Origin of the sequence: Cryobacterium sandaracinum (assembly GCF_004403415.1) — a bacterium.
GTDB lineage: Bacteria > Actinomycetota > Actinomycetes > Actinomycetales > Microbacteriaceae > Cryobacterium > Cryobacterium sandaracinum.
In genome coordinates this window covers 1-57,671 of sequence record NZ_SOGO01000030.1, presented here as the reverse complement: position 1 = coordinate 57,671, position 57,671 = coordinate 1, and the positions used below count along the sequence as shown (strand labels likewise).

Below are 57,671 nucleotides of genomic sequence, written 5' to 3'. Positions count from 1 at the left end.
CGCGCCCGTGCAACTTGTTGCGTAGAGTGCCCTCGACGTACTCCTCCGGGTAGGCCCCGCGACGACGCAGCTCGGGAATCACGAACTCGACCACGTCTTCGAACGTTCCGGGTGTGATCGCGTAGGCGAGGTTGAACCCGTCAACATCGGTATCGGCGACCCACTCCTGCAGGTGATCGGCAACCTCTTCCGGTGAGCCGACGATGAACGGCCCCAGGCCGCCGATTGCGCCGAGCTTCGCGATGTCACGCACGGTCCACTCGGAGCCGTCATCATTCGCCGCCTGGAAATTTGCCACCGCCGACTGGATCGCGTTGCTCTTCACGTTGCCGATCGGCTCGTCGAGGTCATACCGGGAGAGATCGATGCCCATCCAGCCCGACATGAACACCAGGGCGCCTTCTTCGCTCGCGTAGGAGAGGTAGTCCTGATGTTTTGCGTGCGCCTTCTCGCTGGTCTCGTCGGTGATGATTGTCAGCAGCGTGTAGATCTTCGCGGAGTACCGGTCTCGACCGGCCTGCTCGAGCGCATCCCGGATCTTGCTCACGGTCGCGGTGAGGCCGGACTTGGTCGAAGCGGCCACGAAGATCGCCTCGGCGTTGCCGGCGGCGAAGGCGATACCGCGCGGCGATGCCCCGGCCTGATAGATCACCGGCGTGCGCTGCAACGACGGCTCGGACAGGTGGATCCCCGGCACGGTGAAGTTCTTGCCGTAATGCCCGATCTCATGCACCTTGCTCGGATCGGTGAACACCCCGGTCTCCCGGTCGCGGATGACGGCATCGTCTTCCCACGAGCCCTCCCACAACTTGTACAGCACCTCGAGATATTCGTCGGCGACGTCGTAGCGGTCGTCATGCTCCAACTGGTCTTCATGCCCCATGTTGCGGGCGGCGCTCGGCAGATAACCGGTGACGACGTTCCAGCCGACGCGACCCTTCGTCAAATGGTCGAGCGTCGACATCCGTCGTGCGAACGGGTACGGATGCTCGTACGCTGTACCCGCGGTCACGCCGAACCCGAGGTTCTCGGTCACCGCCGCCATGGCGGAGACGAGCAGAATCGGGTCGTTCACGGGAACCTGGGCCCCGTGCCGGATCGCTGCTTCGTTCGAACCGCCATAGACGTCGTACGTTCCGAGCACATCGGCGATGAAAATGCCATCGAAAGTGCCTCGCTCGAGCAGCCTGGCCAGGTCGGTCCAATAGGAGAGGTCCTTGTATCGCCAGGACTGGTCAAGCGGATGCCGCCACATTCCTGAGGACTGGTGCGCGACGCAGTTCATGTCAAAAGCGTTGAAGCGAATTTGTCTGGGCATGCCACCCATCCTGCGGCGCGGTCGTTGACGGCGCCACAGCACTCGCCATTTGGCGTAACACACGGGGAGCGACGGGCTGAATCTCGCAGATCCGCCCGGAGCGGCGCGGTTTGAATCCCTCGCCGCGCACGAGACCGCCACGCTGCCGCCGACGCTGCTGGCCGCCTGGGTCGTACGGGCCACCGGCACGACGACCATATTCGCGCTGCTGTTGACCATCGTCTTCTCGGTCGCCCTTGTATCGGCTCCAGCAGTTCGGGCGCCATTCTCAGCGTGCTCGGCTGGCGCTAATTGTTCGACCTCGTGCTCCTGATCACCCTCAGCGTGCTCGTCGTGGGCGGCTTGGGGCTGAAGAACGTCACCACTACGCGCAAGACGCGGATCGACGTGGTCTTGGTCATCCTCTCGCCGCCCGGCTTCGGCAAGCTCGTCTACGGCCTCAGCAACCTGAATGCGGAATCCGGTGGCATCGGCTCGGTTGCGGGCTGGCTGCCGACCGCTCCGGGCCCATTCGTCTGCTGATCGTGGGCTCCAGCCGCGTTCCTGTGCGGCGCCGTGATCTCGCTGTTCGCGATCCCCGCGGCGTTCTTCATTCGCCGCGCGGCAGCTGCGCCGCGCGGGCGCGGTAGCAGCGCCGTTCCGCGCGTGGCACGCCATCGGCGCAGCGGCGCAGCACGCGCGCAGCGAGACCAGGGCCGCCGCGCGGGGCCCGCCGAATCCGGTGTCCCGGCCCGGCTACCCATGACTTTCACAGAATACTGAGCGTTTGTTCAGAAACATGAGACAGAGTATAAGTTTCGTCTGCGCCGTCCCCCGAAAGCGCAGGCCCGATGCCCAGTAAGTTGGCGCGCGCACGCGTGCGAGCTTGCGTAACACGGAAGTCAAGCGCACATACATGCCCGAAACACCCGAAGAAATCCGCATCCGATTCGCTGCCCAAAATAAGCGAAGCAACAGCATTCCCAGCAGCAACAGCACCACCGGCCCCACCAAGATCAACCGCCCGCACCGCATCGTGCTCATCGCCACCAGTGTGCTCGCCGTCACCGGCCTCGCAGTCGGCGCCGGCTTCGCCGGTCAGTCCGCCTCCGCCACCCAGGACCGTGTCTCGGCCACAACCGAACTCGCCGACAGCACCGGCCTGCACCGTGAACAGCTCGGCGCCTACCGCGCGGTCGCCAAGGCGCACGTCGACAACTCGGCATCCATCACCCTGAACGAGGCCAATCAGGTCATCGCCGCCACCCAGGACAAGGTGGATGCCTCCAGCCTCGCCGCGGTCGCCAGCTCGCTCGCCAGCTACGAGATCCTCCCTCTCGACGAGATCACCTCGCTGACCGCCCAGACCAAGGCCGAGACTGCCGCCGTCACCGCGGCGTCGATCGAAGTCGATCGGGTCGCCGCCGAGGCCGCCGCCGCTGAGGCCGCCGCCGCCGCTGAGGCCGCTTCTCAGGCCGCCGCCGCTGAAGCCACCCGTGCCCAGTCGCTGGCCTCCGGCAACACTCCTGCCGGCGCGCGCGCCACGGCTCAGGCCATGGCCGCGTCCCAGTACGGCTGGGGCGCCGACCAGTTCTCCTGCCTGAACCAGCTGTGGCAGAAGGAATCGGAGTGGAAGTACGACGCCGTGAACTCCAACGGCGGTGCCACCGGCATCCCGCAGGCGTTGCCCGGCAACAAGATGGCGACGGCCGGCAGCGACTGGGCCACCAACGCGACCACGCAGATCGCATGGGGCCTCGGCTACATCAAGGCCTCCTCCTACGGCACCCCGTGCGCCGCCTGGTCTCACTCGCAGGCCAACAACTGGTACTGATGCCCTGATCACCCGCAGCAACAAGGCCGGTCGTCCCCTCGTGGAGGGGCCGACCGGTTTTCTCGTTGCCGGGCTCTCAGCTGTCGGTTCGCATGCACCGAAGGGACCCGTGCTGCACTAGCCTTCGAAGGTCGGATGTTGTGGGGACAGCACGGCTCGGCGCGGTCGACGCCGCATCGAGGCTCCCGGCTCCGGCAGAAACAGGGAGCGACAATATGCACGGGATCGCACCGGCCAGACATCCGTTACGTCGATTCGTGCAGGTCATCGCCGCGCTCGCGGTTTCGGCGGCGCTCGCGCTCGGGATGCCGGCCGTCGGGACGCCCCTGGCCGCGTCGGCAGACACCGGTGACTTCACATTCACCTCCTTCGAGGCCGACTACTACCTCTCCCGTGACGACGCCGGGCACTCCACCCTGCGCACGGTCGAGACGTTCGTGGCGCAGTTCCCGAACTTCGACCAGAACCGAGGCATGGTGCGCCTCCTCCCCAACGACTACAACGGGGTGCCGCTGAACACCACCGTCGAATCGGTCACCGACGCCACCGGAGCCCCCGTCTACTTCGAGACCTATGACCAGGGCTCCGTCACCGAGGTGCCGCTCGGCACCGATGAGTTCGTGCGCGGCCAGCAGACCTACACGATCGCCTACACGCAGCAGAACGTGGTGCGCGCGTTCGCCGACACCGACGACGACGAGCTCTACTGGGACACCAACGGCACCGGGTTCGACCAGTCGTTCGGCTCCGTCACCGCGCGCGTGCACGTCGACCCGAGCGTCGCCGAGTTCCTCACCGGCGACACCGCCTGCTATTCCGGGGCCCAGGACGACGGCGCCCGGTGCGAGATCAGCCAGACCACGGATGCCGCAGTGCCCGGATCCACGGGCCAGCTGTTCACCTCGTCCGTGCAGGGTCTCGGTCCGCGGCAGAACCTGACCGTGGCCATCGGCTTTGCACCCGGCACCTTCGTGTCGGTGCCGGCCTCGGCCAGCTACAGTGCGAGCGATTCGGACAACGGCGGGGGAGAACCGGCGACCGGGCTGCTGTTCCTGGTGGCGGCTGTCGGCTTTCTCGGGGTCGTGCTCGCCTTCATCCGTCGCCGACTCGGCCAGCGCGACGCCCGCGGCCGAGGCACCATCATCGCCCAGTACAGCGTGCCGAAGGGTTACAACCTGCTGGAGGCGGGGGACCTTGCGAATCGGTCGAAGACGGCTATCGCCGCGCAGATTGTGAGCCTGGCGGTGCGCGGCACGGTGCGCATCCTCGACTATCCGGTCAGCGCCGGCGGCGGCGACTACACGCTGCAGCTGCTGACCGTGGAAGGCGTGGACGCTCAGGAGCGAAAGCTGCTGGAGACGCTGTTCCCCCGCCTGACGATCGGAGCGACGCGGGAACTGGGGGTCGCCGACAGCACACTCGCCGCCAAACTGAGCGCGTTCCTCCCCGCCGCGACAGCGTCGGTCATCGAGCGCGGCTGGCGGGCCAAGGTGACCGGCCGCGGCGGCAGGTGGATCGCCATCGGAATGGCCGTCGTGCTGCTGCCGGCCCTGGCCGTCCTCGGTGCGGTGGCGCTGATCGACGGCTCCCCGAAGTTCGGCGAGGTGATGACGGTCGCCGTCATCGCAGCGCTGTTCCTCTACCTGGCCCTCTACCTCGCCCAGGGCACGGTGCAGCTCACCGATTCCGGGGCCGATCAGCGCGACTACCTCAAGGGACTGAAGGTCTATCTAGAGCTCGCCGAAGAGGAGCGTTTCCGCATGCTGCAGAGCCCGGACGGCGCGCTGCGGGCCACGATGCCTGCCATGCCGGGTGTCGCTTCGGGGGCGCTGCCGAGCCCGGTGACGGATGCCGCCGAAACACCCGACACCGTCGAACTGGTCAAGCTCTATGAGGAGCTGCTCCCCTTCGCGGTGCTCTGGGGCGTCGAACGGGACTGGGCGATGGAGCTCGTCGTGCTCTACGAGCACGGGGCGCCGGCGCCGGGCTGGATCGTGTCGCAGGGAGGCTTCACCGCGAGCGGCTTCGGCGTCGCCATGAACGGTTGGGTCGCTTCGGTCCTCACCTCTGCCACGGTTCCCGTCAGCTCCAGCAGCGGCGGCGGATACTCCGGCGGCGGAGGAAGTTTCTCCGGCGGCTCCGGCGGCGGCGGGTTCTCCGGCGGTGGCGGTGGCGGAGGCGGTGGCGGCGGCCGTTGACGACTGCCGGGTGTGCAGCCGTCAACGCATCCGTGGTCCGTCGTGCCGGCGCGGGTGCCGCGCCGCTTCGCTGGTGGCATGCCATCCGCAGAGCGGCGCACCTCCCGCCCGTCGAGCAGAGTGGAACGGGAAAGGGCGACGGATGCCCCGCGCCGCCTACGCGGCGTCGCTCGGCACGCGCAGGGTGAGGCTACCGGCATCCACCCAGGTCTTGAAGGCCACGGCGGTGCCGAACCCGTCGCCGTCGAGTTCGATCTCTTCCGGACGGTTGAGCCGCAGCACGAGCTTCGTGCCGGTGGCGTAGTTGAGCGCGTCGACATCATTGGTGCGCAGTTTGCGGCCCAATACCGTTCGGCTGAGCACGCCGTTCTCCCACAGCACCTTAGACAGAATTTGCAGCCAGCCGCCGAAGCCCTCCGGCTTCAGTACGACCACGTCGAAGAGTCCGTCGTCGAGGGCGGCGTCGGGAATCAACTCGATGCTGGCCGGAAGCGACCCGCAGTTGCCGACCATGATGGTGTGCGCGCGCATCGCCTGCTCGGGCTTCGCGTTGAGCCGGTACCGGAACCGGAGATCGCTGTCGTCCTTGCCGACGGCGATCATGGCTTTCACGTAGGCCAGCCAGCCGGCCTTCGCCTTGAGGTCGTCGTCGGTGTTCGCGAGCATCTTGGCATCGAGGCCGAGCCCGGCCATCACCAGGTAGGCGTGCCGGTCGACCGACCGGTCGGCCCGCTCGATGTCGATCAGGCACACGTCGATCACCTTGTCCTGGCCGGCGAACGCGGCTTGCAGGGCCAGTCCGGTGTCGGCGAGGGGCAGCTGCAGGTTGCGGGCGAGCAGGTTGCCGGTGCCCGACGGCAGCAGCGCCAGTGCGCACTCCGTGCCGTGGACGGCTTCCGCGACGGCGCGCACGGTGCCGTCGCCGCCGGCCACGATGATCATGGTGGCCCCGGCTTCGATCGCCTTCCGCGCCGGTCCCTGCCCCGGGTCCTCAGCTGACGTCTCGAACCACAGCGTCTCCGGCCAGCCGGCGGCCGATTGCTGGGCCTCGACGGCGTCCCGGAGCTCGTCGACGTCGACCTTCATGGGGTTGTAGACGACCGCGGCGAGCCGGGGTGCGCTCACGTCATCGGTCAGGTCGTCGTGGTGCAGATCGGTGCTCGTCATGTGGGGTCCGTTCGATGGTGGAAGCTGGTGCCTTCCGTCAATGGGTTCTCACTCATCTAGACGGATGCCGCTGCCCATTTGTCACGCGACCCCGCAGTCGGGCGCCCCTTCCCAGGCGCAGACCCACTCCTTATGCTGGCACCACTTCGCTCGAAAATCACGTTCCTCTCGTTCGCTTCAGGGTGGGAAGACTCTCCTGAACCCCGGCCGATTCTGCCGGGACGCTTTCGGGGGTCCCGGGGCGCGGGTACTGTCACCAACGGTTCTGCGCAGCCGGCCACGCCAGAGCCGGTTGCTGCCGGGCCGATCGATCGCTGCCGCACCGCTCTCTGCCGCACCGCTCTCCGCGGAGCCGGCTGACGGCATCCGGAACCGTCAATGAACGAAAGGGTCAATTCAATGCCCCCCGCGACACAAACACAGAATGTCACCGATGCGCGCACCATGGCTCGGCGAACGGGCACCCTCCTCGGAGGGATGCCCTATTTGAGGTTCGGCACGGGCTCGCCGCTGGTGGTCATCCCGGGCCTCACCCAGAACTTTGAACCGACGATCGGCGTCGAGCGCATGCTTGTGACCCGGATGCTGGCTCCGGTGGCGGCCCGGCACCGCGTGCTCAGGCTGACCCCGCGCCCGGGCCTCGACCCGAACGCCAGCATGGCCGACATCGCCCGGGACTACGCCGACGCTCTGCGCCTGGAGTTTCCGGGGCCCATCGACGTGATCGGCACGTCGACCGGCGGGAGCATCGCCCTGCAACTCGCCGCCGACCATCCCGATGTGGTGCAGCGTCTCGTCGTGGTCTGCGCGGCCTACACCCTGGGGCCAAACGGCAAGAAGGTGCAGCGTCGGGTCGCTGAAGAGGTTCTTGCCGGGCGCCCGCGGCAGGCCGGCCGGAAGATGTTCAGTGTCCTCGGCGACAAGCCCCCGAGTCGGCTGGCAGCCGGCATGGGCTGGATGCTCGGACCCCGCACGTTCGGCAAGGCCAGCCCCGACCTGATCACCACCATTCGCGCCGAAGACGCCTTCAACCTGCGCGACCGGCTCGGCGAGATCGAAGCGCCCACCCTGCTGATCGGTGGCGACCGGGACGGTTTCTACACGCCCGAGCTGTTCCGCGAGACGGTGGCGCGCATCCCCAACGCCCGCCTCATCCTCTACCCCGGCAAGGGGCACATGGCCGCGATCTCAGACCCACGCCTCCTGCCGGACATCCTCGAGTTCCTCGACGGCTCCGACGCGGGCGGCCGCGCTGGGGGTGCCCACTCCCCGAGTGCGCGCTCTGCGGGCACTCATCCGTCGACGCTGTAGCCGTCGCCTGGCTGGGTCGTTGTTGACCCGGAACGTCGGTGAGACGACAGCTGTCCCTGGTTTCGCCCGGGACGATTACGAGGTGGCGCTGCGGACCAGCTTCGAAGCACGGGGGTGGTGCTCCTGCCATGCCCGGTACCAGATTAGGCCTGAGCTGGTCGGCTAAAGGATTGCCCTAGGTGAGTGCCGGGATGATCGCGCCAGAGAACACCTGCCAGGCCAGCGCGGTCTTGGCGACCAGGCTCAGCGTGATGTAGGCGCGCTCGCCGCGGAGATAGTCGCGCCAGCCGCCGACCTGACGGTACTGCAGCACCTGGTTGACGGCGAACGTGTTGAAGAACAGGAAGAGGGAAATGATGATGCCGTAGACGAAGGCCGGCGGTGCGGCCTCGGTGTTCGAGCCGGGGGCGATGAAGTAGATCAGGATGACGACCCACGGCACCACGCCCACCATCGACCCGAAGATGAAGGGCAGGAACTTGCCGTTGCCGGGTGTCTCGTACTTCTCCTGCAGTGCCCCGAACATGATCATGGCGGCGTTGGCGGCGAAGATCGAGAACAGGGCCGCGATGTCGGTGATGCCGGTGATCTGGGCGATCAGCCAGATCATGATCGAGGAGCTCAGGGAATATTCGACCCAGCGGAAGTAGTTTCGGTTGGCTTTGAGCCCCGCCGCGTAGCGGGGGAAGAATTTCGGCGACGAGATCAGGAAATGGAAGAAGGCCGAGAGCGCCAGGAAGGAGACGACGCCGATGCCCACGTTGACGTCGAACAGGGTCACCCGCTCGGGCGGCAGCGGCACGCCGGGAGGAGCCGACAGATAGTCGGCGGTGACGGCAAAGGTGACCTGGGTGCTGAGCAGGGTGAGCACGTATGCGAAGCCCAGGACCTGCACGAGGTGCAGTGAGCCGGCCACGATGTTGTAGACGCGGAGGCGGGAAATTTTCTGATCGGGGGTGTAGTTCTTGCGTGCCATCGGGGCTCCTCCACAGGTCAGGTGAGGCCGAGACTAGCAGGGTCGCCGACTGCCGTTACCCAAGCGTCAGACCACGCCGAGCGGCAGGTGTTCCCCGGCCGGCAGCCGCACTTGAATCGGGTCCCCGGGAGCGACGCTTCCCCCGGTGACGACGATTCCCATGATCCCCGCCTTGCGGATCACCTGACCGGCATCATCCGTGTCGATCAGCGTCTTCATCAGCCCCTTCTGGTACCCGTTGATCAGTGAGCACGGGTTGCGCACCCCGGTGATCTCCACGACCGCGTCGGTGCCGAGCCGCAGCCGGGCACCCCGCGGAAGGCCGGACAGATCCAGCCCGCGGGTCGTGATATTCTCGCCCAGCTCGCCGGGGGAGACCTCGAAGCCGGCCCCCCGCAGCTCGTCGAAGAGCTCGGCGGGCATGAAGTGCACCTGGGTGAGGTTCGCCCTGGTCGGATCCTTCACGATCAGGTAGCGGTGCTGCGTCGTGGCTCCGGCGTGAGCGTCGCCCTCCACCCCGAATCCCGCGATCAAACGGATGTCCGGGACCGTCGGCTTGCTGAACGCGTGCCGTTCGTCTCGGCTGACCGACTCCACCGTTGCCGTCACCGTTGCCGTCACTGTGGCCGTCACTGTGGCCGTCGCATCCTGCATCATGCCCCGAGTCTCGCATGAGGGCCGCCGAGAATTCACCCAGCCGATATAGCATTTCTGCGTCGCAAACGTAGGCTAGGTGGGTGTTCAGCGAGTCGAGTCGAGTCGAAAAAGGTCAGTCGTGAAAGTCATCAGCTATAACCTCCGCAAGAATCGTGCCAGTGGTGAGCTCATCGCCCTGGCCGAGAACCACGATCCCGACGTCCTGTGTCTGCAGGAATGCGACACCCTCGAGCTCCCCGAGGAGATCGGTCTCCTGCACCTCGCCGACTCCACTGTGCGCAACCGACTCGGCCTGGCGATCTACTATCGCATGGACCGGTTCACCAACGAGCGCACCCAGACCTTCGCGCTCAAGAAGTCACTGCACGACCGCGTGCTGACCCCCGCGCATGAGCGCCTGATCGGCACCCGATTGACCGACCTCGCCGCCCACCGCGAAATCGTCGTCGCTTCGTTCCACGCCGCGCCGCTCACCGCGCTCAACTCCCTGCGGCGCAACCAGATCCGCACCGCGCACGAAGAACTGCACGAGCTCGGGCCGGGCCTGCCGACCCTGATGGTGGGCGACTACAACTACCCGATCTTCAAGGGGCGCCTCGGTGACCACATCACCCAGTCCGGCTACGATCTCACCCTGAGCGACACCCGAACGTACACGCGCTACAAGTTCTTCCGCGGGCATTTCGACCTGGCAACCTCCATCGGGCTGACCATCGACAGTGTCGAGACGCTGCCCCTCGGCACCTCCGACCACCTGCCCATCCTGGTCACGTCCACCTACAGCGACGAGTCGGTGAACGCCACGAATGTGCCGGCCAGCCTCGCCGAGACGGAGCGCGCTCCGGGCGGCGAATTCGCGATCTAAGGGGCGGGGCCTCGACTACTGAGCGTCCAGGGCGGGGCCCCGTCTACTGGGTGTCGCCGCGCGTCCAGAGCAGGTGGGCACGCACCGACAGGGATCCGCCGATCAGGAGGGCCACGCCCGCCATCCAGAGCAGGACGGTGAGGAACGCGTTGGCCGTCACGGCGTTGAAAATGATCAGGGCCACCCCGAAGGCACTGAAACTGAACCCGGCGACGGCGCAGGTGGTGAAGGACCAGTTCTTCATGCGGGTGGTTCCAATCGGGTGGGGATTCGACAGCGATTACGGTAGCAGGCCCGCGGGGCGCATACCGTGCCTCGCCTGCCCAGAACTAGTGAGTCCGAATCGGTTGGTTGCATCGCTCCCGGATTGGCAGAGCTGACTGCACCGCGCGGACGCTGTTCAGCACGGGCGAGCGCCGGGTTCGGCGTCGAACCAATTCGACGGAGATTTTGGGTGAAATCGCCTTCCAGAGTGGGTTTAGGGCAGATTTCGGCAGAATCTCCGTCGAATTCGTTCGGGACGGATGGCTGGCCGACCTCGTGTCGCTGGAGGTCGCCGACAGAGTGGAAGCCGACCAACGTGGAGCAGCTCTGGATCCACGGCGGCATCCTCACTCGGTGTCGGAACTAGCCGTGGCCACCCACTGGCTCTCGGTGTGCCAGTTTCTCAGGTGATGCCGGCCCGCCGGCGCGACTCCGTGTGCTCGCGCATGCGCGCGTTCGACTCCCTGGTGAACTGCTTCCAGGCGTCGAGCTTGCCGGGCAGGATCGGCACGAACAGACTGATGCTGTTCAAAACTTGTCCTCCCATCAGACCGTTTTTCCAGCGCATGTTTCAGTCCCGAGTCCCGAGTCCCGAAGGGCTCAATCACCGACCAGCAGAATCTTGCCCACGTGAACGGATGCCTCCAGCCGCCGGTGCGCCTCGGCGGCCTTCTCGAACGGGAAAATGCTGTCGATCACCGGGCGGAAGCGGCCGGATTCGAGCCAGGGCCAGACATCCGTCCTGAGGGCCCGCATGATGGCCGCCTTCTCCTCGAACGGGCGGGAGCGGAGGGTGGTACCCCAGTACCGGCCGCGCTTCTGCATCAGATGGAACGGATTGAAGTCGGCGTTCTCGCCGCTCTGGTTGGCGATCACCATGATGCGGCCGTCGACCGCCAGTGCCGCCACGTTGCGGGCCGCGTAGGAGCCACCGATGATGTCGAGGATCACGTCGGCGCCGCGCCCCTCTGTGGCGGCCTGGATTTCGGTGGGGAAATCCTGCTCGCGATAGTTGATCAGGATCTCCGCGCCCAGGCTGCGGCACACCGCCAGCTTCTCGGCTGAGCCGGCCGTCGCGGCCACCCGCGCGCCGGCGAGCACGCCCAGCTGGATCGCGGTGGTGCCGATGCCGCTGGCGCCGCCGTGCACGAGCAGCGTCTCCCCGGCGGCCAGCCCCGCACTCAGGAACACGTTCGACCACACGGTGGCCAGCGCCTCCGGCAGGCCCGCCGCCTCGACGAGGTCCACGGATTCGGGCACGGGCAGGGCCAGGTCTTCGTGCACCACGGCCTCGGTGGCGTAGCCGCCGCCGGCCAGCAGGGCACACACCCGGTCGCCGACCGCGAACCGCTTTGCCTCGGCGCCGACTTCATTGACGACTCCGGACACCTCCAGCCCGGGCCACTGCGGCGCCCCGGCCGGCGACGGGTAGCTGCCCAGCCGCTGCGCGACATCCGCCCGGTTCACGCCGGCCGCGGCGACCCGAATCCGGATGTCGCAGGCCCCGACGGGCAGGTCGCTCACCGTTGTGAGGGTGAGGGCATCGGGGCCGCCGGGGGTGTCTACGATGATCGCGCGCATCGGGTCAGCCTACGCGCGTGCACTTTGCGACGGATCCACGACTGCGCGGTGGTTCGGTCTGTGGAACCCGGCCACGGAATCTACGATGGTAGACAGGGGCGTGGCTGTTGCATGCCTTGGGTCGTACGCACGTGATCCGCAATGACGCGGAGATTTTCTGATGGAGGCTTATTTCAATGACGTCTGAGTCCACCCGCACCGGGAAATCACCGGCAGGCAGCACACTCGACGCTTTCCTGGGCGACTACTACGAGCACCTGGCCGGGGAAGACCGGCAGAACTCCGATGGGGGAACCCTCCGCGAGCGGGCCGTCCATCATTGGCAGGTCGCCCAGAGCCGCACCCCCAGCACCCCGAACATCGAGATCCGGAACGAAGCCGGCCGCAGCATCGTCTACATCGTCACCGACGACATGCCTTTCCTGGTTGACTCGGTGACCGCCGAGCTGGTGCGCCAGCACTCGGCCATCCACCTCGAAGTGCATCCGCTACTAGTCGTGACCCGCGACCGGAACACCAACGAGCTCCTCGGCGTCACCCGCGTGCACGGAGGCGACGGCGCCCGGCCCGGTGACGTCGACGAGACCGTCACCCAGGTCGAGTCGTGGATCGCGATCGAGATCGAAACCGCCAACGACGAGGCGCGGGCTGCTCTGGTCGCCGGGCTGGCCACGGTCCTCGGCGACGTTCGCGCCGCCAACGAGGACTGGCAGGCCATGCGAACGAAGGCCGTGGAGATCGCCGACGCGCTCGGCGACGTCGCCCACGCCGAGGGCATCCAGGAGATCAAGCAGGCGCAGGACTTGCTGCGCTGGCTCGACCGCGACAACTTCACCTTCCTCGGCTACCGGGAGTACGACCTGGAGACCGTCGACGGAGAGGACGTGCTGAGCATCCGTGACCGCAGCGGCCTGGGGCTGCTGCGCTCCACCGAAGACGGGCACCAGATTCAGCACCTGACGGATGCCGGCCGGCTCAAGGCGCGCGAGCGTAGCGCCCTGGTGATCACCAAGGCGAACTCGCGTTCCAGCGTGCATCGCCCGGCGTACTTCGATTACATCGGGATCAAGAGTTTCGATGCGGACGGCAACGTGCGGGGGGAGCAGCGCTTCATCGGCCTGTTCGCCGCCACGGCGTATACGAGCTCGGTGCGGGATGTGCCGATCCTGCGCGAAAAGGTCGACGCCGTGATGGACCAGGCCGGGTTCCCGCCAGGGTCGCACAGCGGCAAGGAGCTGCTCGGCATCCTGGAAACCTACCCCCGCGACGAGCTGTTCCAGATCGACGTGCCCACCCTGTTCACCACCACGCTGGCCATCCAGCGTCTGCAGGAGCGGCGGCGCACCCGGCTTTTCCTCCGCCCGGATGTCTACGGCCGGTTCATGACCGCGCTGGTCTACTTCCCCCGCGACCGGTACACCACGGCCGTGCGGCTGCGGATCGAGAAGGAGCTGCGGGACACCTTCCACGCCGAGTCCGTCGACTTCGAGGCCCGGATGACCGAGTCCGCGCTGGCCCGGCTGTTCTTCCGTATCCGGTTGCAGAAGAACGACACGGTCGGCGTCGTCGACGCCGTCGCGCTGGAGCACCGGCTGGTGATGGCGGTGCGGTCCTGGCCCGAGGGGATCGGCGAGAAACTGCGCGAGAGCCACCCGCTGGACGAGGCGGAGCGCCTCTCCGAACTCTGGTCGGAGGCGTTCCCCGCCAGCTACCGGGTGGATTACGAGCTCGAGGAGGCCGTGCAGGACATCGAGCGATTCGAGGCCGGCGCCGCGGCCGCCGCCGCGGCGGCGGCCGCCGGGACCGGGCCGATCCGGCCGGCGCTGAACGTGTATCTTCCGACCGGCACGGGCGCTGGTGACACGGTCATCGACGCCGACGACGGAAGCACCGCGGGACGCGGCGTCACGGCGGAGGATGCCCGGATCAAGCTCTACATGATGGAGCCCAAGAGCCTGAGCCAGATCCTGCCGTTCCTGCAGAACCTCGGCATCGAGGTGCTCGACGAGGTGCCCTTCGAGATCGAGACCGCCGACGGCCGCGCGTTCTACCTCTACGACCTGGGCTTGAGCTACCCCGAGGGCGTGGACCCGGTTGCGACCGGCGCACTCCTGGCCGACTCCTTCGGCGCCGCCGTCAGCGGGGCCATCGAATCGGACGGCCTCGACCGACTGGTGCTGCGGGAGGGCATGCCCTGGCACCGGGTCGTCATCCTGCGCAGCTACGCCAAGTACCTGCGCCAGGCCGGAAACACCAACTCCTACGGCTTCATCGCCGATACCCTGCTGGCAAATCCGGCCGTCACCCGAGGGCTGGTGGCGCTCTTCGAGGCCCGGTTCGATCCGGAATTGGCCGAGCCGGAGCGCATCCGTCGCAGCCTGCAGGTCAAGGATGAGCTGACGGCGGCCATGGAAGCGGTCACCACGCTCGACGCCGACCGGGTGCTGCGCACCCTGATCAACCTGATCGAGTCGTCGCTGCGCACGAACTTCTTCCAGGACAAGCCCTACCTGAGCATCAAGCTCGACCCGACCACGATCGAGCTGTTGCCGTTCCCGCGGCCGAAGTACGAGATCTGGGTGTACTCCCCGCGGGTGGAGGGCGTACACCTCCGCTTCGGCAAGGTGGCCCGCGGCGGGCTGCGCTGGTCGGACCGGCGGGAGGACTTCCGCACGGAGGTGCTCGGCCTGGTCAAGGCGCAGACGGTCAAGAACGCGGTGATCGTGCCGACCGGGGCCAAGGGCGGGTTCTTCGCCAAGCAGCTGCCCGATCCGGCGCTGGACCGCGCGGCCTGGATTGCCGAGGGCATCGGGAGCTACAAGACCTTCATCCGGGGGCTGCTCGACCTCACCGACAACCTGGTGACCACGGCGGAGGGGGAGCGGCTCGTGCCGCCTGCCCGGGTGGTGCGCCACGACGACGACGATTCCTACCTGGTCGTCGCGGCCGACAAGGGCACGGCCACCTTCTCCGACATCGCCAACGGCGTCGCCGCCGAATACGGTTTCTGGATGGGCGACGCGTTCGCCTCCGGCGGCTCGATCGGCTACGACCACAAGGCAATGGGCATCACCGCCCGCGGCGCATGGGAGTCGGTCAAGCGCCACTTCAGCGAACTGGGCGTCGACACGCAGGCCGAGGACTTCACGGTCGTCGGCGTGGGCGACATGTCCGGCGACGTCTTCGGCAACGGCATGCTGCTCTCGGAGCACATCCGTCTGCTGGCGGCCTTCGACCACCGGCACATTTTCCTGGACCCGAATCCGGATGCCGCGCGCTCCTTCCAGGAACGAGCGCGCCTCTTCGCCCTGCCGCGGTCGTCGTGGGCGGACTACGACACCAGCCTGATCAGTGCCGGCGGCGGGGTCTTCCCGCGCCAGGCCAAGGTGGTGCCGATCTCCGCCGAGGTGCGCACCGCACTCGGGCTGCCGGACGGGACGGTGCGGCTGAGCCCGCCGGAACTGCTCCGCGCCATCCTGGCCGCCCCGGCCGACCTGCTCTATAACGGCGGCATCGGCACCTATGTGAAGGCCAGCAGCGAGACGGCCGCGCAGGTCGGCGACAAAGCGAACGACGCCATCCGGGTCGACGGCCGGGATCTGCGGGTCAAGGTCGTCGGCGAGGGCGGAAACCTCGGGATGACCCAGCTCGGGCGCATCGAGGCGGCCCTCACCGGCGTGATCCTGAACACCGACGCGATCGACAATTCCGCCGGGGTGGACTGCTCCGACCACGAGGTCAACATCAAGATCTTCGTCGACCGGATGGTGACCGCCGGCAAGTTGGCCGAGTCGGAGCGGTCGGAGTTCCTTGCTTCCATGTCCGACGAGGTGGCGCGGCTGGTGCTGGAAGACAATGTCGACCAGAACATCCTGCTGCTCAACGACCGGGCGAAGGTGACCACCTGGAGCCCCAGCTACGAACGGCTGATGGACTGGCAGGAGGCCTCGGGCGACCTCAAGCGCAAGTTGGAGGCGCTGCCCACCACGGCGACGCTGCGGGAGCGCCTTGAAACGGGCCAGGGCCTGACCTCACCCGAGCTGTCCGTGCTGGCGGCCTACGCCAAGATCGATCTGGCGACCACGCTGCGGGACAGTGACCTGCCCGACGACCCCTGGTTCGGCCGAACCCTGCGCCGGTACTTTCCGGTGCAGCTGTCCGAGCGCTTCGACGCCGAGCTCGACACGCATCCGCTGCGCCGCGAGATCATCGCCACCGTCGTCGCGAACAACATGATCAACCTCGGCGGCGTGACCTTCGCGTTCCGGGCTATGGAGGAAACCTCGGCGAACCAGGCCACGGTCGCGAAAGCCTTCGTCGCGCTGCGGGAGATCTTCGAAATCGACGTGCTCGTGGCCGAGGTCAACGCCCTGCCGTCGTCGTTCCCGACCAAGCACTGGACGTCGATCCACCTGGACATCCGTCGCCTGCTCGACCGGGCCGTGCGCTGGCAGGTCAACCAGGGGGCGTCGCGACCGGTGGGCGAGGTGGTGGCCCAGTACAAACCGCAGATGGACCTGATGCGCGCCCACCTGGAGGATTACCTCAAGGGCGGCGACCTCAAACGCGTGCAGTCCCTGCTGGAGACCGCCCAGGAGTGGGGCGTACCGGAGAACCTCGGTCGCCGGTGGGCTGAACTCTTCGAGGCCTTCGCCCTGCTGGACGTGGCGCAGATCTCCGCCCAGGTCGATGAGCCTCTGGCCGACGTCGCCGGCGTCTACTACACGGTCTACGACCGGTTCCGGGTGGACAACCTGCTGGAGCGCATCACCGTGCTGCCGCGCAAGGACCGCTGGCAGGCCCTGGCCCGCGCCGCCCTCCGCGACGACCTGTACTCGACGGTCGCCGATATGACGCGGGCGGTGCTGAAGGAAACACATGCCGGCCACGCCGACGCCCGACTGCTCGCCTGGGAGGCGCTCAACGCGGAACAGTTGGGACGGGCTCGCAGCGTGTTCGAGGAGGTCAACGCCCTCGGTCAGGACGACATGGCGTCCCTGTCCGTGGTTGTGCGGCTGCTGCGCTCGATCGTGCGCCGCTGACCTGCCGGCTGCGGACATCCGTCGCTGCGCGCTGCTGCCCACTATTACTGCCTGCTGCCACCGGCCGTTTGGGGCTAACTCAGGAGAATGGCGAGCCTGATGAGTGTGGGCCGGCATCGGCCGCGGAATCACGAGGCGGGTGCCGGCCGGGCACGGGGATCTCCTGAATTAGCCACAGTGGATGGCCCGAACAGACGGATGCCTGAGCCCGGTCAGGGTCGCCCGCGGGGAGCCGGTGTCCCGAACCACCCTCCGCCGCAGTGTGGCTGACTCAGGAGATCTGACAACGCAATGCCTCTTGGCCGCACACGTGCCGCGGAATCACGCGGTGGGCGTCCCCGGCGTGCGGGGATCTCCTGAGTTAGCCACAGTCCGTGCTGCCAAAAACGGATTCTGACCACATCGGCGGCGCCGCTCGACGGATTTCCGGGGCAGTCTTCCGGGGTCACGCTCTAGTGGCCGCGGGCGATCCATTCATCCAGGTGCCCGGCCTCGGCGCCGATTGTCGTCGACTCGCCATGGCCGGTGAGCACGACGGTGCTCGCCGGGAGCATCAGCAGCTTGCCTTTGATCGAGGAGAGGATCGTGGGGAAGTCGCTGAACGACCGGCCGGTCGCGCCGGGTCCGCCATGGAACAAGGTGTCGCCGCTAAAGACCGTGCCGAGCGCGGGCGCATAGAAGCAGACGGCGCCGGGAGAATGCCCCGGCGTGTGCAGCACCTCGAGTTCAATACCGGCCACCCGGATGCGCTGGCCGTTCTCGAGCGGACGGCTCGGCGGGGCATCCGGGTAGACCCGGTCCCACAGCATCATGTCGTCGGGGTGGAGGTAGGTCGGCGCGGTGTGCGCGGCCTGCACCCCGGCGACGGCACCGATGTGGTCGTCGTGCGCGTGCGTGCAGAGGATGCCCACCAGCTTGCGGTCGCCGACCGCGGCGAGGATGGCGTCGACGTCGTGGGCCGCGTCGACCACAACGCACTCGTCGTCGTCGCCGACGATCCAGACGTTGTTGTCCACGTCCCAGGTGCCGCCGTCGAGGCTGAAGCTGCCCGAGGTGACGAGGTGTTCGATCCGCGCCGTCATCAGAGCACGACCACGGAGCGCAGCACGTCGCCGCGGGCCATCTTCGCGAATGCCTCCTCGATATGCCCGATTCCGATTCGTTCACTGACGAACTCGTCCAGCGGCAGGCGGCCCTGCAGGTAGAGGTCGGTCAGCATCGGGAAGTCGCGCTCCGGCAGGCAGTCGCCGTACCAGGACGATTTCAGAGAACCGCCCCGGCCGAACACGTCGAGCAGCGGGATCTCCAGCATCATCTCGGGGGTCGGCACGCCCACCAGCACGACGGTGCCAGCCAGGTCGCGGGCGTAGAACGCCTGCCGCCAGGTCTCGGGACGCCCGACGGCGTCGATCACGACATCCGCGCCGAAGCCGCCGGTCAGTGCCTGCACGGCCGCGACCACGCCGTCCTCGTCGAGGCCGGCTGAGTCGATGGTGTGGGTGGCGCCCAGCGTCTGGGCGGTCGCGAGCTTCTTCGCGTCGCGGTCGATCGCGATGATGACGGATGCCCCGGCGAGCCGGGCCCCGACGACCGCCGCGTTACCCACGCCGCCACATCCGATCACGGCGACCGAGTCGCCCCTGGTCACGTTGCCCGTGTTCATGGCGGCCCCGATGCCGGCCATGATGCCGCAGCCGAGCAGTCCGACGACCGCGGGGTCGGCGGCAGGGTCGACCTTGGTGCACTGTTTCTCGTGCACGAGAGTCTTTTCGGCGAAGGCGCCGATGCCGAGGGCGGGGCTGAGCTCGGTGCCGTCCGTGAGGGTCATTTTCTGGGTGGCGTTGAAGGTGTTGAAACAGTACCAGGGCTCGGCGCGCTTGCAAGCGCGGCAGTCGCCGCAGACGGCGCGCCAGTTCAGCACGACGAAGTCGCCCACGGCGACGTGGGTGACGCTCTCGCCGACGACGCTGACCCGGCCGGCGGCCTCGTGGCCGAGCAGGAATGGGAACTCGTCGTTGATGCCGCCCTCACGGTAGTGCACGTCGGTGTGGCAGACGCCGCAGGTCTCGATGTCGACGACGACCTCACCGGGCGCAGGGTCGGGGATGACGATGTCGACAAGCTCCACCGGCGCGCCCTTCGATCGAGCGATGACGCCTTTAACGGTGATCGACATGGGACTCCTCTGGGTTGGTGCCCGGACAGGCGGTGGTGGAACCCAACTACACTACCCAACCTCCCTGCCCTGCCCTATCCAACCAATTCGACGGAGATTTTGCCAGAGAGAACCCGTTTCGGCCCGAAACAGGCTCGTAGAGGCAAAATCTCCGTCGAATTCGTTAGGAGGTTCAGGGTGCGGATGCCGCGCGCGGAGCCACGCGACCGGCCGAGAACGCGACCGGCCGGAAGCACGCGACCGGTTACGCGAACTCCTGGCAGTGATCGCACCACCAGCCGCCGCCGACCGACGCCATCGGGTCGTAGCAGGAAGCGCAGGCCGGCGTGGGAAGCAAGTTGTCGTCGTTCATTCGGAGCTCAGTTTCGATTCTGAAAACGAGTTCCCCAGCCCAGAGAAAGGCATTCGCGAGATTTGAGTGTAGGCAGACCTCGACTCGGATGTCTAGGAAAATTGACTATTCTGCGTACTTTCTAGCGCGGCAACGGATGCGCTCAGCGCGGCAGCACGCGCTCCGACACCTCCCACAGAAAAATCTCCGCAATGGACGGTCCGATGCCGGTGAACGCCTCCTCTGATCGGTGGGCGCTCGGGCTGTCGTCGTCCGCGGCTCTGCTGCAGGCCACGGCCGCCTCCCTGCCGCCGGAGCTGCTCAAGGTCAGCGGCGTGCTCGACTTCGGTGCCACGATCTTCACCTGGCAGCCGCTCGTGCTGCGCGCGGTGATGATGGCGCGCGCCGTGAGCGTCACGCACCTGTCGGCGCCCCGCGGCGGCGCCATCCGCCTCGCGTCGACATCCGCCTCGCGGCGGGACTCGAGGTGAGCCTCGACGACCAGCCCGAAAATCCTGCTCTATCGTGCACATCCCACGGCAATCTTCGATTTCGACGTGCGGCCCTCCGCCGCCGGGTCGCAGCGGATCGGGCGCCCTGCTTTCGTTCTGGTCAGGGTGTGTATCTGGTCAGCGCGAGGGTTCCAGCCGCACCAGCACCGCCTTGGAGACGGGGGTGTTGCTGCCCTCCGCGGTGGAATCCAGGGGCACCAGCACGTTGGCCTCGGGGAAGTAGGCGGCGGCGCAGCCGCGGGCGCTCGGGTAGGCGACGAGCCGGAACCGCCGCAGCACCCGGTCGACGTTGTCGCTGAACTCGCTGTGCACATCGACGAGCATGCCGCTGATCAAACCCAGCTCCGCGACATCCTCCGGGTTGACGAAGATGACCTGGCGGCCGTTCTTGATGCCCCGGTAGCGGTCGTTGGGGCTGTAGATCGTGGTGTTGAACTGGTCGTGCGAGCGCAGCGTCTGCAGGAGCAGGCGCCCCGGCGGCCGTTCGAGGGGCTCGAGTTCGTTGACCGTAAGCAGGGCCTTGCCGCTGGGGGTCGGGAAGGTGCGCAGGTCGCGCGGCGCATGGGGCAGGGAGAAACCTTCCTGCTGGCGGATGCGTTGGTTGAAGTCGGCGAAGCCCGGAATGACGTGCGAGATGTGGTCACGGATGATGTCGTAGTCGCTCTCGAAACCGGCCCAGTCGATCGAGGCGGTGCCGTCGAGGGCGGCCCGGGCGAGGCGCGACACGATGGCCACCTCGGAGAGCAGCTGATCCGACACCGGTGGGAGTAGGCCGGTGGACGAGTGCACCGCGGAGACCGTGTCCTCAACCGACACGAACTGCGGGCCGGTGGCCTGCAGGTCGATCTCGGTGCGGCCCAGGGTCGGCAGGATGAGCGCCTGGTCGCCGACCACAGCGTGGGACCGGTTCAGTTTGGTGGAGATCTGCACGCTCAGCACCGTCTTCTGGATTGCGGCCTCGGCGACGACGGTGTCGGAGATCGCGCCGACCAGGTTGCCGCCCAGGGCGATCCAGACCGTGACCAGGCCGTCGCGCATGGCGCGAATGGAGTCGACGCTGTCCAGGCCGTCCACGCGGGGCGGGTCGAACCCGAATTCTCGTTCCAGGGCGTCCAGGAACGCCGGTGGCATCTTCTCCCAGATGCCCATGGTGCGGTCGCCCTGCACATTGCTATGCCCGCGGATCGGGGACGCCCCCGCGCCGGGCTTGCCGATGTTGCCGCGCAGTAGGAGCAGATTGATGATCTCTCGGATTGTCGGAACGGCCTTCTTGTGCTGGGTGATGCCCATCGCCCAGGTGATGATGACCCGGTCCGCCCGCAGATACCGGTCGGCCAGCTCGTCGATCTCGGCCGCGCGCAACCCCGTGGCCGCCAGGACCGCACCGTCATCCTGGTGGGCGAGGTGCTCGCGCAACTCCTCCAGCCCGACACAATTCTCGCGCAGGAACGCATGGTCGAGCACGGTTCCGGGCCGGGCGGCCTCGGCGTCGAGCACCCGTCGGGAGAGGGCCTGCATGAGGGCCATGTCGCCGCCGAGCCGGATCTGCAGGTACTGGTCGGCCATCACGGTTCCGGCCCCGACGACGCCCCGCACCTTCTGCGGGTTCTTGTAGCGCATCAGCCCGGCCTCCAAGAGCGGGTTGACGGCGACGATGGCGGCGCCCGCCTCCTTCGCCTCTTCCAGCGCCGTGAGCATCCGCGGATGGTTGCTGCCCGGGTTCTGCCCCATGATGATGATCAGGTCCGCACGGGCGAAGTCGGCGTAGGTGACGGTGCTTTTGCCGATCCCGACGGTCTCCGCCATCGCGTGGCTGGTCGACTCGTGGCACATGTTCGAGCAGTCCGGCAGGTTGTTCGTGCCGAGCGCGCGCACGAACAGCTGGTAGAGAAAGGCCGCCTCGTTGGAGGTGCGACCGCTCGTATAGAACGTCGCCTGGTCGGGCGAGTCCAGTCCGCGGAGGGTGTCCCCGATCAGCTTGAACGCGTCGTCCCAGGTGATCGGCTGGTAGTGCTCGGACCCGGCCGGCTTGTGCACCGGCTGCACGAGGCGGCCTTGCATGCCGAGCCAGTACTCCGACTTCGTGAGCAGCTCGCTGATCGGGTTCTCGGCCCAGAATTCGGCCGGGATCCTGATCGGCGTTGCCTCCCAGGTCACCGCCTTGGCGCCGTTCTCGCAGAACTCGAACGTCTTGCGCCGATCGGGATCCGGCCAGGCGCAGCTCATGCAGTCGAAACCGTCCCGCTGGTTCATCGCAGTCAGTGCCTTCAGGCTGCGCGGCACACCCATCTGCCGGAAGGCCGGCCCCAGTGCATGGGTGACGCCTGGCACCCCCGCCGCCCATTCCCTGGGCTTGCCGACCTCGATCTTGTCCTCGTCGATATCGTCAACGCTGCTCATACGTCGGTAGTAGCACCCTTCGCCGGGGCCGACAAGGCATGTGCGACTCACCCTCAGGCCGAAATGCGCCGAACGGATCCCGCCATCGGTCACCACGAGGTCAGAAATGACCGTACCGTTGATATGTGGTCTTCAAGCATCGGACTTGAAGAGTGTGGGGGCCACGCACACGAAAGGTTTTTCTAGCTTGAGCGACGAATGCATCCATGGACTCGAAGGCGGCCTCTGCGCCAGCTGCTTCCCGAAGGCCGCTCCCGAAATCGTGCCCGGCGTGGCCACCCGCGCCAGCCGGAGCAAGTCGACGGGCCGCGCACCGTCGCTTCGCAGTTCGCCGTCACCGCGCACCGTCACCCTGGGCGGACCCAATCCCACCCTGAGCGCGAAGACCGCTACCGCGAAGCCGGCCACCGCCAAGGTCGCCAGCACCGTGAAGCCCGTCAGGAGCACGAAATCCTCCCACGACAACGTCGGTGAGCAGCGGATCTACCACGTCACCCACATCCGCAACCTCGCCGGCATCCTGAACAGCGGGCGCCTGCTTGCCGACGCGAGCGACGCCTGGACCGCCCGGCCGGTCGTCGACCTGTCGTCGGCACCGCAGCGCGCGGCCCGGCGTGCCGCGCTCGTCGCCGGAGACGACAGCGCGAGCGTCGCCTGCTACGTGCCGTTCTTCCTCTCGCCCAATGCGCGTCTGTGGGACAGCCTCCTCACCGAATCCAACGACCCGCGCCTGTCGCCGGAGGCGCACCGCTCTCCGACGTACGACTTCGTCATTCTGGTCAGCACGGTCAAGAAGCTCCTCGACGCCCAGGCCGGCGCTGAGGAAACCGTCGCAGCGAGCGTCGCGGTGGCCAACGGGGATGCCGCGGGGGCCCTGACCAGGTTCGGCTCTGCTCCCGAGACTGCCGACCGCATGCTGCGTTCGCTGCGCGCCGATCAGGAATCACAGAAGATCCGGGAGGCGGAACTGCTCGTCACCGAGTCGTTCCCGTTCGAGTTGGTCACGCTCGTCGGCGTCGCCAACGACAAGGTGCGCGACGCGGTGCGCAGCATTTTCGCCGCCGAGGCGCACAAGCCCAAGGTCGTCGTGTACCCGCCGTGGTTCCACGCCGTTGAGGAAACCGCAGCGCCCTAGCCGGTCAGACGTCCGGAGCGCCCTCTCGCCACGTGCCCGGCCTGCCCTGTCCGGCGTCGAACCAATTCGACGGAGATTCTCGTGAAAAGCAGCTTTTTCAGAGTTTTCGGGGCCGGTTCCGGCAAAATCTCCGCCGAATTCGTTCGCGACGGAGGTGCTCCCGGGCCTCGGACTCGTCAGACACGGCGGGTGGCGTGTGCCTGCCTGGCTCTGCCCTAGTCTCGGGGAATGGGTAGACGACAGGGCGGCTCGCGCGTGCCGATCGGTGTTCTCGTTCTCGGAGTACTCGGCTTCGCCTGGGTCCAGCAGTCGGGATTTCTGGTGACCGAGTTTGAGAGCATGCTGAGCTCGGCCAGCCAAGGCTCCGGCCAGAGTTCCGGCAAGAGCACCGGCCCGGTGGCGACCGCCGCGGACGGCACCGTCGAGACAGCCGTCGGCGGCATCCCCGCACGACCGAGCGGAGCCGTCCCGATGACCGTGGAGCATGTGCATGATGGCGACACGCTCTTTCTGCGAACGGACCAGCCGAACGCCCTGGTGGCGACGACGGATGCCGTCAAGGTGCGACTGCTCGGAATCGATACGCCGGAGGTGGGGGACAGCGCCGAATGCTTCGGCGATCAGGCCGCGGAGCAGTTGCGGGAGCTCCTCCCCGATGGCAGCCGCACCTGGGTCACCGTCGACCAGGACTCGACTGACCGATACGGCCGTAGCCTGTTCTATCTCTGGACCGGGGACGGGCGATTCGTCAACTACGAGCTCGTCGCCGGCGGCGCCGCCGAGTCGCTGATGATCCCGCCGAACGACGCGCACTACCCGCTGCTGCGTACGGCCGAGGACGCCGCAACGACGGCAGGTGCGGGCCAGTGGGGCGCCTGCTGATGCGGCGAAGCCGTCCCACCGATATCCCCGCGCGTCGTCCCCCGCCAGGCGTCCGCCGCCAGTCGACCCCGGCGCGTCGTCCTCAGCGCTTCGCCCGGCGCGGCAGGACCAGCCAGACCGCCGCGATGACCAGCAGCACCGCGGCCCCGGCCACCTGACCGGCCGTTCGGCCCAGCACCACGTCGAAGACCAGCAGGGTGGTGCCGGCGAGGATCACGGCGACACCAACCAGTGTGGCCCGCACGAGCACGTCGGCGACCCGCACGATCTGCTTCATCGCATGCTTCCCGAAGAGCAGCCGGTGAAGGCTGACCGGCCCTAGCGCCAGAACGGTGGTGGTGGTGGCCGTGGCGACAAGAATCAGATACACGGTCAGTTGGTACAGGTCGAGTTCGGTGAACCGCGGTTGGAAGGCGAGGGCGAGCAGAAAACCACCCACGATCTGGGTGCCCGTCTGGGTGACTCTGAGCTCCTGCAACAGCGAGAGCCAATTGCGGTCGAGGCGCTGGACATCCGTTTCGTTGCGGCGGGGCGCGGATACCGGCTCCGTCGCCGTGGGTTCCGGTGGTCCTGACAGGCTCATGCCCCGATCGTAATGCGCTTTGCGGAAACGAGATCGCACGCGTCGAGCATGGAACGGGAGAGGTCAGGCGCGCACCCTCAGGATCCACTTGCGCAGTTCCTCGACCCACAGCACAACGGATGCCATGCCCACGCAGACGGCCCAGTGCAGAGGGTCCATCGAGGTGGTGCCGAACGCGGTCTGCAGGAGCGGGAGTTCGACCACGGCCACCTGCAACAGGATCGCGAGCAGGATCGCCCCCCACAGCCACGGGTTCACGAACAGCCGGTGGAACGCGGTGGTCAGCTCGGAGCGCGCGTTGAGTGTGTTGAAAAGCTGGGCGAAGACCAGGGTGGTGAACCCCGCGGTGCGGGCCACGGTGAGGCCGTCCGTGCCGGGTTCCAGCACCGGCAGCAGCCCGCCGGGCAGGAACAGGTCGATCGTGGCGAGGGTGACCACCGCCATCACCAGGCCGGTCGACATGATGCCCACCCACATGCGCAGGTCGATCATACGGTCGTTGATCCCGCGCGGGGGGCGGGCCATCACGTCGTCGATCTCCGGGTCGACGCCCATCGCCAGGGCCGGGCCGGAGTCGGTGATCAGGTTGATCCAGAGGATCTGGGTGACCAGCAGGGGCAGCACCACGGTCTCGCTGCTGGCGCCGGTCAGGCCCAGCGCCCCGGCGAGGAGCACGCCGAGGAACACGGTGAGCACCTCGCCCATGTTCGAGGACAGCAGGTACCGCAGGAACTTCTTGATGTTGTCGAGGATGACCCGGCCGGCCCGCACCGCGGCGACGATGGTGGCGAAGTTGTCGTCGACCAGGATCATCTTCGCGGCCTCCTTGGTCACCTCGGTGCCCGTGATGCCCATGGCCACGCCGATGTCGGCGGACTTCAGGGCCGGGGCGTCGTTGACGCCGTCGCCGGTCATCGCCACGATGTCGCCGTTGGCCTGCAGGGCGTCGACGATCCGCAGCTTGTGCCGCGGGGAGACGCGGGCGAACACGGATGTGTCGCGCACCGCCTCCCGCAGCCCCGGCTCGTCGAGGTGGTCGAGGTCTGCTCCCGCCAGCGCCGTCGCCCCCGGTTCGACGATCCCCAGGTCACTCGCGATCCGCGCGGCCGTGGCGGGGTGATCGCCCGTGATCATGATCACACGCACGCCCGCCCGGTGGGCTTCCTGGACGGCTGACGTCACCTCGGCGCGGGGCGGGTCGATGATGCCGACCACCCCGGCGTAGATCAGGCCCTGCTCGTCGGCCTCGTCGAGCGGCGCCGTGTTCTCGTCGGCGACTCGGTAGGCGACACCCAGGGTGCGGAAGGCCTGGGCCGAGAGCGCCTGGATGTCGGCAAGCATCCGTGGCCGCTGCTCGGCGGTCAGAGGTACGACCGTCTCGCCGACTTGCACGTAGGCGCAGCGCTCGAGGAGCACGTCGGGCGCGCCCTTGCTGAAGATCCGCAGGCTGTCGTCGCCGGTCTCCTGGTGCAGGGTGGACATCATCTTGCGTTCCGAGGTGAAGGGCATCTCACCCCGACGTTCGAACCGGGCCATGTGCCCGGTGGTGCCCTCGAGTTTGGCCGCGGCCACCAGGAACGCGGCCTCCGTGGGGTCACCCTGGATCTCCCACTCGCCGTCCTGCTCGGTCAGCTGGGCGTTGCCGGCGAGGGAACCGACGCCCAGCACCAGCTGGGCCTCAAAGCGGAGTGCCGGGTCTGTGAGCGGTTCGGTGCCCTGGCGCAGTTCGCCCTCGGGGCGGTAGCCCACCCCGGTCACATCTACCCGGCCGGAGGCGGTCAGCAACTGCTGGATCGTCATCTCGTTGCGGGTCAGTGTGCCGGTCTTATCGCAGCAGATCACGGATGCGGAGCCCAGGGTCTCCACGGATTTCAGGTTCTTGACAACGGCATTCTGCCGCGCCATCCGTTGTACCCCGATGGAGAGGATCACCGACAGGATTGCCGGCAGCCCCTCGGGAACGGCTGCGACCGCGAGGGATACCCCGAGCAGGAACACGGTCACGAAGTCGGCGGGTGTGGACACGCCCTGCGCGAGCACGATGGTGAGCATCACGACCGTGGCGATCGCGATCACGACGACGCTGAGCAGCTTGCCGATGTGGCCGATCTCGGTTTGCAGCGGGGTGGGGTGCGCCTCGGTGCGGTCAAGCATCGTGGCGATGGCGCCGACCTCGGTGTTCATGCCGGTTCCGGTGACGATGCAGCGGCCGACGCCCTGGCTGACGGCGGTGCCCTTGAAGACCATGTTCAGGCGATCGCCGAGGGCGGCCGCGGCGGGAAGGGTGCGCGGGTTCTTGGTGACGGCCTCGCTTTCGCCGGTGAGGGAGGCCTCCGCGATCCGCAGCGAACTCGCCTCGGTGAGGCGGGCATCCGCCCCCACGCTGTCGCCCTCACCCAGAACCAGCAGGTCGCCGCGCACCAGCTCGGTGCTGGGCACGGTGGCGAGCAGGCCGTCGCGCATGACGGTCGAGGATGCCGCTGTCATGTTGGACAGGGCGGCCACGGCGTTGTCGGCGCGCGCCTCCTGCACCAGGCCGAGCACGGCGTTGAGCACTACGATCACGGCGATCACGATGGCGTCCACGGGCAGGCCGGGTGCCCCCTCGATCAGCCAGGCGCCGAGCGACACCGCGGTGGCGACCAGCAGCAGGTAGATCAGAGGGTCGTTGAACTGGGCCAGGATCCGGCGCCAGAACGGCACCGGGCGCACGCTGCGCAGCTCGTTCGGGCCCTCGGCCGTGAGGCGACGCGCGGCTTCGGCGCCGGTGAGGCCCCGGGCGGCGTCGGTCTCGAGCCGGCGGGCGATCTCGGCAGCATCGGTAACGGCGGGATCGACTGCGAGACGGTCGACCGGGTCCGATATTTCCGATTGAGCTGATTTCTCCGATTGAGCAGACGCGTCCATCGGGTGGGTTCCTCGTTTCCGGGAGTGCCGGGTCGGTCTGGCCCGCGGCTCCACCCAGTGTAGAACCGAGCCGCGGCCGGCGCTGCGTCGGCGCTGCGTCGGTGCTGCGTCGGTGCCTTTCGACATCCCGTCCGTCCCGGCGTACCTTCCACAATGGGGGTTCGCGACGGCGGATGCCGATGGGTCGACTGCGACAGATCCCGCCTGAAGCGAAGCCCACCACATCAACGACTGGCTGAACGACAACGGCTACACCGACCTCGCCGACGGAGTGCTGCTCTGCCACCCACACCACCTGCTCCTGCACAACCAGCAATGGAGCATCATCCGAACCGAAACGGACTACTGGCTTCGACCACCAGTCGAAGTCAATCCGGACCAGACTCTGATCGCACTCCCCAGCAAGCGGGCGAACCCGTAATCAGGAGAAGAGGGACCACCAGCATCCGTCGCAGTGGTGAACGTCGCCGCGTCATGATGATCCCCAATCCGCGTCCCGGTGCTCTCCCCACGGGAACAGGGCGCACTTTGCAGGGGAGGTCTACACCTCGGCCGGCTCCGCGACAAGGTCACCGGGCGGCACGGCGGGTGCGACCTCACACGCGTGCGCCGACGCGGTATCTGCGACTCGTCGGTCGGCGAGCCAGGTGTCCAGCTCGGCGGCGGAAAGCGGCTGCGACAGGTGGAAGCCCTGCGCGAAGTCGCAGCCGAAGCCGACCAGCTGGTCGTAGGCGGCGCCACTGTCCACACCCTCGGCCACCATGCGCAGCCCCAGACTGTGGGCCAGCGCAATCGTCGAGGACACCAGGGTCGCGGCTCGGGCATCGCCGGCCATCGGGAAGACGAAGGATCGGTCGAGCTTGAGCTCGTCGATGGGCAGATCGCGCAGGTAGGCGAGCGAACTATAGCCGGTGCCGAAGTCGTCGACGGAGATGCGGATGTCTTGCTCGCGTAGCCGGGTGAGGATGCCTCGGGCCCGGCCCCGGTCATTGAGCAGGAATTCCTCGGTGATCTCCAGGGCCAGGATCGACGAGGGCAGATCGCGGGCGGCGATCATGGCACCGATCCGGTCCGGCAGTTCCGTGTCGACCAGTGAGCTGGCCGACAGGTTCACGGCGATGGTCAGCGGATGCCCCTGCGCCTGCCAGAGCACGGCCTGGTCCAGCGCCTGCCGCAGCACGACCTGCGTCAGGGTGTGCATCAGCCCGGCCTCCTCGATGATCGGCACGAACTGATCGGGCAGCAGCAGGCCGCGCTCGGGATGGTTCCAGCGCACAAGGGCCTCGACGTCCCGCACCGCCCCGCTGCCGAGGTCGACCTTGGGCTGATAGTGCAGCACCAGCTGCTCATCGGTGAGAGCGAGGCGCAGTTCGGCCAGGGTGCGCAGCCGGGTCTCGCCGTGGCTGTCGTCGTCGCTGTCGTATACGTGGTGGCCACCGCGGCTCGTTTTCGCCTTGTACATGGCCATGTCGGCCTTGCGGAGCAGCGCCGTCAGGTCTTTGCCCTGGTCGGGATAGAGGGAGATTCCGACACTGGCGCTGGTCTGCAGCGTGATGCCCTCCAGAATGAACGGCTCGGCCAGCGCGGCGCGCAGTTTGACGGCCACCGTCAGGGCATCCTCCCGCGCGGAGTCCGTGAGCAGGATCGCGAACTCGTCGCCGCCGAGGCGGGCCAGGAGGTCTCCGGCACGCAGCTGCCGGTTCAAACGGATGCCGACCTGGATCAGCAGCCGGTCACCCACGTCATGGCCGAGGCTGTCGTTGACCTCTTTGAACCGGTCAAGGTCCAGCAGCAGCAGGGCACTCGTCCGGCCCTCGACCGCTGCCAGGCGGGTGGGCACGTCCGCATTGAATGCGCGGCGGTTGCGCAGACCGGTGAGGTCGTCCGTTCGCGCCAGCAGGTTCAGAACCCGTTGCCGGCCGACCAGCGGCACCACCGCCAGCGCCATGGTTGCCCCGGCCAAGGCCACGGCGAGGTTTGACACCGTGACCTGGCTGGCGAGGATCAGAACCCCGAGTCCGGCGATCGTCGACACCATCGGCACGGCCAGAGCGGACACGGTTGTGGCCGTGGCCCTGCGATCTCGCACCGGGCGCGGGAGGGAGGTGCCGTCCACCCAGAGCGCAATCAGTACGACCCCGATGTTCCAGGTCGCGTCGAGCAGGGTGCCCACCGTGTACAGGTCACCCTGCAGCGCGAAGACGGTGTCGGCGCCGGCGAAGACCACCAGGCCGGCGACGAGGAGCATCCAGCGCTTCCCGGCATCCGGGCCGTGCGACGCCACGATCCCGGCGATCGCCGCCACCACCAGCAGGTCGAGCACCGGATAGGCGGCCGCGATGACGGCACCGAGGCTGAGCGGGTCCGCGGCGGCGGAATCGAAGACGGGGCTGAGGATGACGGCCAGCACTGCGGCGGCACCCAGGGAACCCACGGCGGTGTCCAGGAAGACGGACCAGGCCGATCCGCGCAGTTGCCGGTTCACGAGCACCGCCAGCGCCCAGAGCAGGAGCAGGTAGAACAGCAGATAGCCGATGTCGGCCGGCGAGGGAAACGGTGACGCACCGTCGGCATCCGCGCTGACGAGGTAGTAGGTGTCCGCCAGGGCGTTCATGGTCAGAGCGGCGGTGGCGAGGCCCACCTCGATCTGCCCGCGCCCGACCCGGTAGACGGCGGCGCAGCCCACGAGCACGGGTGCCCACACCGAGAGCATGGCGAGCCAGCCGTCGACCAGAGGGCTGAAGTCATCGCCCTTCAGGGCCAGGCCGAGGGTGTAGGCGATGACCAGTACCAGCATGAGCGTCAGCGCGCCGAAGCGGAACCGCTCACGGGTGCCGCCGGTCATGGCAGGGCCGCCGCGCTCTGCCTCGCGGTCAGCCACTCGTCGAGTGCCGCGGCGGAGAGGGGGCGTGACATGAAGTATCCCTGGGCGAAGTCGCATCCGTAGCGCACCAGCTCGTCGTAGGCGACGCTGTTCTCCACGCCCTCGGCGACCATTTTCAGGCCGAGGCCGTGCGCGAGGTCGATCGTGGAGGCCACCAGTGCGGCGGCCCGGGCGTCGTCGGCCATCGGGAAGATGAAGGACTGGTCCAGCTTGAGCTCGTCGATGGGCAGGTCACGAAGATAGGCGAGCGAACTGTAACCGGTGCCGAAGTCGTCGACGGAGATCCGGATACCACTGGCGCGCAACCGGGTCAGGATGTCCCGGGCTCGGTCGCGGTCGGCCATCAGGAAGTCCTCGGTGATCTCGAGCATCAGCGCGGTGGGCAGAAGACCGCGGGCCGACAGCATGGTGCCCACCCGTTCGGGCAGATCGGCGTCGATCAGTGAGCTGGCGGACAGGTTCACCGCAACCGTCAGGGTACGGGCCTGGGCCGCCCAGAGCACGGACTGGTCCAACGCCTTCCGCAGAACCTCCTGGGTCAGCGCGTGCATGAGACCGGCCTCTTCGACCAGAGTCAGGAACTGGTCGGGAAACAGCAGACCGCGCTCGGGGTGGTTCCAGCGCACGAGGGCCTCGACGCCTGAGACGAACCCGGTCTTCAGGCAGATCTTCGGCTGGTAGTGCAGAACCAGCTGGTCCTCGGTCAGGGCGAGGCGCAACTCCTGCAGGGTGCGCAGACGGGCGTCACCGTGGCGGTTGTCCGCGCTGCGGTAGACGTGGTGGCCGCTGTGGGTCGCCTTCGCCTTGTACATCGCCATGTCGGCCTTGCGCAGCAGTGCGGTCAGGTCATCGCCCTGGTCGGGGTAGAGCGCGATTCCGATGCTCGCGCTGGTCTGCAGGGAGATGCCTTCCAGGGTGAACGGCTGGGCCAGGGTGGCCCGGAGTTTGTTGGCCACCGCCTCGGCCTCCACCTGGTCGGTGCGCTCGAGTAGGACGGCGAACTCGTCGCCGCCCAACCGCGCGAGCAGGTCACCGGACTGCAGTCCTTCCAGCAGACGAAGGCCGACCTGCACGAGCAACCGGTCGCCGGCGTCATGCCCGAGGCTGTCGTTGACCTCTTTGAAGCGGTCCAGGTCCAGCAGTAGCAGCGCCCGGTTCCGGCTCCTGTCGTCGGCCAGTCTCGACGAGACCTCGGCGTACAGCGCACGCCGGTTCGGCAGACCGGTCAGCTCGTCGGTCTTGGACTGGCGACGCAGGGCCACCTGCCGGGAGACCAGGGGAACGGCTGCGAGGGCCAGGGTCGCCGCCGCCAGCCCGATCGCGATGTGGGGAACCGGCGTCTGGCTGGCGAGGAGCAGCACACCCAGGCCGGCCGCGGTCGACACCGCCGGCAGCGCCAGGGCCGCCACGCCGTTGGAGGAGTTGTTCCGAACCAGATCGGGTCGCGACGAGGCATCCGCCCACACCGCGATCAGGGCCAGACCCACGGCCCAGCCGGCGTCCAGAGGAGTGCCGAGAACGTACCTGGTTTCGAGTAACGCGAAGACGAGACCGGTGGACGTGAACATCAGTAGGCCGAAGACGAGGAGGATCCAGCGGCGGCCGGCAACCGGGCCCTGCGAGGTGGTGAGTGCGACGACGACGGCAACCAGCAGCAGGTCGAACAGTGGGTAGGCGACGGCGGCGGCGATGGCCTTGTTCGCCCCGGCCGCGTCGACTGAGTTCGCCATCGGGCCGAGCAGCACGGCCAGCACCGAGGCCGCGCCGAGTGCACCGATGGCGCTGTCCAGCACCACCGACCAGACCATGCCGCGCAGCTGGCGGCGCACCATGATGACCAGCACGAATAGCATGAGGGCGAAGAACAGGAGGTAGCCGACCTCGCTCACGCGGGGGAACATCTCGGCACCCCAGATCAGCATCCACAGGGAGTAGGAATCGACGATCGCGATGATGGTGACCGCCGCGGCCGTGAGCAGGAGTTCGGGATGCCGGAATCGCTCCAGACCGCTGGCCGCGATCCGCACTCGGCTCCGCGAGCGCTTGCGCGTCACGGCGGCCCAGCACACGACGACCATGGACAACTTCAGGAGGGACGCCAGCCAGCCGTCGACGAAGAGGTGGAATCCGTCGTCGGGCATCAGCAGGCCGATGACGTAGCTGCCCAGGAACACGGCCATCAGCCAGGCGGACCAGGAGGCGCTCCTGGCAAAGAAACCTCGAACTAGGCGGCCGCAGGGCGCCCCTGAATTCAACTGCACGGAACCCCCACGTTATCTAATCTCAGATTAGCAGCGGCGGAAGACGGAGAACCAACCGACCCGCTCGATTGGGGGTGGGGAATCGTGGACGGGGCGCGGCGGCGCACCGCCCTACGATTGAGTGAACGACCGACGAGCTGGAGGCAATCATGACGACACTGGTGGGGTTTTCGAGCAAGTACGGAGCCACCGAGGGAATCGCCGAGCGCATCGCCCGCAAACTGCGGGAGGCCGGGCAGGATGCCGTGGCCCGGCCGGTCGCATCCGTTGACCAGGTGGACGAGTACGACGCCTTTGTGATCGGCAGTTCCGCCTACATGGGGTCGTGGCGCAAGGACGCGACGGAGTTCGTGCGGCGCCACCAGGAACTGATCACGGCGCATCCGGTTTGGCTGTTCAGCAGCGGGCCGCTCGGCACCGCGGGGAAGGACGCCCAGGGGCGAGATCTGCTCAAGGAGAGTGAGCCGAAGCAGTTCGAGGAGTTCGGCCAGTCGCTCCAGCCGCGCGGAATGCGGGTGTTCTTCGGTGCGCTCGACCCGACCGTGCTCGGCCGCCGGGACAAACTTGTGCGGCGCATCCCGAGTGGGCGCGAGCTGCTGCCCGAGGGCGACTTCCGCAACTGGGTCGCGATCGACGAATGGGCGGCGGAGATCGCCCGGGAGCTGTCCGTCTAACTCTCCAGCAGGCTGCGGATGTCGTCGGCCGTGAGGTTCCCACTGAACCCCGGCGCATCCGCTGGGGCGTCGCCCAGCACCTGGTCGAAGAGCTCGGCCTTCTGTTTCTGCAGGGCCATGACCTTCTCCTCGATGGTGCCGGTGGCGACCATTCGGTAGACCATCACGTTCTTCGTCTGGCCGATGCGGTGGGTGCGGTCGATGGCCTGCGTCTCGGTGGCCGGGTTCCACCACGGGTCGAGCAGGAAGACGTAGTCCGCCTCGGTCAGGGTAAGGCCGAACCCGCCGGCCTTCAGACTGATCAGGAACACCGGCTCACTGCCGGTCTTGAACCGGTCGATCACCTCGGAGCGGCGCAGGGTGGACCCGTCGAGGTAGCAGTAGGGGATGCCCCGGGCCTCGAGCCGCGCGGCCGCCTTCTTCAGGAACGACGTGAACTGGCTGAAGACGAGCGCGCGGTGACCTTCGGCGACGACGTCGTCCAGCTGTTCGAAGAGGGCGTCGAGTTTGCTGGACGACACTCCGGCGTACTTCTCGTCGACCAGGGACGGGTCCAGGCTGAGCAGCCGCAGCAGGGTCAGCGAGCGGAACACGATGAACCGGTTTTTGTCGAGGTCGTCGATCAGGCCGAACAGCTTCTGCCGTTCCCGCTGCAGGAACGTGTCGTAGAGCGCGCGGTGCCGGGGGTTCAGCTCGATCTCAAGCACCTGCTCCTGTTTGGGCGGCAGCTCGGGCGCGACGACCGCCTTGGTGCGACGCAGCAACAGTGGGCGGATGCGCCGGCGCAGCCGCGTGAGCAACTCGGGGGTGTCGCCGCGGTCGATCGGGCGCACATACTCCTCCGTGAACCGCCGAAGGGAGGGGAACAGGCCCGGTGCCACGATCGCGAACAGGGCATGCAGCTCGAGCAGGCTGTTCTCCATCGGCGTGCCCGTGAGCGCGAGCTTGAACGGCGTCGTCAGGTCGCGGGCGCACAGGTGCACCCGGGTGGCACGATTCTTCAGGAATTGAGCCTCGTCCAGGATCAGCCCGGCCCAGCCATGCGCCTGGTAGGCCTCGAAGTCGAGACGGAACAGCGTGTAGGAGGTGACGACGACGTCGGCGCCGGCCGCGGCATCCGTCAGCGGGATGCCGTCGGCCGCCTCGGTGGCTGTGATCACCCGAACGTCGAGGCCGGGCGTGAAGCGGGCGGCCTCGGAGCGCCAGGTGGCGACGACGGATGTCGGGGCGACGACCAGGAACGGCCGCCGCTGGGCCGAATCGGCCGGGTGGGCGTGCCCGGCTGGGTGGGCCTGCTCGGCCGGCTGCGCGGTCGCGTGCGCCAGGAGTGCGAGCGTCTGCAGCGTCTTGCCGAGGCCCATGTCGTCGGCGAGGATTCCGCCCAGCTGGTGCTGCCAGAGGAAGGTCAGCCAGGTGAAGCCCTGCGCCTGGTATGGGCGCAGGGTGGCGTGCACGGCGGCCGGCAGCGGGGCGTGCGGGGCGTGCTCGGCGTCGTCGGCGCCCTTGGACAAGCCGATCAGCCCGGACACGGCCGCCCGCCACGCCACGGCCTGCTCGGTGTCGTCGGCGAGGTCCTCGAAGTCGCTCCAGAGGGCAGCCTGGTAGCGGCTGATGCGCAGGCCGGTGTCCCATTCCTGCAGGGCGCGGGCCTCGGTGATCAGTTCGTGCAGGCGCTCGAAAGCCGGCTGCCGCAGCGACAGGTAGCTGTTGTCGACCAGCAGGAGCTTCGCCTGCCTCTTCGCCAAAGCTTTAAACAGCGGGCCGAACGGCACGCTCCGACCATTGATCGTGACGATCACGCCCAGGTCGAACCAGTCCCGCTGGTCCGTCTCGACCGTGCTGATTGTGAGCTCAGGAGTCTCGGTCAGTTCGCGGTAGTCGGGCCGGGTGCCGCGGATGTCCACGCGCACGCCGGGCAGCGCTTCCAGCCGCGGGAGCGCACGTTCGGCCACCTCGGCCGCATCGATGCCGCGCAGGGTGAGGGATGTCGCGGCCGGGCCTGCGTCGGGGCGGCCGGCCTCCTCGAGGAGACGCCTGGCCCGCTCGTGGATGACCCGTTCGGTGGGCTCGTCGCGGCTTCCGTTCGAGGGAGACGTGGGCGTGGGCGTGGACGTGGACGTGGACGTGGACGTGGACGACAGCACGGGCAGCTTCTTCAGCAGGGAACCCTCGCGGTACTCCCAATGCCAGGCCAGCTCCAGCGCCTGCCTCGGCCGGAACCAGGCGGTGAGCACGAGCAGAGGTGGGTCGGCCTCGGGGAAGCGCACGGAGCCATCCGTGCTGATCACCGGCAGGGTGCGCCGCAGCGCCGGATAGAAGTCGCTCAGGAACTCGGCCGTCTCGTCGGCAGGCACGAGAACCGTGCCGGGCGCACCGAGCAGCCGGCGCTGCTCGGCGGTGAGCGGACCGTCGACGGTCGGGGCCAGGGTGAACACCGGGCGCGGCCCGAGGGCATAGCCGTAGATCCCGTGGCCGCCGATCGCCCCGGAATGCTCGGGGGGATGCGGGGTGCCGTCAAATAGGAGCCGGGTGGTCAGGAGCAGACCCTGGGTGCCGGCGGCGCCTGTGTTGCTGAACGCGCCGGCGGCGTTCCGGCTTGCGTCGAGGCTCACGTGGGCCGCGCGGCCCACGCTGACCGTGGCATCCTTCGTGCTGCCCACGAGACGCAGCCCCAGGGTCTCGGCCTCGTCGAAGAGGGTCCAGAGCAGCGGGCTGACGAAGTCGTCGAGGTAGATCCAGTCCGTCTCCTGGCTGGTGTAGACGCCGCGCACGGCCCGGTGCAGGGCCAGGATCTGGCTCAGCCAGCGGTGGTGCTCGCGGTTGAGGTTGAGGCGGTTGCGGTGGAAGCCCAGTTGGTTCCACGCCACGTCCGTGCGTACCCAGTTGCCACGGGCGCTTCGGATGACCGGGCGCACCCCGAGCCGGATCTCGCCCTGCCCGGGGCGCACGTTCGTGACCGGCCGGGCCGTCGCACCACGCCAGCGGTCGTTCGTGCGGGGCGTCTGCTCTCGCAGCTCGAATAGGAGGCCCATCGGAACGGGCGGATCGGTGGTCCCACCCGGTTCGCCGGGCACGGGTCCCGCGATCCGCTTCCAGTCCGCCCGCGCCGGGGGAGACCCGGCATCAGACATGGCTCCATGCTCTCATGTGGGCAGCGCGGTCGGAGCGCAGTGTCCGCGGTTGAACCAATTCGACGGAGATTTTGCCGGAAAACTGCTTATGCGGGCTGTTTGGGGGTGTTTTGGGCAGAATCTCCGTCGAATTCGTTCGGGTCGGAGATGTCGCCAGGCCTCGGGCTCGGGGCTCGGGCCCTGGCTGAGACTCACTCAGCTACACCGCGATGACCGCCGCTTCCCTCGACGGATGCGCCCTGGCGGCATCGATGATCCAGGCGAAGTCGAACGCCGTTTCACGCCAGCGGCTGTACCGGCCGGACACCCCACCATGGCCGGCCGACATCTCGGTCTTCAGCAGAACATCCGCTCCCACCTCGCGCAGCCGGGCCACCCACTTGGCCGGCTCGACGTAGAGCACTCGGGTGTCGTTGAGACTGGTCACGGCGAGTATCCGCGGGTAGTGCGTGTCGCGCACGTTCTCCACGGGGGAGTAGCCGCGCATATAGGCGTACACCTCAGGGTCGTGCAGCGGGTCGCCCCACTCGTCCCACTCGATCACGGTCAGCGGAAGCGACGGGTCCAGGATCGACGTCAGCGCGTCCACGAACGGCACCCCGGCGAGGATGCCCGCGAACAGTTCCGGGGCCAGGTTCGCCACGGCGCCCATCAGCAGGCCGCCGGCGCTGCGGCCCTCGGCGACGAGCCGGTCGGGACTGGTGTAGCCCTGGTCGATCAGGTGCCGGGCGCTGTCGATGAAGTCCGTGAAGCTGTTGCGCTTGTGCAGCTTCTTGCCGTTCTCGTACCAGAGTCGACCCAGCTCGCCGCCGCCGCGCACGTGGGCGATCGCGAAGATCATGCCGCGGTCGAGCAGGCTGAGCCGGGCGATGCTGAACGACGGGTCAATGCTGATCTCGTAGGAGCCGTAGCCGTAGAGCAGGGTCGGGGCGGGAGTTCCCGGAGCGACGAGGTCACGCCGGTAGACGAGGGAGATCGGGATGCGCGTGCCGTCGGCGGCGGTAGCCCACTCGCGGCGCTGCTCGAACAGGGTCGGGTCGTAGCGGCCGAGCACGGGCTGCTGCTTCCGCAGCCGGCGCTCGCCGGTGGCGACCACGTGGTCGTAGACCGTCGACGGCGTGACGAAGCTGGTGTAATCGAGACGGATGGTCGGCGTGTCCCACTCGGGATTGGCCGAAGTGCCCACGGAGTACAGCGGTTCCTCGAAGCCGAGCTCGATGAAATCGAGTTCCTCGTCGGCTGCCTCGGCGCTCACGGCAACGCGGGTGAGTCCGTCCCGCCGGTATTCGGCCACCACGAAGTCGCGGAATGCGTCGACGCTCTCGAGGCGCACGGCCGTATCGTGGGGCAGCAGAATCCGTTTCTCACCCCGCGGGTCGGCGACGGAGACGCTGACCAGCTCGAAGTTGACCGCGTGGTGGTTGTGCACGATCAGCAGGCGGTCCTGGCCGTTCAGCACGGCGTGCTCCACGTCGTACTCGACGCCGTCCAGCCGCGGCCACACCAGGGCGAACTCGCCGGTCGGGTCGGCAGCGTCGAGCAGCCGGGTCTCGGTGGTCACGCTCGAGCCGGCCTCGATCAGCAGGAACCTGCGGCTGCGGGTGAGGCCGATGCCCACCCAGAAGCGCTCGTCGGGTTCGTGGAAGACCGACATGTCGGCGGCGACCGCGGTTCCCACCTCGTGTCGCCACACGGTGTCGGGCCGCCAGGCGTCGTCCACGGTCGTATAGAAGATGTAGCGGCCGCTCGGGTCGAACAGTGCACCCTCGCCGGTGTTCGGGATCTCGTCCGCGAGATTCTCGCCGGTCGCGATGTCGCGCACGCGCAGGGTGTACCGCTCGTCGCCCTCGGTGTCGACGGCGTAGAGCAGCCGGTTCTCGTCGCCGCTCACGTCGGTGCTGCCGAGCGAGTAGAACTCGTGGCCGGCTGCCTCGGCGTTGTCGTCGAGCACGATCTGCTCGCCCGGGAGACCGGCGGTCCCGCTCGCCTGCCCGCTGGTCTGTTCGGGGATCTGCTCGGGAAGCACCGGCGGGGTCCAGTCGTCCGGCGCGGAGATCGGCGCACGGCAGTGGATGCCGTATTCCTTCCCCTCCACCGTGCGGGTGTAGTACCACCAGTGGCCCTGTCGCACCGGAACGCTGAGGTCGGTCTCCTGGGTGCGGCCCCTGATCTCCTCGAAGACCTGCTCCTGCAGCAGGGCCAGGTGGGCGGTGCGGGCATCCGTGAAGGTGTTCTCGGCTTCGAGGTGCGCGATCACCTCGGGGCTGTCCTTGTCGCGCAGCCACTCGTAATTGTCGGTGAACACGTCGTCATGGAAACTGCGCTGCTGTGGCTTCTGCACCGCGCGGGGAGGAGTGGTCATGAGTCATAGCGTAGTTCCGTGAGGGCGCAGACTTGAGGGGTACCAGCCCAGAGACGAATGGAACCACAATGACGCAGCCCGGAATCGCCCCGCTCGAAACCTCCCGGGAGGAGGCCCTGCAGGGGCAGGTCTTCCAGGCGGTGCTCTTCGACATGGACGGCACCCTGGTCGACTCCACTCAGGCGGTCACCCGGTCCTGGCTGCGCTGGGGTGCCGAGGTCGGCCTCGGCCCGTCGTTCACCGGCCCCGAGCATGGGGTGCCGGCGCGTCAGATGATCGCGACCCTGGTGGCGGAGGAGCTGGTCGAGACATCCGTCACCCGGCTGACCGAGTTCGAACTGGCCGACACGGATGGCGTCAGGATTTTGGCCGGCGCGGCGGAACTCATGGCGAGCATCCCCGAGGCCCGCCGGGCGATCGTCACGTCCTGTGCCCGGCAGCTGTGCCTGGTGCGCCTGGACGCCGCCGGCTTCCCCGCGCCGCTCACGGTGGTGACCATCGACGACACCAGCCGCGGCAAGCCGTTCCCCGAGCCGTTCCTGCTGGCTGCCGAACGCCTCGGCGTCGACCCGGCCCGCTGCGTCGTAGTCGAGGATGCCCCAGCCGGCCTTGCCGCCGCCCGCGCCGCCGGCTGCGCCACGATCGGCGTCGTCGGCACCCATCGGGCCGCCGACCTGGAGGCCGACCTGGTGGTCTCCGGTCTCGACCGCCTGCGCGTGTCCGTGCAGGATGACGGAGTGGTCTTCCACCTGGTGACCGAGCAGTAGCAGCCCGGAGCAATAGCGTCCGGACTCAGCGCTCGTAGATTTCCAGCGGCAGCCCGTCGGGGTCGCGGAAGAAGAACATCGCTTTGCCGGTGTTCGGGTCCACCCTCAGTTCCTCAACCTCGACGTGCTTGCCGATCAGCTCGTCGCGCGCGGCCGGTACGTCGTCGACCTCGAACGCGAGGTGGCGCAGTCCGAGCGCTTCCGGGCCGCTCTTCCGGGGCGGGGTGTCGGAAAAAGAGAACAGTTCGATCAGGTAGTGGCCGTTCAGGGCAAGCTTGCCCATCCACGACCGGCGCGCGGCCCGGAAGTATTCCGCTTCGAGCGTGCAGCCGAGAACGTCGAGGTAGAAGGCCTTGGACACGTCGTAGTCGCTGGCGATAATGGCGATGTGGTGCACTCCGTTGATGCGCATGCGGCAGTTTCGCATACTCCAGGGGGCGGAAGAGGTCAGGATGAAACCGTCGACTATTAAGGTGGCAGATTGTTGGGAGACCGAGATGAATAAGAGCAGCGATCCACTGCGTCAAACGGTGGTGCTGGCGAGCGTGATCCTGGCCGTCGTCGGATCGTTCATCGGGTCCGGCGCCGCCGGCGGAACCCCGATCCAGAACGCGTCAGGCGGAGCGCTCGCCGCCGACGCCACCCCGATCGCCCCCGACGGGCCGGCCTTCGGCATCTGGACCGCGATCTACCTCGGCCTCATCGCCTACGCCCTGTGGCAGCTCCTGCCGGCGCAGAGAACGGATGACCGCCAACGCGCCCTGGGCTACCCGATCGCAGCGTCGCTCGTGCTGAACGCCGCCTGGATCCTGAGCATCCAGTTCGACCTGCTCTGGCTCAGTGTGCCCGTGATCGTGCTTCTGCTGGTCGTGCTGATCCGGGCGTTCCAGCTCACGCTCCGCACCCGGCCCAAAAACCTGATTGAGACGATCGTCGCCGACGGCACCGTGGGCCTGTACCTCGGCTGGGTGGCCATCGCCACCGCCGCCAACGTCACCGCGGTGCTCGTCGCCTCCGGCTTCGAAGGCTTCGGCCTCGGCGCGGACCTGTGGGCGGTGCTGGTCATCGGCGTCGCCGGGCTGGTCGGCGTAGTCCTCGCGATCTACGGCCACGGCCGCCTCGCCCCGGCCGCGTCGCTGTGCTGGGGCCTCGGCTGGGTGGCCGTGGCCCGGCTGGCCGGCACCCTGCTCTCCACTCCCACGGCGATCGCGGCGATCGTCGCCGTGGCCGCCATCCTGATCGTCACCATCACCGTGCGCGTGCGCACCTCCAGGTCCGTCACGTCCGCCACATCCGCCACGTCCCGATCGGTCACCGCGTGAGCGATTCGGCCACCCTGCCTGTCATCCCGGCGGGCGTCACCTCGGCGCGCCGGCGCTGGGCCGGTCTCGTCTTCATCAGCGTCGCCGTCGCCCTGATCATCGTCGATTCCACGATCATCAACGTGGCCATCCCCTCGATCGTCGACGACCTGGCGATCACCTCGACCCAGGTGCAGTGGGTGCAGGAGAGCTACACCCTGGTTTTCGCGGCCCTGCTGCTGGTTTTCGGAACGCTTGCCGACCGGTTCGGTCGACGGCGCATCCTGATTCTCGGCGTAATCGTCTTCGCCACATCATCCGTCTTCGCGGCGCTCGCGCAGACGGGCGAACTCCTGATCCTGGGTCGGCTGATCCAGGGCGTCGGCGGTGCGATGGTGCTGCCCACCACGCTCTCGATCATCAACGCCACGTTCCGCGGCCGTGACCGGGGCATCGCGTTCGCGATCTGGGGCTCGACCATCGGCGGCATGGTGGCCGTCGGCCCCCTGCTCGGCGGCTGGCTCACCACCTCCTTCTCCTGGCGCTGGGCATTCGGCATCAACGTGCCACTGGGCATCGTCATCGTCGTCGGCGTACTGGTCTTCGTGCTCGAATCGAAGGATGCCGGCGAGCCGCGCCGCATCGACGTCGTCGGCGCCGTGCTCTCGGTGATCACCAGCGCGTCGCTCGTCTTCGGGCTGATCGAGGGACGCACCTACGGCTGGTGGCTCACCGACAAAGCGCCGGTTGCGGGAGACTGGACCTGGCCGTACTCGCTGTCGATTATTCCATTTGTGTTCCTGATCACCGTCGTGTCCGGCGTGGCCTTCATCTACTGGGGGCTCTACCGCCAGCGGGCCGGCAAGACCACCCTGCTCGCCTTCTCCTTGTTCTCGATCCCGTCGTTCCGAAACGGCAACATCGCGGCCATGATCGTCTCCCTCGGTGAGTTCGGCATCATCCTGTCACTGCCGCTCTGGCTGCAGAATGTGCTCGGCTACGACGCCCTGCAGACCGGATTCGTGCTGCTCGCCCTCGCGCTGGGCTCGTTCGTGGCCAGCGGGGTGTCCGGGGCGTTCGGCAACAAGATCTCACCCGAGACGATCGTGCGGTTCGGGATCGTCGCCGAGATCATCGGCGTCGCCGGCCTCGGCCTGGTCATCACGGCCGAGTCCACCTGGCTCGTCGTGGTGCCGTTCCTGTTCGTCTACGGCATCGGCGTGGGGCTGGCCACCGCCCAGCTCACCGGCGTCGTGCTCAAGGATGTGCCGGTGGCGCAGAGCGGCCAAGGCTCCGGCACGTCCAGCACCGCCCGGCAGATCGGCTCGGCGCTCGGCATCGCGGTGCTGGGCACCGTGCTGTTCACTACGGTCGGTACGTCGCTCGATGCGAAGCTGGCCGAGGTGCCCGGGCTGACTGCCGAGACCCGGAGTCAGATCGTCGACGCGGTCGTCGACAGTGCGGGCTCGGTGATCCCGTCGTTCGAGGAGCAGAGCCCCGAGCTGGCGGATGCCGCCCGCGAGGCGTTCAGCGACGGCACCCGCTACTCGGCGTACGCCGCAGCCGGGTTCCTCGTGCTCGGCTTCCTGGCGACGCTGCGGCTTTCCGGCACCGCGCCACACGCGGAGTCGCGCCGCGAGGATGCCGTCCCCGGCCAGAGCATCCCGGCGGCCGAGACCGCTGGGGAGCCCGTCTAGCTGCGTGTACCTGAGGGCCAGGGGGTTTCGCGGGTGTGGGGATCCCGGGCTCCGCCGCGGGTCAGTCCTGGCCGAGCCTGCGCGTGTGGCCAACGCAGGAGACCTGCAGCGGGTCAGGCCCGGCCGAGCCTGTGCGTGTGGCCAACGCAGGACATCCGTCGCCCGCATTGCCCGGCTCCCACGGACCAGTGCGGAACCGGTGCGGATGTCCGTCCCGGCCGGACGGATCTCCTGAGTTGGCCACAACACCGGCCGGATTTGCAGCCGCACGGGTGCGCTCTGCATCCACCCGCGACCCCGTGCGCGACCCCGTGCGTCACCCCACCCGCCACCCCGTGCTCCACCGCGAATCCCGAACGAATTCGACGGAGATTTTGCCCACAACCATTCCAAACAGCCCGTAAACCCGCGTTTTCCTCAGAATCTCCGTCGAATTGGTTCAGGGCAGGGCAGGGCAGGGCAGGGCAGGGCAGGGCAGCGTGGGGCAGCGCCGCGCGGCGCAGGGCGGCGCAGGGCTCGGCGGAATCCGTCGCGATTTATACTAGAGAAGCCGGCACACGTTCTACCGTGTGCCGGCTTCCACAGCGTGCGCCGCGAGTGGCGCAGCCAGGATCTGCCGACCCGGACCTGACCCTAGATCTCGGAGTCGTCCACCGGCCCCGGCCGCGCGGTCATCGGCTCGGTGCCGCCGTTCGTGGTGCCGGCACCGGCGGCGTTGGCCTCGCGCTCCAACCGGGCTGCGCGGCGGCTCGGTTGCGGCTTTTGCACGGACAGTTCCCCGCCCACGCGACCGCCGTGGGGGCGGCCGTGGTCGGCATACTCCTCACGGAAGTAGGCCATGCGCCACGGACCCATTTCGATCCGGGCGCCGGTGCGCAGGACCTGCCCGTCGTTCTCGTCCGGCCGGTAATTCCGCTTGGCTCCGCCGGAAACGTCGCCGAGCGGATACAGAATATACTCGTCGTTGTCGTCGTGGCGGATTTCGGCATGGAACGGTTGCAGACCGGCCAGCTGCAGGTCGGCATCCGGGGCCGAACCGATGGTGGTGACCGTCGGCAGCAGATCGAACTCGCGCGGCATCTGACCGTTCCAGTTCTTCGAGCCGATCACAAAAACCAGCCGGGGCCGGCCTGCCCCCGGTGTGTAGTGCGTCGTGGTCACCCGGCGACGGATGCGCCGGTCGAAGGTCGGCACCAACGGCAACAGGGTGGCCGGCGGCAACGGCAGGGTCAGGCCCGCCTCCGGTGCGGCACTGCGCCGCCGCAGGAGCGGAACCAGCGCGGCCCGGCTGCCGAGCGTAATGTGCGACGAACCGGTCAGCAGCCGCTGGATGACGGGTGCCTTGACGGCTCCCAGCCGGATGATCAGGCCGTCGGGGCCGGACACGGAGACGGTCAGGCCGCGCTCGGCCAGGTCGCCGGCCAGGCCGCGGAGCTCCTTCAGCTTCATCGTGCTGGTGCGCACGAACATCTCGGGCTTGCTGGAGAAGATCTCGACGTCGAGGCCGCTGGCCGTGATGGTTCCGCCCATCTGCTCGGCGCCGGTCGCCTCCGTGGTGTCGCCCGGTGTGCCCGGCTCCGCGAGGGAGAACTCCAGGTCGATGTCCAGGCGGGTGGTGGGGCTCATGACTACTTGGTGAGCGGTTCGGTGCCTGAACCCTCGCTCGTGGTGACCCGCAGTGTGCCGTTCAGCTTCCAAGTGGCACGGGGGGCGTCGGGGCCGATGTCGCGCGGCACCTCCACCGTCATGTCGATGAAGCTGTAGTTGATGGCGGCGCTCTTGCCGGTCAGGTAGGACCACATCTCCTTGCCGAGGTCGGTCCAGTCCTTGATGTTGTGGGCGTCGGGGCCGGTGGCGTTGGCAGTGGGTACGGGGTTCTGGCTGTCAGTCACGGTGTGTTCCTTCTCGCTTGGTTGCAGGGATACGGCACTCGGTCGTCGCACATCGGGCCCGCAATCGGCCAGAATCGGATCAACAGTGAACCGCCGCGCGGACAGCCATCAAAAACCTCGTCTGCCGCGTGTAGGCCAACCCTAGTTGAGCACGGCTGCAGGGGGAAGGGCGCGGCACCCCCTGTTCTGGTCGGTGGTGTCGGCTAGCCTCGAAACCACCGTGACCAGCGCTTCCGGTGTGGTTGTGCGTGCGCAAAGAGGAGATCGACGTGTTCCTGCCAGACCCTGCCACCGTTGTCTACTCGGCGAGCGACCTCAGCGCCGCGGCCGCGTGCGAGTGGGCACTGTTGCGCCGACTCGACGCGAAACTGGGACGCATCGACGCCGCCCCGGCAGCCGCTGACGCCATGCTCCAGCGCACCGCCGCGCTGGGCGACGCCCACGAACTGCGGATGCTCGAACAGCTGCGCGCGGCCCGCACCGTCGTCGAGATCGAACGTGGCGACCTCGCCGACATCGGTTCCGCCGTTGAAATGAGCGAGGCGGCCCTGCGCGCAGGGGCCGAGGTGGTGTTCCAGGCTGCGTTCTTCGACGGGCGATTCCTGGGCTACGCGGACTTCATCATCCGCACCGGGAGCGGCGACCCGAGCGACCCCGCCGACCATTCCGACCCCGCCGACCCCGCCGACCCCGCAGACCATGCCGCGACCTACGAGGTCTACGACACGAAGCTGGCACGCTCGGCGAAGATCACGGCGCTGCTGCAGTTGGCGGCGTATAGCGACCAGTTGCAGCGGATGGGCATCCCGACGGGGGAGAACGTGCACCTTCTGCTCGGCGACGGCCGCACGAGCTCGCACCGGTTGCAGGACATCCTGCCGGTCTACCGCGCCCGGCGCGCCCGCCTCGAGCGGCTGGTCGACGAACGCCTCGCCGACCCTGCACCCACCCCGTGGGGTGACCCTCGCTACGCCGCCTGCGGCCGCTGTGACCTGTGCGAGGAGCAGGTGCAGCAGCACCGGGACGTGCTCCTGGTCGCGAACCTGCGGCTCAGCCAGCGCGCCCGGCTGCGCTCCGCGGGCGTCCGCTCCATCGACGACCTCGCCGCGCGGCGCGAGCCCGTCCCCGGTTTGTCAGACGCCACGCTGGCGACCCTGCAGGGGCAGGCCCGGCTGCAGATCGCCCCCCGAGCCCCCGGCCGGCCACTGAACTGGGAGATCATCAACCCGGCCGCCCTCGCGGCGCTGCCCGCACCCGATGCGGGGGACATCTTCTTCGACTTCGAGGGTGACCCGCTCTACCAGGAGGCCGGCAACGGACAGTGGGGGCTGGACTATCTGTTCGGTCTGGTCCTGCCGGACGATACCTTCCGCACCTTCTGGGCGCACGACCACGCCGAGGAACGTCAGGCCCTGATCGACTTCCTGGCGTATGTGCGGGAGCGCCGTTCGCGGCATCCGGGGCTCCACATCTACCACTACGCCCCCTACGAGCGCACCCACCTGCTCGGCCTTGCCGCCCGGCACGGGGTCGGCGAAGAAGCGGTCGACGACCTATTGCGCCGGAATGTGCTCGTTGACCTCTACCCGATCGTGCGGCAGGGCTTGCGCATCGGCAGCCGCAGCTACTCGCTCAAGAAGCTCGAACCGCTCTACATGGGGCACGAGGAACGCGAGGGCGTGGCCAACGCCGCCGACTCGATCACCGAATACGTGCGCTCGCGCACCCTGTTGGCCGCCGGACAGACGGATGCCGCAGAGCAGATTCTCACGGACATCGCCCGCTACAACGCGTACGACTGCCGCTCCACCCTGCGCCTGCGCGACTGGCTGCTGGCCCGCGCCGCCGAGCAGCCGGGCGCCACCGCAGCGTCGCCGGCGACCCTGGCGGGCGTGCCCCTGCCGGTGCGGGAACCGGACCCGGTCTACCTGGAACTCTCCGCGCTGCTTGCCGACGTTCCGCCGGCCGAGCGCACCGCCGACCAGACCGCGCTCGCCCTCGCCTCGGCGGCGATCGACTACCACCGGCGGGAGCAGAAATCGTTCTGGTGGGACCACTACAGTCGCCTGGGCGCGCCCGTGGACGACTGGGCGGACACCAAGGACGTGCTCATCGTCGAAACAGCAGCCCTGCACCTGGGCTGGCACCGGGAAGGCCGCCAGTCGCTCGACCGCCGGGTACTGCGCCTGACCGGGGCACTCGCGCCGGGCAGTTCGCTCACGGTCGGGCAGCAGCCGTTCCTGCTCTACGACCTGCCCTACCCGCCGATCAGCCGCAGCGACGCCCCCGGAGCGCGCACCGCGCACAACAGGGCGACCATCATCGACGTGATCGACGAGTCGGTCTATTTGGTCGAGGAGGTGCTCGAACGCGATGCACCCGCCCACCGGGAAATGCCGATCGCCCTCACCCCCGGCACCCCGCCGCCAGCCGGTAGCCAGGTGACCGCGATCTCGGAGTGGGGCCGCGCCGTGCTCTCCCGGTGGCCGGAACCGCTGCCGGACGCGGCCTTCGACCTGCTGCGCCGACGCCCGCCCCGGTTGCTCGGGGCAAGTGGGCCGGCGCAGCCCCTGGTGCAGCCACCGGCGCGCCCCGGCGATGGTGCCGGTGCCGGGAACGGCGACGGCGAGGGCGATGGTGCCGGCGACGGCGACGGTGAGGGGGATGTGCGCACCGCCATCCGGGACACCCTGCTCGTGCTCGACCGGTCCTACCTCGCGGTGCAGGGCCCGCCCGGAACCGGCAAGACCTTCGTCGGCTCGAGGGTGATCGCCGACCTCGTCGTGCGGCACGGCTGGCGCGTCGGCGTCGTCGCGCAGTCCCACGCCGCGGTCGAGAACATGCTCCGGGCCGTACTCGCCGCCGGAATCGAGGCGGGGCTGGAGCCCGGCCAGGTCGGGAAGAAAGCGAAAAAGGGCGACGAGAAAAAGCCGGTGCCGTGGACCCTCCTGGATACCAAGACCTTCGCCCGGTTCACCGGGCAGTCCGGCGGCTGGGTGCTCGGCGGCACCGCCTGGGACTTCAGCAACGCCGACCGGGTGCCGCGGGGCTCCCTCGACCTGCTCGTGATCGACGAGGCCGGCCAGTTTTCCCTCGCCAGCACCATCGCAGCAGCCGTCGCGGCCGAACGCCTGCTGCTGCTCGGCGACCCGCAACAGCTGCCGCAGGTCAGCCAGGGCACGCACCCCGAACCGGTCGACGGCTCGGCTCTGGGCTGGCTCAGCGACGGACACCAGGTGCTCCCGCCGGAATTCGGCTACTTTCTGAAGACCAGCTGGCGCATGCATCCGAGGATCTGCGCTCCGGTGTCGGCGCTGTCCTACGAGGGGCGGCTGCGCTCGCACCCCTCCGATCGCCGACTCGAGGCTGTGGAGCCGGGCCTGCACCCGGTGCCCGTGCCGCACCGGTTCAACTCCACCTCGTCGGTGGAGGAGGCCGAAGCCGTGGTCTCACTGGTGACCGGTCTGCTCGGCCGACCCTGGACATCCGGTGGCCGGAGCGCACCGCTGGCGCAGGGCGACGTGATCGTCGTGGCGCCCTACAACGCGCAGGTCGAGCTGCTGCGCCGCCACCTCGTGCAGGCCGGCCTGGGTGACGTGCCGGTGGGCACCGTCGACAAGTTCCAGGGCCGGGAGGCGGCGGTCGCCGTGGTCTCGCTTGCCGCCTCCGCGGCAGAGGACGTACCGCGCGGCCTCGAGTTCCTGCTCCTGGCAAACCGGCTCAACGTGGCCATCTCCCGTGCCCAGTGGGCAGCCTGGCTGGTCTACTCGCCGGCCCTGACCGAGACCCTGCCCTCGAGTGTGGAGAGCCTGGCCCAGCTGAGCGCGTTCATCACCCTGGTCACGCCCGACCGGGCCTGACCTCCGGCGTCGGAGCCTGACCCACGAAAAGGCACCCTCACTCCGGCATGATTCGCGCGGACTGAGGGTGCCTTCGGACGGGGGTGCTACTCGGCGTCGAGGTCCGTTTCGAGGAGCTTGACGAGGGATTCGAGAGCCTCATCGGCTCCGTCGCCCTCGGCGCGCAGCACGACGATGTCGCCGTTGGCGGCACCCAGGCTCATCAGCGACAGGATGCTCGAGGCATCCATCGCGTCCTCGGCCGGGTCGGCCTCGAGGGCGATGGTGACCTCGAGGGTCAGATCGCCGACGGCCGCCGCGAAGATGGATGCGGGGCGCGCGTGCAGGCCGACACGGCTCGCGATGGTGGCTTTACGTTCGGACATGGTTCCTCCTAATTGGTGCCCGGCGAAGGGGTGGCTCGCCGGCGATGATGCGATGCGACGTAAATCCGAAGCGGCTAGAGACCCAGCTCTTCAAGTATGGGCAATCCGGCGCGCACGCGGGTACGCGCTTCGTCCGAATTACGGGCCGAAACGGCGATCTGGGCAAGTTCCTGCGCCCGTTCGAGCGTCACGGACTTCAGCACGGCGCCCACGGCGGACATCGACCGGGCCGTCATGGACAGGGTGTTGACACCCAGCCCGACGAGTACGACGGCGAGAACCGGGTCGGCGGCGGCTTCGCCGCAGACGCCGACGGGCTTGTTGTGGCCCTCGTATATCGCCCCCGCGACGGTGAGCTGGATCAGCTGGAGCACGGCGGGCTGCCACGGCGAGTTCAGCGCGGCGAGGGTTCCGAGCTGACGGTCGGCGGCCATCGTGTACTGGGTGAGGTCGTTCGTGCCGAGGCTGACGAATTCGGCTTCGGTCAGGATGCTCGCGGAGCGGAGCGCCGCGGAGGGAACCTCCACCATGACGCCGGGGGTCTTCAGCCCGGCGACGCGGCACATGGCGGCGAAGTCGGCGGCCTCGTCGACTGTGGCGATCATCGGAGCCATCACCCAGACCACGGCGGAGGAGGCCTGCGCGGCGGTGGCGATGGCTGTGAGCTGGCGCTTGAGCACGCCGGGGCTGGTCAGGTCGGTGCGGTAGCCGCGCACGCCGAGCGACGGGTTGGGCTCCGTGCTGTCGGTGAGGAACGGCAGAGGCTTGTCGGCGCCGGCGTCGAGCGTGCGCACGACGACCTTCTTGCCGGGGAACGCGTCGAACACGCCGCGGTAGGCCACGACCTGCTCATCGATGGTGGGCTCGATGTCGCGCTCGAGGAAGCAGAACTCGGTGCGGAGCAGTCCGACGCCCTCCGCGCCGGCGGCCGCGGCCTTGACCGCGTCAGCGGCCCCGCCCACGTTGGCCAACAGCGGAACGAGGTGGCCGTCGGCGGTGGTGCCGGTGCCGTCGAACACGGACAGGCTGGCCGCGACGTGCTCCCACGCCGTGACGGCGGTGCGCTCGTCGTCGCCGGGGTCAACCTGGAGGGTTCCGGCGGCGCCGTCCACGTAGACCTCGGTGCCATCGGTGAGGGCGTCGACGCCGGCGGCGGCGACGACGGCCGGCAGGCCGAGGGCGCGGGCGATGATCGCGGTGTGCGACTGCGGTCCGCCGCCGCTGGTGACCAGGGCGAGGATCTTGTTCGGGTCGAGGGTGGCGGTGTCGGCCGGGGCGAGGTCCTCGGCTACGAGCACGAAGGGCTCGTCAGACTGGGGGATGCCGGGGGCGGTGACGCCGCGCAGCTCGGCGACGATCCGGGCCCGCACGTCGAGGACATCCGTGGCCCGCTCGGCCATGTAGCCACCGAGGTTGTGCAGCATCTCGGCGACGGATGCGCCGGACTCCCAGATCGCGCGTTCGGCGGATGTTCCGGTAACGATTAATTTCACTGCAGCTTTTATCAGCATCGGGTCGGTGGCCATCAGCGCGGTGGCTTCGAGAACCGACTTGCTGGCGCCCGTGGCGGCTTCGGCGCGACGCTGAAGCTCGGTTTGCACCACCTTGGAGGCTGTCCGCAGCTCTGCCGTTGCGACTTCGGGCGTAGTCGCCGCATCCAGGCGTTCACCTGCCGGGGGTTCGCTGATCGGTTTGGGCATCTGGCGAACGGATCCGATGATCCGGCCGGGGCTTACGCCTACACCAGTGAAATTCTGCACGGGACAACCTCTATTCTTGCGCAGCAGAAATACTGCGCTATTGATGCTACGCGTCGGCCGCCCCGAATTTCTCGGAGCGGCCGACGTGCGGTTAAGCGTTGACCAGGGCGGGCGCTGCTGCGTCCGCGGTGACCAACGGTGTCTTTCGAGCGTATCGCTTCAGCGCGATCACCAGGATGGCCGTTACGACGGTTCCGATCGCGATCGCCAGGGCGAAGAGCGCGAAGCTGTCGATGGCGAAGAAGACGAACATTCCGCCGTGCGGGGCCTTCGAGGTGACGCCCCAGGCCATCGAGAGAGCACCGGTCACGCCGGCGCCCACCATGGAGGCCGGGATCACGCGGAGCACGTCTGCGGCAGCGAACGGGATGGCGCCTTCGGAGATGAACGACGCACCCAGCAGCCAGGCGGCCTTGCCGTTTTCGCGCTCGGCGACAGTGAACAGTCGGCGGTCGAGCACCGTGGCCAGGGCCATGGCGAGCGGCGGAACCATGCCGGCGGCCATGACCGCGGCCATGATCTGCCACGGAGCCTGGTTGGCCATGGTTGCGGTGCCGAGACCGGCGACGGCGAAGGCGTAGGCAACCTTGTTGACCGGTCCGCCGAGGTCGAACCCCATCATGAGGCCCAGGATCAGGCCGAGCAGGATGGCGGAGGCGCCGGTCATGCCGGACAGCCACTCGTTCAGGGCGGTGGTCAGCAGCGCGATGGGGCCACCGAGCACCAGGAACATCAGGCCCGAGGCGACGATCGACGCGACCAGCGGGATGATGACGACGGGCATCAGGCTGCGCAGCCAGCGCGGCACGTCGAGCTTGGCGAAGCTGGCGGCTGCGACACCGGCCAGCAGACCACCGGCGATGCCGCCGAGGAAACCGGCACCCATGAACCCGGCGACGGCACCGGCGACGAAACCGGGGGCGATTCCGGGACGGTCGGCGATCGCGTAGGCGATGTAGCCGGCCAGGGCCGGAACCAGGAAGCCCATCGACAGCGCGCCGATCTTGAAGAAGACCGCTCCCAGATAGGTCAGCATGCCGCCTTCCGGCAGGTTGAACAGGTTGTTCTCCAGGGTGACCGTGTCGGCGACCTCGGTGATCTCGTAGCCTCCGAGGAGGAATCCGAGGGCGATCAGCAGACCTCCACCGGCGACGAACGGGATCATGTAGCTGACACCGGTGAGCAGGGCGCGCTTGACCTTCTGGCCGAAGTGCTCGCTGGTCTCCTCGGCCTCGGCCGCACCGACGGTGCCGCCGACGCGGCGGGCGTTAGGGTTCTGGGCCGCGGCCAGGGCATCGTGGATGAGCTTGGCCGGTTCGTCGATGCCGCGTTTGACGGGCACCTGGATGACGGGCTTACCGGCGAAGCGCTCGCGACCGCGAACGTCGACGTCGACGGCGAAGATGACCGCGTCGGCCGCGGCGATGACGGCCGGGTCGAGCATCGTGAGGCCGGCCGAGCCCTGGGTTTCGACCTGCAGGTCGACGCCGGCGGCCTTCGCCGCGGCAACGAGCGATTCGGCAGCCATGTAGGTGTGCGCGATGCCGGTCGGGCAGGCGGTCACAGCGACGATGCGCTTGACACCGGCGGATGCCGCGGGCGTGCTTCCGACGTTGGCGCCGCCGGCGGCCACGGGAGCCGGGGAGACGACGCTGGTGACCAGTTCGACGATTTCGGCCTGGGTCTTCGCGGCGCGCAGCGCGGCGGTGAAGGGGGCCTTCATCAGCGAGCGGGCGAGCTTGGCCAGGATCTTGAGGTGTTCCTGGTCCGCGCCCTCGGGAGCGGCGATCAGGAAGACGAGGTCCGCGGGGCCATCGGCGGCGCCGAAGTCGACCGGCGAAGTCAGTCGGGCCAACGCCAGCGTCGGCTCGGTAACGGCTGCCGAACGGCAATGCGGGATGGCCAGGCCGCCGGGGATGCCGGTTGCCGTCTTCGCTTCGCGAGCGAGGGCATCCGCGTAGAGGCTCTCGATCTCGGTGGCGCGGCCGGCGCCTACGACGAGCTCGGCAAGATGCCGGATTACGCACGAGGGTGCGGCTCCGAGGTTCTTATCCAGAGCGACAAGCTCCGGGGTGATCAGTGCACTCACTGGACATCCTCCTTTGGATGGGTGTTGAGCGACGTCAGGGTGACGTCGCCCGGTCTGGTTTGGTGCAGTGACGGAACGGTTGATCCGGGCAGGGACGCGGCTGCGGCCCCGTGGGCTGCGGCCTGGCGGAGAGAGTCGGGGGCGGAGCCGCCGGCGATGCTGCTGAGCAGGTAGCCGGCCAGGGATGAATCGCCGGCTCCGACGGTGCTGCGCGCGATGATCGGCGGCGTTTTCGCGAGCCAGGCGCCGTCTTCGGTCACCAGCACGGCACCCTGGGAACCGAGGGTGGCCAACACGGCGCCAACTCCGGTGGCGACGAGACGCTCGGCGGCGCGGGCCACGAGCACCGGATTGCCCTCGAGGCTCTCCGGGTCGGGGATGCCGGTGAGCTCGGCCAGTTCTTCCGCGTTGGGCTTGATCAGGTCCGGTCCGGCCGTGACGGCGGCGGCGAGGGGCGCGCCGGACGAGTCGACGGCCACCCGAGGGGCGCTCGCGCCGAACCGGCTGCGGAGCTCCCTGGTGATGTCGGCGTAGAAGTCGACGGGCACTCCAGGCGGCAGCGATCCGGCCAGCACGAGCCAGCTGGCACCCTCCGCCTTCTCCAGCACGAGTTCGATCAGGTCGCTCTGCTGCGCGGCGGTCAGCACCGGTCCGGGCACGTTCACCTTGGTGGTGGTGCCGTCGATCTCGGTCAGCGCGACGTTGCTCCGGAGTGTGGCGCCGATCGGCATGCCGAGGTGGGGCACCCCCGCGGCCCGGAGGGCCACCAGAACGGGGTCCAACTCGTCGCCGGGGAGAATGGCGAGGCTCAGGATGTCCGAGGCCTCGAGGGCGCGAACGATGTTCACGCCCTTGCCGCCCGGTTCTTCGCGGGATGAAGCGGCGCGCTGAACTTCGCCGCGGGCCAGCGGGGCGCGGAGTTCGATGGTGCGATCCAGGCTCGGATTCGGGGTAAGCGTGATGATCACGCGATCACAACCTCAACGTCGGCCGCGGCCAGGGCTGCGGCAAGTTCATCTGATGGGAGAGCGTCCGCGATCAGCACGTCGATGTCGCCCAGGGCCGCGAAGCGGATCAGGGTTTCCTTGTCGAGCTTGGACGAATCGGCCAGTGCGACAACACGACGGGCCGAACGGACGATGGCTGTCTTCACGGCGGATTCAACGGCATCCGGAGTGCTGAAACCGAATTCGGCGTGCACGCCGTTGGCGCCGACGAACGCGATGTCGGGCCGCAACGAATCGAGCTGGGCGATGGTGCTGGGACCGACGACGGCGCGGGTGAGGCCGCGCACGCGGCCGCCGAGGATATACAACGAGATGGCGTCGTTGCCGGCGAGTTTCGTGGCGATCGGCACCGCGTTGGTGATGACCAGGAGTTCGTCACCGGGGGCTGCCGGTGTCCAGTCGAGCAGGAGGTCGGCGAGCAGCTCGGTCGTGGTGCCGGCATCCAGCAGGACGGAGCCGGTCTGGCTCGAGGGAATCATGGTGAGGGCGGCGGCGGCGATGCGCTGCTTCTCGTCCTGCCGCTGCGTCTGGCGTTCTTCGAGGCTGAGCTCGGACATGCTCTGCCGGTCGAACGCGACCGCGCCGCCGTGCACCCGGCGCAGCTGGCGGGCGCCCTCGAGGCTGTCGAGGTCGCGGCGCACCGTTTCGGGGGTGACATCGAAGCGGGAGGCGAGATCGCTGACCGTGACCCGGTTCGAACTGGTGACCAGATCGACGATCAGGGCCTGACGTTCTTCGGCGAACATGGCGACCTCCTCGACGCTGAGTGGCCGAAACCACGAATTTGTAGAATACAAAAACTTTACCTGTGTTTGTTTTTGTTTGTCAAGAAAAACAAAGACAAACAAAGAACCCGCTGCGCGGTGCTGCCCGGTGCTGCCCGGTGCTGCCCGGCGCCGCCGGGTGCCGCCGGGTGTCGGCCGTCGGCGATAGCGTGAGCATCATGAAGATCCTGCACACTTCCGACTGGCACATCGGGCGAACCTTCCACACCCATTCGACCCTGGATGCCCTGCATCAGGTGCTGGATGCGCTGGTGGAGGTGGTGCGGCAGCGCCGGATCGACGTGGTGGCGGTGGCCGGCGACATCTTCGACTCGGCCATGCCGTCGGCCGAGAGCTACACGCTGCTCGCGGCGGTGCTGCGGGAAATCAAGCAGGCAGGGGCCACGGTGGTGATGACCAGCGGCAACCACGACTCCGCCACCCGCCTCGGCTTCCAGGCGGAGTGGGCCGCACTCGCGGGCGTCCATGTGCTGACCCGGCCGGAGCAGTTCCTCGAACCGGTCACCGTGCCGGACGAGCACGGGCCCGTGCACTTCTATGGCATCCCCTACCTGGAGCCGGCGCTGGTCCGGCACCTCAGCGTTTTTCACGGGCCGGCAGACGAACCGCTCAAGACCCACGAGCAGGTGCTCACCGTCGTGATGCAGCGCATCCGCGATGACCTGGCCGTGCGCGGCGGGCGATCGGTGGTGCTCAGCCACTGCTTCGCGGCGGGAGTGCCCGCGGCCGCGGCGACCGATACCGTGCGGGACATCACCGCGGGCGGCCTCGATCTGGTGCCCGTGTCGGTCTTCACAGGACCGGACTACGTCGCCCTCGGCCACATCCACGGGCGGGCCCACCTCACCGACCGCGTGCGCTACTCGGGAGCACCACTGCACTACTCCTTCTCGGAGGCCGGCAAACCGCGGGGCTGCTGGCTGGTCGAGCTCCAGGCCGGCCCTGCCGCCGACATCGAATGGATCGAGCTTCCGGTCCCGCGGCGACTCAGCGTGCTCACCGGCGAGATCGAACAGCTCCTGACCGATGACGCTTTGGCCGAGTTCGAGCCCGACTGGGTGTCGGCAATCCTGACCGACCAGGTGCGTCCCCTCGACGGCATCCGGCGCCTGCAGAAACGATTCCCGCACTGCGTCACGCTCGAGCACCGGCCCGCTGTCGTCGTCGACTCGGATGCCGTCAGCTACGGTGAGCGCATCGACCGCCAGAGTGACCGCGAGATTGTCGCCGGGTTCCTCGAGTTCGTGCGCAACGGGGTCGGCCAATCCGATTTCGAACGAGACCTGGTGGCGGAACTCCTCACCGAGGGTGACCTGAGGGAGCTGAGCCGATGAAGATCAAACGCCTGCGGATCGCCGGATTCGGCCCCTACAAGAACGAACAGGTGATCGACTTCGAGCGCTTCGATGCCGATGGAATCTTCCTGATCACCGGCAAGACCGGGGCCGGCAAGTCCAGCATCCTCGACGCCGTCTGCTTCGCCCTCTACGGCAGCGTGCCGCGCTATGAGGGAACGGAGTCCCAGCTGCGCAGTGACCACTGCGAACCGGATGACCCTACTTTCGTGGAGCTGGAATTCGCACTGCACGAGAACGACTACCGCATCTACCGCACACCCAGGTACGAGAAGAACAAGAAGCGTGGCCCGGGTACGACCATGTCACCGCCCGACGCGCGCCTCGACATCCGTGACCTGCACGACGACCGGGACACCCCTGAGGGCTGGCGCAGCGTGGCGACCCGTCCGGTCGACGTCGGGCACGAGCTCAGCCGCATCCTGCCGCTCAAGCAGGACCAGTTTCTGCAGGTGATCCTGCTGGCCCAGAACCGGTTCCAGCGGTTCCTGCTGGCCAAGACCGATGACCGGCGAGGGGTGCTGCGCACCCTCTTCGGCACCGCCCGGTTCGAGCAGCTCGAACTCGGGCTGATCAGCCGGCGCAAGTCGCTCGATGATGGGCTGGAATCCGTGCGCCAGCGCCTGGCCGGCCTGGCGGCCACCGCGTCCCGGCACTTGCAGCGCGAAGACCTGCCCGGCGACGACTCCGATGACGCGCCCGGCAGTCGCGACCGGGCCTGGTTCGACGCCGCCCTGGCGGAGCTGGACGAGTTGCTGGCCGAGGCGTCGGCGGGGGCCGAACGGGCCACGTCGGCGCTGGAGTTGGCCGCCGCCGACGTGCAGGCCCAGGAAGACCTGCGCAGCCGGCAGGACCGCCGCAACGAAGCCCACTCGGCCCTGGCCGTTCTCGAGGCCCGGCAGGTGGCGGTCGCCCTCGACCGGGCGGCCGTGCTGGCCGCGAACCGGGCGTCCCGCGTGTGGCCGGCGCTCCGCACGCGTCGAGAGGCGGAGGAAGCGCTCGAACGTGCCCTGGTCGGCGAATCGTACGCGCACGGCGCCTGGCGTGAGTACCAGGACGACCCAGGTCTGGTGGAAACGACTGAGAGCCTCAAGGCCGTCATCGAGAATCTCCTGGGCCGGCTCGGATCGTTGAAGGACGTTCTCGACGTCGAACGGCTGCTGCCCGGCATCGAGGCCAAGATTGTGACGCTGCAGGAGGAGCTCGCCCTGCACGTGGCATCCGTCGAGCAGACCCAGGCGCTCCTGGACGAGCTACCGGACCGGATGGATGACGTCGACGAGGCCCTGGCGGCGGCCGCGCTGGCGGCGGCAAGCGAGCCCGAGGCGCGCGCCCAGGCGGAGCGGCTGCGGGCGGCCGAGGG

Annotated in this window: 40 protein-coding genes (1 of these 40 running past the window's edge); 16 read left to right on the top strand and 24 right to left on the bottom strand. The window is 68.2% G+C overall.

The features are described 5' to 3' along the window. Positions 1 to 1,318, bottom strand: the 5' portion of a protein-coding gene (locus E3T25_RS10125; protein ID WP_104099292.1) for an LLM class flavin-dependent oxidoreductase. Its footprint begins 68 nt before the window's first position; only the first 1,318 of its 1,386 coding nucleotides appear in the window; the start codon lies at positions 1,316 to 1,318; its stop codon lies beyond the left edge, outside the window. 291 nt (positions 1,319 to 1,609) lie between these two features. Between E3T25_RS10125 and E3T25_RS10120 the strand changes: the two genes are divergently transcribed. From E3T25_RS10120 to E3T25_RS17075, 3 genes are all read left to right on the top strand, one after another. Continuing rightward, a complete protein-coding gene (locus E3T25_RS10120; protein WP_134374049.1) occupies positions 1,610 to 1,840 on the top strand; it encodes a hypothetical protein in 231 nt (76 codons plus the stop codon). A 373-nt stretch (positions 1,841 to 2,213) separates the two neighbouring features. Next, complete coding sequence (locus tag E3T25_RS10115; protein ID WP_134374047.1) at positions 2,214 to 3,131, top strand: aggregation-promoting factor C-terminal-like domain-containing protein; 918 nt, start codon at positions 2,214 to 2,216, stop codon at positions 3,129 to 3,131. Positions 3,132 to 3,346: 215 nt separating this feature from the next. Continuing rightward, positions 3,347 to 5,329: a DUF2207 family protein gene (locus E3T25_RS17075; protein WP_194087851.1), complete on the top strand. Its 1,983-nt coding sequence runs from the start codon at positions 3,347 to 3,349 to the stop codon at positions 5,327 to 5,329. A gap of 156 nt (positions 5,330 to 5,485) precedes the next feature. Here E3T25_RS17075 and E3T25_RS10105 read toward each other — a convergent pair whose 3' ends face one another. Then, a complete protein-coding gene (locus E3T25_RS10105; protein WP_134374045.1) occupies positions 5,486 to 6,496 on the bottom strand; it encodes a diacylglycerol/lipid kinase family protein in 1,011 nt (336 codons plus the stop codon). Positions 6,497 to 6,940: 444 nt separating this feature from the next. On the opposite strand from E3T25_RS10105, the gene E3T25_RS10100 reads away from it, so the two are divergent. Next, positions 6,941 to 7,807, top strand: coding sequence for an alpha/beta fold hydrolase (locus E3T25_RS10100; RefSeq protein ID WP_166785985.1), 867 nt, complete (start codon positions 6,941 to 6,943; stop codon positions 7,805 to 7,807). A 175-nt stretch (positions 7,808 to 7,982) separates the two neighbouring features. On the opposite strand, the gene heR is transcribed toward E3T25_RS10100, so the two are convergent. Continuing rightward, positions 7,983 to 8,783, bottom strand: a complete 801-nt coding sequence (gene heR / locus E3T25_RS10095; RefSeq protein ID WP_134374041.1) for a heliorhodopsin HeR — start codon at positions 8,781 to 8,783, stop codon at positions 7,983 to 7,985. A gap of 66 nt (positions 8,784 to 8,849) precedes the next feature. Further along, positions 8,850 to 9,440, bottom strand: a complete 591-nt coding sequence (locus E3T25_RS10090) for an MOSC domain-containing protein (RefSeq protein ID WP_241980780.1) — start codon at positions 9,438 to 9,440, stop codon at positions 8,850 to 8,852. 118 nt (positions 9,441 to 9,558) lie between these two features. On the opposite strand from E3T25_RS10090, the gene E3T25_RS10085 reads away from it, so the two are divergent. After that, entirely contained in the window at positions 9,559 to 10,305 is a 747-nt protein-coding gene (locus tag E3T25_RS10085; protein WP_134374039.1) for an endonuclease/exonuclease/phosphatase family protein, read from the top strand. Positions 10,306 to 10,348: 43 nt separating this feature from the next. Here the strand turns inward: E3T25_RS10085 and E3T25_RS10080 are convergent, their stop codons facing one another. The 3 genes from E3T25_RS10080 to E3T25_RS10075 all read right to left on the bottom strand — a co-directional run bounded on the left by E3T25_RS10080 (position 10,349) and on the right by E3T25_RS10075 (position 12,150). After that, entirely contained in the window at positions 10,349 to 10,549 is a 201-nt protein-coding gene (locus E3T25_RS10080) for a hypothetical protein (protein WP_134374037.1), read from the bottom strand. Positions 10,550 to 10,972: 423 nt separating this feature from the next. Beyond that, positions 10,973 to 11,101: a hypothetical protein gene (locus E3T25_RS17695; protein WP_255409004.1), complete on the bottom strand. Its 129-nt coding sequence runs from the start codon at positions 11,099 to 11,101 to the stop codon at positions 10,973 to 10,975. Positions 11,102 to 11,169: 68 nt separating this feature from the next. After that, positions 11,170 to 12,150: an NAD(P)H-quinone oxidoreductase gene (locus tag E3T25_RS10075; RefSeq protein ID WP_134374035.1), complete on the bottom strand. Its 981-nt coding sequence runs from the start codon at positions 12,148 to 12,150 to the stop codon at positions 11,170 to 11,172. A 176-nt stretch (positions 12,151 to 12,326) separates the two neighbouring features. Between E3T25_RS10075 and E3T25_RS10070 the strand changes: the two genes are divergently transcribed. Continuing rightward, positions 12,327 to 17,192, top strand: coding sequence for an NAD-glutamate dehydrogenase (locus E3T25_RS10070; protein WP_134374033.1), 4,866 nt, complete (start codon positions 12,327 to 12,329; stop codon positions 17,190 to 17,192). A 452-nt stretch (positions 17,193 to 17,644) separates the two neighbouring features. Here the strand turns inward: E3T25_RS10070 and E3T25_RS10065 are convergent, their stop codons facing one another. Both E3T25_RS10065 and E3T25_RS10060 read right to left on the bottom strand, forming a co-directional pair. After that, positions 17,645 to 18,274, bottom strand: coding sequence for an MBL fold metallo-hydrolase (locus E3T25_RS10065; protein ID WP_134374031.1), 630 nt, complete (start codon positions 18,272 to 18,274; stop codon positions 17,645 to 17,647). Further along, complete coding sequence (locus E3T25_RS10060) at positions 18,274 to 19,368, bottom strand: S-(hydroxymethyl)mycothiol dehydrogenase (RefSeq protein WP_134374029.1); 1,095 nt, start codon at positions 19,366 to 19,368, stop codon at positions 18,274 to 18,276. The genes E3T25_RS10065 and E3T25_RS10060 overlap by 1 nt, the downstream gene beginning before the upstream one ends. A 543-nt stretch (positions 19,369 to 19,911) precedes the next feature. On the opposite strand from E3T25_RS10060, the gene E3T25_RS10055 reads away from it, so the two are divergent. Next, on the top strand, positions 19,912 to 20,190 hold the full coding sequence (locus E3T25_RS10055; protein WP_134374027.1) for a hypothetical protein: 279 nt from the start codon (positions 19,912 to 19,914) through the stop codon (positions 20,188 to 20,190). A 138-nt stretch (positions 20,191 to 20,328) separates the two neighbouring features. Here the strand turns inward: E3T25_RS10055 and E3T25_RS10050 are convergent, their stop codons facing one another. Next, entirely contained in the window at positions 20,329 to 22,611 is a 2,283-nt protein-coding gene (locus E3T25_RS10050; protein ID WP_134374025.1) for an FdhF/YdeP family oxidoreductase, read from the bottom strand. Positions 22,612 to 22,798: 187 nt separating this feature from the next. Here E3T25_RS10050 and E3T25_RS10045 point away from each other — a divergent pair, with 187 nt between their 5' ends. Together E3T25_RS10045 and E3T25_RS10040 are read left to right on the top strand one after the other, a co-directional pair. Then, a complete protein-coding gene (locus tag E3T25_RS10045) occupies positions 22,799 to 23,746 on the top strand; it encodes a DarT ssDNA thymidine ADP-ribosyltransferase family protein (protein WP_166785984.1) in 948 nt (315 codons plus the stop codon). A gap of 228 nt (positions 23,747 to 23,974) precedes the next feature. Then, entirely contained in the window at positions 23,975 to 24,628 is a 654-nt protein-coding gene (locus E3T25_RS10040) for a thermonuclease family protein (protein WP_134374021.1), read from the top strand. A gap of 82 nt (positions 24,629 to 24,710) precedes the next feature. Here the strand turns inward: E3T25_RS10040 and E3T25_RS10035 are convergent, their stop codons facing one another. The 4 genes from E3T25_RS10035 to E3T25_RS10020 all read right to left on the bottom strand — a co-directional run bounded on the left by E3T25_RS10035 (position 24,711) and on the right by E3T25_RS10020 (position 33,182). Next, entirely contained in the window at positions 24,711 to 25,211 is a 501-nt protein-coding gene (locus E3T25_RS10035; protein WP_134374019.1) for a DUF6328 family protein, read from the bottom strand. Positions 25,212 to 25,274: 63 nt separating this feature from the next. After that, positions 25,275 to 28,118: a cation-translocating P-type ATPase gene (locus E3T25_RS10030; RefSeq protein WP_134374017.1), complete on the bottom strand. Its 2,844-nt coding sequence runs from the start codon at positions 28,116 to 28,118 to the stop codon at positions 25,275 to 25,277. 541 nt (positions 28,119 to 28,659) lie between these two features. Continuing rightward, positions 28,660 to 30,999 carry a putative bifunctional diguanylate cyclase/phosphodiesterase gene (locus E3T25_RS10025; RefSeq protein WP_166785038.1) on the bottom strand — a complete coding sequence of 780 codons (2,340 nt, stop codon included), beginning with the start codon at positions 30,997 to 30,999 and terminating at the stop codon, positions 28,660 to 28,662. After that, positions 30,960 to 33,182, bottom strand: coding sequence for a putative bifunctional diguanylate cyclase/phosphodiesterase (locus tag E3T25_RS10020; RefSeq protein ID WP_206750257.1), 2,223 nt, complete (start codon positions 33,180 to 33,182; stop codon positions 30,960 to 30,962). Before E3T25_RS10020 ends, E3T25_RS10025 begins: the two co-directional genes overlap by 40 nt. Before the next feature lie 230 nt (positions 33,183 to 33,412). Between E3T25_RS10020 and E3T25_RS10015 the strand changes: the two genes are divergently transcribed. After that, complete coding sequence (locus E3T25_RS10015) at positions 33,413 to 33,937, top strand: flavodoxin domain-containing protein (RefSeq protein ID WP_104193986.1); 525 nt, start codon at positions 33,413 to 33,415, stop codon at positions 33,935 to 33,937. On the opposite strand, the gene E3T25_RS10010 is transcribed toward E3T25_RS10015, so the two are convergent. Together E3T25_RS10010 and E3T25_RS10005 are read right to left on the bottom strand one after the other, a co-directional pair. Further along, positions 33,934 to 37,068 (bottom strand): DEAD/DEAH box helicase, encoded by a 3,135-nt coding sequence (locus tag E3T25_RS10010; RefSeq protein ID WP_134374011.1) that lies wholly within the window; start codon positions 37,066 to 37,068, stop codon positions 33,934 to 33,936. The genes E3T25_RS10015 and E3T25_RS10010 overlap by 4 nt on opposite strands. A 199-nt stretch (positions 37,069 to 37,267) precedes the next feature. Continuing rightward, a complete protein-coding gene (locus E3T25_RS10005) occupies positions 37,268 to 39,430 on the bottom strand; it encodes a S9 family peptidase (RefSeq protein WP_134374009.1) in 2,163 nt (720 codons plus the stop codon). Positions 39,431 to 39,498: 68 nt separating this feature from the next. Here E3T25_RS10005 and E3T25_RS10000 point away from each other — a divergent pair, with 68 nt between their 5' ends. After that, a complete protein-coding gene (locus tag E3T25_RS10000; RefSeq protein WP_104099248.1) occupies positions 39,499 to 40,197 on the top strand; it encodes an HAD-IA family hydrolase in 699 nt (232 codons plus the stop codon). Positions 40,198 to 40,222: 25 nt separating this feature from the next. On the opposite strand, the gene E3T25_RS09995 is transcribed toward E3T25_RS10000, so the two are convergent. Next, positions 40,223 to 40,609, bottom strand: coding sequence for a VOC family protein (locus E3T25_RS09995; protein WP_104099249.1), 387 nt, complete (start codon positions 40,607 to 40,609; stop codon positions 40,223 to 40,225). Positions 40,610 to 40,694: 85 nt separating this feature from the next. Between E3T25_RS09995 and E3T25_RS09990 the strand changes: the two genes are divergently transcribed. After that, positions 40,695 to 41,519, top strand: a complete 825-nt coding sequence (locus tag E3T25_RS09990) for a tryptophan-rich sensory protein (protein WP_134374007.1) — start codon at positions 40,695 to 40,697, stop codon at positions 41,517 to 41,519. Then, a complete protein-coding gene (locus E3T25_RS09985; RefSeq protein ID WP_241980778.1) occupies positions 41,516 to 43,195 on the top strand; it encodes an MFS transporter in 1,680 nt (559 codons plus the stop codon). The genes E3T25_RS09990 and E3T25_RS09985 overlap by 4 nt, the downstream gene beginning before the upstream one ends. Before the next feature lie 633 nt (positions 43,196 to 43,828). On the opposite strand, the gene E3T25_RS09980 is transcribed toward E3T25_RS09985, so the two are convergent. Both E3T25_RS09980 and E3T25_RS09975 read right to left on the bottom strand, forming a co-directional pair. Next, positions 43,829 to 44,821: an FHA domain-containing protein gene (locus E3T25_RS09980; protein WP_174843936.1), complete on the bottom strand. Its 993-nt coding sequence runs from the start codon at positions 44,819 to 44,821 to the stop codon at positions 43,829 to 43,831. Between the two features lie 2 nt (positions 44,822 to 44,823). Next, complete coding sequence (locus E3T25_RS09975) at positions 44,824 to 45,087, bottom strand: hypothetical protein (protein ID WP_174720110.1); 264 nt, start codon at positions 45,085 to 45,087, stop codon at positions 44,824 to 44,826. Positions 45,088 to 45,356: 269 nt separating this feature from the next. Between E3T25_RS09975 and E3T25_RS09970 the strand changes: the two genes are divergently transcribed. Next, a complete protein-coding gene (locus E3T25_RS09970) occupies positions 45,357 to 48,947 on the top strand; it encodes a TM0106 family RecB-like putative nuclease (RefSeq protein WP_134374005.1) in 3,591 nt (1,196 codons plus the stop codon). Positions 48,948 to 49,033: 86 nt separating this feature from the next. Here the strand turns inward: E3T25_RS09970 and E3T25_RS09965 are convergent, their stop codons facing one another. From E3T25_RS09965 to E3T25_RS09945, 5 genes are all read right to left on the bottom strand, one after another. Then, positions 49,034 to 49,312, bottom strand: coding sequence for an HPr family phosphocarrier protein (locus E3T25_RS09965; RefSeq protein ID WP_104099251.1), 279 nt, complete (start codon positions 49,310 to 49,312; stop codon positions 49,034 to 49,036). Between the two features lie 74 nt (positions 49,313 to 49,386). After that, the gene (gene ptsP, locus E3T25_RS09960) at positions 49,387 to 51,072 is read right to left on the bottom strand and encodes a phosphoenolpyruvate--protein phosphotransferase (protein WP_104099252.1); all 1,686 of its coding nucleotides are present in this window, start codon (positions 51,070 to 51,072) and stop codon (positions 49,387 to 49,389) included. A gap of 91 nt (positions 51,073 to 51,163) precedes the next feature. Further along, positions 51,164 to 53,161, bottom strand: coding sequence for a PTS fructose transporter subunit IIABC (locus E3T25_RS09955; protein WP_134374003.1), 1,998 nt, complete (start codon positions 53,159 to 53,161; stop codon positions 51,164 to 51,166). Further along, on the bottom strand, positions 53,158 to 54,129 hold the full coding sequence (locus E3T25_RS09950) for a 1-phosphofructokinase family hexose kinase (protein WP_134374001.1): 972 nt from the start codon (positions 54,127 to 54,129) through the stop codon (positions 53,158 to 53,160). Before E3T25_RS09950 ends, E3T25_RS09955 begins: the two co-directional genes overlap by 4 nt. Next, positions 54,126 to 54,914 carry a DeoR/GlpR family DNA-binding transcription regulator gene (locus tag E3T25_RS09945; protein WP_104099255.1) on the bottom strand — a complete coding sequence of 263 codons (789 nt, stop codon included), beginning with the start codon at positions 54,912 to 54,914 and terminating at the stop codon, positions 54,126 to 54,128. The genes E3T25_RS09950 and E3T25_RS09945 overlap by 4 nt, the downstream gene beginning before the upstream one ends. A gap of 197 nt (positions 54,915 to 55,111) precedes the next feature. On the opposite strand from E3T25_RS09945, the gene E3T25_RS09940 reads away from it, so the two are divergent. Together E3T25_RS09940 and E3T25_RS17755 are read left to right on the top strand one after the other, a co-directional pair. Continuing rightward, positions 55,112 to 56,287 (top strand): exonuclease SbcCD subunit D, encoded by a 1,176-nt coding sequence (locus E3T25_RS09940; protein WP_104099259.1) that lies wholly within the window; start codon positions 55,112 to 55,114, stop codon positions 56,285 to 56,287. After that, on the top strand, positions 56,284 to 57,671 hold a 1,388-nt coding region (locus E3T25_RS17755; protein WP_134373999.1), incomplete at its 3' end, for an AAA family ATPase. The genes E3T25_RS09940 and E3T25_RS17755, both read left to right, overlap by 4 nt.

Bases quoted from the DNA above. Each gene is read 5' to 3' on its own strand.
- E3T25_RS10115 (WP_134374047.1), top strand. From the start codon at position 2,214: ATGCCCGAAACACCCGAAGAAATCCGCATCCGATTCGCTGCCCAAAAT.
- E3T25_RS17075 (WP_194087851.1), top strand. From the start codon at position 3,347: ATGCACGGGATCGCACCGGCCAGACATCCGTTACGTCGATTCGTGCAG.
- E3T25_RS10105 (WP_134374045.1), bottom strand. From the start codon at position 6,496: ATGACGAGCACCGATCTGCACCACGACGACCTGACCGATGACGTGAGC.
- E3T25_RS10100 (WP_166785985.1), top strand. From the start codon at position 6,941: ATGGCTCGGCGAACGGGCACCCTCCTCGGAGGGATGCCCTATTTGAGG.
- heR (WP_134374041.1), bottom strand. From the start codon at position 8,783: ATGGCACGCAAGAACTACACCCCCGATCAGAAAATTTCCCGCCTCCGC.
- E3T25_RS10090 (WP_241980780.1), bottom strand. From the start codon at position 9,440: ATGATGCAGGATGCGACGGCCACAGTGACGGCCACAGTGACGGCAACG.
- E3T25_RS10080 (WP_134374037.1), bottom strand. From the start codon at position 10,549: ATGAAGAACTGGTCCTTCACCACCTGCGCCGTCGCCGGGTTCAGTTTC.
- E3T25_RS10075 (WP_134374035.1), bottom strand. From the start codon at position 12,150: ATGCGCGCGATCATCGTAGACACCCCCGGCGGCCCCGATGCCCTCACC.
- E3T25_RS10070 (WP_134374033.1), top strand. From the start codon at position 12,327: ATGACGTCTGAGTCCACCCGCACCGGGAAATCACCGGCAGGCAGCACA.
- E3T25_RS10065 (WP_134374031.1), bottom strand. From the start codon at position 18,274: ATGACGGCGCGGATCGAACACCTCGTCACCTCGGGCAGCTTCAGCCTC.
- E3T25_RS10060 (WP_134374029.1), bottom strand. From the start codon at position 19,368: ATGTCGATCACCGTTAAAGGCGTCATCGCTCGATCGAAGGGCGCGCCG.
- E3T25_RS10055 (WP_134374027.1), top strand. From the start codon at position 19,912: ATGGACGGTCCGATGCCGGTGAACGCCTCCTCTGATCGGTGGGCGCTC.
- E3T25_RS10050 (WP_134374025.1), bottom strand. From the start codon at position 22,611: ATGAGCAGCGTTGACGATATCGACGAGGACAAGATCGAGGTCGGCAAG.
- E3T25_RS10040 (WP_134374021.1), top strand. From the start codon at position 23,975: ATGGGTAGACGACAGGGCGGCTCGCGCGTGCCGATCGGTGTTCTCGTT.
- E3T25_RS10035 (WP_134374019.1), bottom strand. From the start codon at position 25,211: ATGAGCCTGTCAGGACCACCGGAACCCACGGCGACGGAGCCGGTATCC.
- E3T25_RS10030 (WP_134374017.1), bottom strand. From the start codon at position 28,118: ATGGACGCGTCTGCTCAATCGGAGAAATCAGCTCAATCGGAAATATCG.
- E3T25_RS10020 (WP_206750257.1), bottom strand. From the start codon at position 33,182: ATGGCCGTGTTCCTGGGCAGCTACGTCATCGGCCTGCTGATGCCCGAC.
- E3T25_RS10015 (WP_104193986.1), top strand. From the start codon at position 33,413: ATGACGACACTGGTGGGGTTTTCGAGCAAGTACGGAGCCACCGAGGGA.
- E3T25_RS10010 (WP_134374011.1), bottom strand. From the start codon at position 37,068: ATGTCTGATGCCGGGTCTCCCCCGGCGCGGGCGGACTGGAAGCGGATC.
- E3T25_RS10005 (WP_134374009.1), bottom strand. From the start codon at position 39,430: ATGACCACTCCTCCCCGCGCGGTGCAGAAGCCACAGCAGCGCAGTTTC.
- E3T25_RS10000 (WP_104099248.1), top strand. From the start codon at position 39,499: ATGACGCAGCCCGGAATCGCCCCGCTCGAAACCTCCCGGGAGGAGGCC.
- E3T25_RS09995 (WP_104099249.1), bottom strand. From the start codon at position 40,609: ATGCGCATCAACGGAGTGCACCACATCGCCATTATCGCCAGCGACTAC.
- E3T25_RS09990 (WP_134374007.1), top strand. From the start codon at position 40,695: ATGAATAAGAGCAGCGATCCACTGCGTCAAACGGTGGTGCTGGCGAGC.
- E3T25_RS09980 (WP_174843936.1), bottom strand. From the start codon at position 44,821: ATGAGCCCCACCACCCGCCTGGACATCGACCTGGAGTTCTCCCTCGCG.
- E3T25_RS09965 (WP_104099251.1), bottom strand. From the start codon at position 49,312: ATGTCCGAACGTAAAGCCACCATCGCGAGCCGTGTCGGCCTGCACGCG.
- E3T25_RS09945 (WP_104099255.1), bottom strand. From the start codon at position 54,914: ATGTTCGCCGAAGAACGTCAGGCCCTGATCGTCGATCTGGTCACCAGT.
- E3T25_RS09940 (WP_104099259.1), top strand. From the start codon at position 55,112: ATGAAGATCCTGCACACTTCCGACTGGCACATCGGGCGAACCTTCCAC.